The following is a 57,671-nucleotide window of genomic DNA, read 5'->3' on the forward strand; positions in this document are numbered from 1 at the left end:
GTGTCGAATTCCAAGAATGAGCTCATCAGCCGCTGGCACACGGTGGTCTCAAACCTGGAAAAGGACCCAGACCTCACGTCGCATCAGAAGGGATTCCTCTCCCTCGCGTTGCCGAAGGCCCTCGTCGACAATGCGCTCATCCTTCTCGCCGTACGTGACGAACACACCCGCCGCACCATCGAGACCCGACTGCTCGGCCCCCTGACCAGGGAGTTCTCGAAGGTGCTCGGTTTCGAGGTGACCTTCGGCTTCGTCGTCGATCCTGAACTCGACGTGCCGATCCGCTTCGAGGATCTCATTGGAGAGTCGACCCCTGGGGCCCAGGTTCCCATCGATCCGGTCACCTCCACCTCGGCGACGGGATCCCCTGAACCCACCCCCACCGAGGCGACCGAACCGGTCCGACCGGCACCCGCCGATCATTCGACGCCCGAATTCGCCCAGCCGCACCAGGGCCAGCCGGCCGCGCAGACCTCGGATATCCGGATGCCACAGGCTCAGGCATCGGCACCTCCGGCAACGCAGACGCCCGCCTCGCAGTCGCAGGCTCCGGGCGATTCCGGAATGACGGACCGTGAAATGAAGATCGCCGAGGCGACCGCCGCCCCGATGGGACCGCCCGTCGATGCTCCCGGCGTCGCTCAGCTCAATCCGAAGTACACCTTCGACACCTTCGTCATCGGCGCTTCCAACAGGTTCGCCCATGCAGCGGCCTTCGCTGTCGCCGAGGCACCGGCCAAGGCCTACAATCCTCTGTTCATCTATGGGGACTCGGGATTGGGCAAGACCCATCTGCTCCATGCGATCGGCTACTACGCGACTCAGCTGTTCCCGGAGATCCGAGTGAAGTACGTCTCCAGCGAAGAGTTCGTCAACGACTTCATCAACACGATCGGCTCGTCGAAGACCTCGAATGCTCTGCGTCCGGCATTCCAGCGCCGCTACCGTGAGGTCGACATCCTCATGATCGACGACATCCAATTCCTGCAGGGCAAGGATGCGACCGTCGAAGAGTTCTTCCATACGTTCAACGCCCTGCACAATGAGGCCAAACAGGTCGTCATCACCTCCGATCAGCCGCCGAAGATGCTCAAGGGCTTCGAAGAGCGGCTGCGCTCCCGATTCGAATGGGGGCTGCTCACCGACGTGCAGCCACCGGACATGGAGACTCGGTTCGCGATTCTGCGCCGCAAGGCCGCAGCCGAACAGCTCGATGTTCCCGACGATGTCCTCGAATACATCGCCTCCCGTGTGTCCTCGAACATCCGCGAACTCGAAGGCGCCCTCATCCGGGTCACGGCATTCGCCAACCTCAACGATCAGCAGATCGACGTCTCCTTGGCCGAGACCGTCCTCAAGGACTTCATCACCCCCGATGACACCCCCGCGGTCACGGCCGCGGACATCATGGGCCAGACCGCTGCCTACTTCAGCCTCACCCTCGATGACCTGTGCGGAACCTCCCGGTCCAGGACTCTGACGACGGCCAGGCAGATCGCCATGTATCTGTGCCGTGAGCTCACCGACCTCTCCCTGCCGAAGATCGGACAGGCGTTCGGTGGACGCGATCACACCACCGTGATGCACGCGAACAAGAAGATTCGAACTCAGATGGCTGAACGACGGGCCGTCTACACCCAGGTCACCGAACTCACAAACCGCATTAAACAACAGCACCGCCTATAGAAGACGTCATACACATCTGTGGATAACCCTGGGGACAATTGCTCACAGCTTGGGGAAAGAGCGGTGGACAGAACTGGTCCACGGGTGGAAAGATGTGAACTACATGCTTGTGTTTACCCAAGCGCCCACCGACGTCTCCGTCACGGTACACATGGCATCCACAAGCCCATAATGGCTCGGACCCCTTGATTACTCTGGGGTAAGCGGCATTTGTCCACAGTCTCCACATGTGCTGATACTTCTACCAAGTGAATTCAACTCTTAAGAGGGCGACCGCCACCGACTGCTGAGGTGGATGAGCTTCGAGCTCACGAGCTCGAGGTCGAGAGAGTCATGGACCTAAAGGATATTCGAACACAGGATCACAGCTGATTCTCGAATGCGAGATTCACTCACTGAGCACCCTCGGCATCCCTTTTCGGCCGGCTCTCCTGAGGTGGGCACAAATCGGATAGGCTGTGTAAAGTTTTCCGAGCAGTATCGAGCCTGTGACTCGCAACCCGGAATCTCGTGCCAGATGCCCAGTGCAGGTCGGGTGGCCACCCGAAGGAGTAAAGTGAACGCGGAAGCATCCCCCTTGAAGTTCAAAGTCAATCGCGACGTTCTCGCTGACGCTGTTGCCTGGGCGACCAAGACTCTGCCCAACCGTCCTTCCGCTCCGGTCCTCACCGGTATTCTCATCACCGCCGAAGCTGGCGGCACAGTGCGTCTGGCCGTCTTCGACTACGAAGTCTCATCCCGCGTCGAGATCGTCGCCGACGTCGCCTCCGCAGGAACGGTCCTCGTCTCCGGACGGCTGCTCGCCGACATCTCGAAGGCTCTGCCGAACCAAGAGGTCACCCTCGAACAGATCGATGCGAAGGTCGACGTGACCTGCGGATCCTCGCGCTTCTCACTGATGACGATGCCCGTGGCCGAATACCCCGCGCTGCCGCAGGTCCCCGATGACTCCGGCACCGTTTCGGCCGGTGAGTTCCAGAACGCCGTCTCGCAGGTCACCATCGCGACCTCGAAGGACGACACCCTGCCGATCCTCACCAGCGTGAGAGTCGAGATCGAGGGCGAGAAGGTCACGATGCTCGCCACCGACCGCTACCGTCTGGCCGTTCGCGAGTTCACCTGGAACCCGGGACGCCCCGACGTCTCGGCCGTGGCCCTGCTGCGCGGACGCACGCTCTCCGATGTCTCGAAGTCCCTCGGCGGCGACGTCACGATCGGTCTGAGCACCGATGCCGGCAAGGACCTCATCTCCTTCACCTCGGCGGGTCGAGTCACAACCTCGCTGCTCATCGAGGGCGAGTACCCGAAGGTCCGCTCGCTGTTCCCGGATTCGGTTCCGATCCACGCCATCGTCGAGACCGCCGTGCTGCGCGAAGCCGTTCGCCGTGTCTCGCTCGTGGCAGAACGCAACACCCCGCTGCGCTTCGAGGTCACCGACGGTATGCTCACCCTCCACGCCGGCACCGGTGATGACGCTCAGGCCTCCGAAGCCGTCGAAGCCACTCTCCAGGGCGATGAGATCACCGTCGGCTTCAACCCGCACTACATCGCCGAAGGTCTCGCCGCGGTCGAGAGCCCGTACGTGAACTTCTCCTTCACGCAGCCGATGAAGCCGGTCATCATCTCCGGGCAGAAGGAACTCGACGGTCCTGCCGACGAGTCCTATCGCTATCTGCTCATGCCCACGCGCATCTGAATGTGGATATCCCGACTCTCCCTGCGTGACTATCGGTCGTATCCGGAGCTCGACCTCGAGTTCTCACCCGGAGTCACCACATTCGTGGCCGACAATGGGACCGGGAAGACCAATATCGTCGAGGCGATCGGGTATCTCGCTCACCAGCGCTCCCATCGGGTGGCCTTCGACGCACCGCTCGTCCACGAGGGGCGTCCGGCTGCGACGGTGTCCGCACTGGTCAACCGGGATCAGCGGCATGCCACCGTCGAGGTGACGATCCAGGCCAAAGGCGCCAACCGGGCTCGAGTCAACCGCAATGCGGTGAAGCTCAAGGACATCCTCGGCTTCGTCTCCTGTGTCGTCTTCGCTCCCGAGGACCTCAGTCTGGTCCGCGGTGAACCGGCCGAACGCCGGTCGTGGATCGACACGCTCGTCGTGGCGCGCAATCCGCGCTTCGCCTCGATCATCACGGACTTCGAACGGGCACTCAAACAGCGCAATGCTCTGCTCAAACGGCTCCGCGAGGACCGCGATCCCGGCCTCGAGGCGACTCTCGACATCTGGAACATGGCCTACGCGGACTCCGCTGCCGAACTCGTCTTCGGGCGCCAGCGGATCCTCGCCGATATCGTCGAACCGCTGCAGACGAACTTCGCCTATATCGCAGCCGATGCCCGGCTGGAACGGCAAGGTGCCCACATCGCCTACGATTCGCGCATCGACTACTCGCAGGCCGCATCCGCTGCCGACTGCAAGGAGCTGCTGCTGGCGGCCCTCGACCGTCGCCGGACGACTGAGATCGAGCGCGGACTGACCCTGCACGGACCCGGTCGCGATGATCTGTCGCTGATGATCGGAACCCATCCGGCGAAGGGCTATGCCTCTCACGGAGAGACCTGGTCGCTGGCGCTGGCCATGCAGCTGGCAGGGTGGGATCTGCTCTCCGCCGATGCCGGAAGCGCCGCTGAACAGCCGATCCTCGTCCTCGATGACGTCTTCGCCGAACTTGACACCGGTCGGCGTCAGCGTCTGGCTTCCAGAGTGACATCGGCCGAACAGGTCTTCATCACCGCGGCCGTCGACTCCGATCTGCCCGATGGTCTCGAAGGAATCCGGATCGACCAGTCCCGACTCCTGAGCAGCGGCGCATCATGAGCGGCATCGACCGGGACTACTCCACTCCCGTCGCCGCACTCGAAGCACTCGACCGAGTCCGCCGGATGGAGGTCACCGAAGCGAAGTTCGTCCGCAGTCGTCGCCGTTCCCGCCTGCGCGGCGAAGCCGTCTACTCGGGGTCGGGTCGAGACGGCCGTGACCCGAAGACCGTGTCATCTGTGCTCGGTTCGCTCATCACGGACCGCGGCTGGTCGTCCTCACTCGACATCGGCAAGGTGCTCGGCCGGTGGCCCGACCTCGTCGGACCTCAGGTGGCCCAGCACGCGACCCCCGTCGACTTCTCTCCTCCCCTGCTCGTCATCGCCGCAGACTCGACGACCTGGGCGACCCAGCTGCGAGTGCTCAAACCGACGATCCTGCGGAAGCTCGAGGAAGGGCTGGGCTCGGCGACGATCACCGAGATCGAGATCAAGGGGCCACAGGGACGCAGCTTCAAACGCGGTCGACGATCGGTGGCCGGCCGCGGACCTCGGGACACATTCGGGTGAAGTGGGCAGCCGCCTCGGCGAAATTCCGGGAAGAATCCCTGTATTTCTGAGAAGACCACAGAAGGCCTTAAACGGCCATAGCCGCTCCCTCACCTGTCCGGGGGTACACCTGCGGTACGAAAATTCGGGAAATACGCCTTCACAGGCCGCTTACGGGCATTTCAGCGTGTGGCGCGGTAGAATGGGGAGCTGATAGCGACCATCCGAACAAGGAGTCATATGACGACCGAGGATCAGCCTCATTATGATGCCGGCGACATCACTGTGCTCGAGGGTCTCGAGGCAGTCCGGAAACGGCCCGGCATGTACATCGGTTCGACCTCGGAACGTGGTCTCCACCACCTCGTTCAGGAGATCGTCGACAACTCGGTCGACGAGGCGATGGCCGGCTACTGCGATCATATCGAGGTCACCATCCTCGCCGACGGAGGCGTCCGTGTCGCCGATGACGGCCGTGGAATGCCGGTGGCGATGCACCCGACGGAAGGCAAGCCGACCGTCGAGGTGATCCTCACGATCCTCCACGCCGGCGGTAAGTTCGGCGGCGGCGGCTACGCCGTGGCAGGCGGTCTCCACGGTGTGGGTTCGACTGTCGTCAACGCACTGTCCGAACGACTCGAGGTCGAAGTCAGGCGTGACGGCTACGTGTGGACGATGGACTTCGACCGTGGTGTGCCCAACGGCGAACTGCAGCGCGGCGAAGCCACCGATGAGACGGGCACGACCGTGACCTTCTGGCCGGACGGCTCGATCTTCGAGACCACGGACTTCTCCTATGAGTACCTCCGTGCGCGCTTCCAGCAGATGGCCTTCCTCAACAAGGGCCTGAAGATCAGCCTCACCGATGAGCGCCACAACGAAGTCGATGACGACGATGTGCAGATCGACGAGGACGAGGCGACCGAGTGGAAGCCGCGCACCGTCACCTACGAGTACGCGAACGGTCTGCTCGACTATGTCGAGTACCTCAACTCGACGAAGAAAGCCGAACTCGTCCACCCCGATGTCATCGTCTTCGAAGCCGAAGAGGGCGAACAGACTCTCGCGCTGGAGATCGCGATGCAGTGGACGACGTCGTACAACGAGTCCGTGCACACCTACGCCAACGTCATCAACACCCATGAGGGCGGCACCCACGAAGAGGGCTTCCGCACGGCTCTGACCTCGCTGGTCAATGCGTATGCGAAGGAACAGAAGCTGCTGCGCGACAAGGACCCGAACCTCACCGGCGATGACATCCGCGAGGGTCTCACGGCCGTCATCTCCGTCAAGCTCGGCGATCCCCAGTTCGAGGGTCAGACGAAGACGAAGCTCGGAAACTCCGAGGTCAAGGGCTTCGTCCAGCGCGTGGTCCGTGACGAACTCGGACACTGGTTCGAGTCGAACCCGGCCCAGGCCAAGGACGTCGTGCGCAAGGCGCTGCAGGCCTCCCAGGCCCGTATGGCCGCTCGCAAGGCCCGTGAGGCCACTCGCCGCAAGGGACTGCTCGAGTCTTCTGGCATGCCCGGCAAGCTCAAGGACTGCCAGTCGAAGGACCCGTCGATCTCTGAAGTCTTCATCGTCGAGGGTGACTCGGCCGGCGGCTCGGCGACTCAGGGCCGCAACCCGAACACGCAGGCGATCCTGCCGCTGCGCGGAAAGATCCTCAACGTCGAAAAGGCTCGCCTCGACCGTGCGCTGGGCAACAACGAAGTCCAGGCGATGATCACGGCCTTCGGCACTGGCATCGGTGAGGAGTTCGATCTCGAGAAGCTGCGCTATCACAAGATCGTCCTCATGGCCGATGCCGATGTCGACGGTCAGCACATCACGACTCTGCTGCTGACGCTGATCTTCCGGTACATGAAGCCGCTCATCGAGCACGGCTACGTCTACCTCGCCACCCCGCCGCTCTACCGCATCAAGTGGTCGAACGCCCCGCACCAGTTCGCCTACACCGACAAGGAACGCGACGGACTGCTCGAGACCGGGCGGGCCGCCGGCAAGCGACTGCCCAAGGATCTCGCGATCCAGCGCTACAAGGGTCTGGGCGAGATGAACTACGAGGAGCTGTGGGAGACGACGATGGATCCCGACCACCGGCTGCTCAAGCAGGTGTCGCTCGACGACGCGATCGTCGCCGACGAGATCTTCACCGTCCTCATGGGCGACGACGTGGATTCGCGTCGCCGCTTCATCCAGGAGAACGCGAAGGACGTCCGCTTCCTCGATATCTGATCAACCGTCCTCACCGGGGCCCCGCCTCGGTGAGGGTGGGAGACCGGACGCACCGCACCCATTCTTTGCACGCACCAATCTCCGCCGCACACGGCTGAGATCCAGCCGGACACGGTACGAACACAAGGGAAGAGCCCACATTGGCCGACGAGAACGATATCGGAACAGAAATCAACCGGATCGAACAGGTTGATCTCAACCTCGAGATGCAGAGGTCGTACCTCGATTACGCGATGAGCGTGATCGTCGGACGTGCCCTGCCCGACGTCCGCGACGGACTCAAGCCCGTCCACCGCCGCGTGCTCTACGCGATGTTCGACGGCGGCTACCGCCCCGACCGCAACTTCTCCAAGTGCTCGCGCGTCGTCGGCGACGTGATGGGCCAGTACCACCCGCACGGTGACACGGCGATCTACGACGCCATGGTCCGCCTCGTGCAGCCGTGGACGATGCGCTACCCACTCGTGGCCGGTCAGGGCAACTTCGGTTCCCCGGGCGACGACGGAGCTGCCGCACCGCGTTATACCGAGTGCAAGATGGCGCCCCTGGCCATGGAGATGGTCCGGGACATCGAAGAAGGCACCGTCGACTTCCAGGACAACTACGACGGCCGCAACCAGGAACCCATGGTCCTGCCCTCCAGGTTCCCGAACCTGCTGGTCAACGGCTCGGCCGGCATTGCTGTGGGTATGGCCACGAACATTCCTCCGCACAACCTGCGCGAGGTTGCCCAGGGCGCACAGTGGCTGCTGTCCCACCCGGAGGCGAGCAAGGAAGAGGCTCTCGAGGCCCTCCTCGGCATCATCAAGGGACCCGACTTCCCGATGGGCGCGACGGTCCTCGGCCGCAAGGGCATCGAGGACACCTATCGCACCGGTCGCGGATCGATCACCCAGCGAGCCGTTGTCGAAGTCGAAGAGATCCAGGGCCGCACCTGCCTCGTCGTCACCCAGTTGCCGTACATGGTCAACCCGGACACCCTGGCCGCGAAGATCGCCTCCTACGTCAAGGACGGCAAGGTCGCCGGCATCGCCGATCTGCGCGACGAGTCCTCGGGCCGCACCGGTCAGCGCCTGGTCATCGTGCTCAAGCGCGATGCCGTGGCCAAGGTCGTGCTAAACAACCTGTATAAGCACACGTCGCTGCAGGAGAACTTCTCCGCGAACATGCTGGCCCTCGTCGACAGCGTGCCGCGCACACTGAGCATCGACTCGTTCCTGCGCCTGTGGGTCAAGCACCAGATCGAAGTCATCGTCCGTCGCACGCAGTTCCGTCTGCGCAAGGCCGAGGAACGCGCTCATATCCTGCGCGGCTACCTCAAGGCCCTCGACGCCCTCGACGAGGTCATCGCCCTGATCCGCCGCTCCCCGTCCTCGGACGAGGCCCGGACCGGACTGATGGAGCTGCTCGAGGTCGACGAACTTCAGGCCAATGCGATCCTCGACCTGCAGCTGCGCCGACTGGCCGCGCTGGAGCGTCTGAAGATCCAGGAAGAGGCCGAGAAGATCGAGCAGCAGATCGCCGAGTACAACCACATCCTGGCAACCCCGGCTCGCCAGCGTGAGATCGTGTCCGAGGAACTCGACGAGATCGTCGAGCGCTACGGTGATGATCGCCGGACGAAGATCCTCGCCGGATTCGACGGTGATGTGTCCATGGAGGACCTCATCCCCGAGGAAGAGGTCGTCGTCACCATCACCCGCGGCGGCTATGCGAAGCGGACCCAGACGCACCTCTACCGGGCCCAGCACCGCGGCGGCAAGGGCATCAAGGGCGCGGCACTGCGCGGCGACGACGTCGTCGAACAGTTCTTCGTCACCTCCACCCACAACTGGCTGCTGTTCTTCACGAACACCGGTCGCGTGTACCGGGCGAAGGCCTATGAGCTGCCCGAGGGCTCACGGGACGCCAAGGGCCAGCACGTGGCGAACCTGCTCGCCCTCCAGCCGGGTGAGACGATCGCCCAGGTGCTGTCGATCCGGGACTACGAGGTGGCCGACTTCCTCATCCTCGCCACCCGTTCCGGTGTGGTGAAGAAGACCCGCCTGAGTGAGTACGACTCGAACCGCACCGGCGGTGTCATCGCCATCAACCTGCGCGAATACAAGGGTCAGCCCGATGAACTGGTCTCGGCCCGCATCGTCGGAGCCGAGGATCACCTGCTGCTGATCTCGCGCAAGGGCATGTCGATCCGCTTCGCCGCCGATGACGAGTCGATCCGTCCCCTGGGCCGAGTCACCGGTGGCGTCACGGGTATGAAGTTCAAGGACGACGACGAGCTGCTCACGATGGATGTCGTTCGGCCGGACACCTACGTCTTCGTCGTCACGGAAGCCGGGTTCGCCAAGCGCACGCCGGTCGACGAGTACCGTCTGCAGGGGCGTGGCGGTCTGGGAATCCGGGTTGCGAAGATCACCGAACAGCGCGGAGACTTGGTAGGCGGACTCATCGTCGAAGACGGTGAGGAGGTCCTCGTGGTCATGGAGCGCGGTAAGATCGTTCGGTCGAGCATCGATGAAGTTCCGGCGAAGGGACGCAACACCATGGGTGTGGTGTTCGCGAAACCGGACAAGAAAGACCGTATTATCGCAGTGACCCGTGGGCCCGAAGCCGAGGTCGAAGACGAGATCGAAAGCGAAGACGATGCCGAAGTCCCGGAAGGTGAGGTCGCAGAGCCTCAGACCGGCAACGAGGATGTGGAAGAGTGAGCGATAGCAAACAGCCAGGCTCAGGTAAGATCATACGCACGTCGAGCGGCTCGACCCGTCTGACGGCCGGAGCGTCGAAGTCCGATGACAAGTCGGCTGCAGCAAGCGGTTCAGGTTCGAACTCCGGGTCGGGAACCGGCGCGAAACAGGGATCCGGCTCCGGTCGCGGCTCTTCGGGCCCGAACAGCCAGAACGCCACCGTCGTCGCACCTCCCGCTCCGAAGGCCTCGCCGAAGCCCAACCGGGCGCCCTCGGCCGGCTCGACGCCATCGGCGCACACCGGGTCCCAGGGCTCGGGTGCTCAGACCGGTTCGCAGGGATCCGGCGCACCGACTTCCGGTTCACAGGGTTCGGGCTCCCAGGGATCGGGCGGCGGCAACCGCGGCGCCACCTCGGTGATGGGAAATGCCGCGAACACCGTCCGCGCGAGCTCCGGCAGCGTGAAGATGGGCGTGAAGAACATGGTCGACAGCGGGAAGGGCAAGAAGAAAAAGGGCCCCCGCACCGTCCGTCTCACCGTCTCCGCGGTCGACCCGTGGTCGGTTATGAAGATGTCGTTCCTCATGTCCGTGGCGATCGGCATCGCCACGATCGTCGCCTTCATCGTGCTGTGGGTCGTGCTGCAGGCGACCGGTGTGATGAGCGGCCTCGAATCGACGATGAGCGAGCTCGCCGGCGCAGAGTCGGCCGAGCGGATCGTCGGCATCTTCGGCTTCGGTCGTGTCGTCGCGGCCGGCTTCATCATCGCGGTCATCAACATCGTGCTGATGACGGCGCTGTCGACGTTGGCGGCTTTCATCTACAACATCGGCTCCCTCATCGCCGGCGGATTCAGCCTCACCCTCACCGACGACTAATAATTGCTACCTGACGGCGGCCCAGCAACCTCGCGCGAGGTTGCTGGGCCGCCGTCAGGTAGTTCTGGGAGAGTGTGAGAGGGGTCACTGGGCGTCGATTTGTGTTTAGCTGCGGTCGATGGGTATTGTTTTACTTCGGGTTCACCCGATGAGGGCCTATAGCTCAGGCGGTTAGAGCGCTTCGCTGATAACGAAGAGGTCCCTGGTTCAAGTCCAGGTAGGCCCACGTCCTGTCACAACAGGATTTCCTTTCGAGGAGGATCATGAGAAGATGGATTCTCAGCGGTCTCACGTTAGTGGGACTGGGAGTGTTCTTCGGGTGGCGGCACCAGAACCAGAGTGCCCAAGCCGAATGGTCCGAACACACCGACTCGGTGTGAGGGTGTGAACCCGTTTCGGGGGTATGGCGCAATTGGTAGCGCATCTGCTTTGCAAGCAGAGGGTTAGGGGTTCGAGTCCCCTTACCTCCACTCGAGTAGTTTTGAGACAGCACTCGTAGAACGAAGGCTCCGAACCGATTACGGTTCGGAGCCTTCGTCGTTTCCTTGGACGCTCAGGCTCGCCAGTACCCGAGGTAGCCGTCGATGAGCCCGTCATAGGTGTGCAGGCTGCGGTCGCCGTTGAAGTTCTGGTGCCACACCTGGCCCTCGTAGTAGATGCCGATGTGACCGTAGGCGGTGGTGTTGTCACCATCGCCCCAGACGAGGATGTCGCCGTTCTCGAACTTCTGATCGGTGTGCCAGGTGAAGCCGTTCGCCTTCATCTTGTCCCCGCCGGATCCGCCCTCCTGATAGTCGACGGCATTGCCCCACGCTCCGTGGTCGACGCCGTGGACCTCCTCGAGGGCCCGGGAGATCAGGCTGACGCATTCTCCCTGATAGCCGCCCTGTGAGTTCGCCAGCGACTTTCCTTCGTAGTGCTTGAGGAAGTCCCCGATGTTCGAGAACTTCTTCTCCGCCTCCGGGTTCGCCGAGGCGGTGTCGGATTCCGCAGCCGAGTTCTCGGCCGCCGCGTTCGCGGCTCCCGCAGAGGCGGCGGCCGGTGCCGCCGGCTGGGAGGCGGAGGCGATCGAACTGGAGCCGAGCACGGCGGCTCCGGCGATCATCGCAGCTGTCATGGTCGTCGTGGTGACGTTCTTCAGAGTCATTCTCATCCGTTCGTTCCGCTTGACTGTGTGACTGGCACTGACTTGCCAGGAGACGATCCGCCTCGGTGACGGGTCGGCTCCTCTGCCGACGCTAACAGCGCCGCGGTGAACATCCGATACGTCGAATCGAAGAGAGAATGAACTCCGCTGCGACATCGACGCCGGCCACCTCCGTCTACAGTGAGTCCATGAGACCTCCGCCGAGCCCGATCCCACCGCGATGGATGGCAGCCGCGGTCTCCCTCGGCTTCGCCGTAGCGATCGGCGGCTGCTCAGCGAGCGCTTCGCCGCCGCCGACACAGGCATCGACAGCACCGTCGCCGCCGACGTCAGGAACTTTCGACTACCAGCTCGGCGGAACCTATGACTCGCTGCCGGATCAGGAGGGCCGTATCGATATCGTGGTCCGAGATGCCGGTGCTGCACCCCTGACTGGGGCGTACTCTATCTGCTACGTCAACGGCTTCCAGACCCAACCCGACGAGGCGGCGGACTGGCGTGACCACACGGATCTGCTGCTCCACGATGCCGCCGGTGACCTGGTCGTCGACCCCGATTGGCCCGACGAACACATCCTCGACCCCTCGACCGCAGACCGACGCTCCCAGATCCTCGACATCATCGGCCCCGTCATCGACGGCTGCGCCGAATCTGGATTCGACGCCGTGGAGATCGACAATCTCGATACGGCCGACCGATTCCCCGATATCGACCGAGGCGGTGCCCTGGAACTCGCGGCCGCGTACGTCGACCGTGCCCACGCCAAGGGCCTGTCGATCGCGCAGAAGAACGCGGCCGAACTCGCCGACTCCGCTCATTCTCAGCTCGGCTTCGACTTCGCCGTGACCGAGGAGTGCGCCGCCTACGACGAATGCGACCATTTCACCTCCGTCTACGGCGACCGTGTCCTCGCCATCGAATACCCCCACGCCCTCGCCGAGGCGGGGCTGGACTTCGCGGACGCCTGCGCCGTCCCGGAACGCCCGCGCCTGATGATCCTGCGCGACCGCGATCTCGTCGCAGCCGGCGATCGTGGCTACCGATACGACACCTGCTGAGGAGACCGAGCGAGCAGTGACGAAGATCGCCGCAGTTTCGGGTTCTCCCCACTGCCGGAGGTATTCGGGAATACGTTAGTCTGAGATGCTGTTGAAACTTTCGTCTGCGCGTCGATTCGGCATCTGCGTGCGACCTCCGCCCACATCCCGGGCCCCTCAGACACATCCGAACGGAGCACCGTCTTGTCCAGCGACAGCTCACCCGCACACGCGCAGACACAGCACAATGACACCATCGATCCCGCCGGTATGAAGGTCATCTGGCTGCTGCTGGTGGCTGCCTTCGTGGCCATTCTCAATGAGACGACGATGGCCATCGCCATCCCCGAACTCAACAAGGCCCTCGGTATCCCTCCGGAGCTCGGCCAGTGGCTGACCAGTGCTTTCATGCTCACCATGGCCGTCGTCATACCGACGACCGGTTTCCTCCTGCAGCGTTTCACCACCCGCCAGATCTTCCTGGCCGCGATGATCCTGTTCTCAGCGGGCACATTGATCTGCCTCGTCTCGCAGGGCTTCATCCTGCTTCTCATCGGACGGATCGTGCAAGCAGCCGGCACCGGCATCATGATGCCTCTGCTGATGACCACGATGATGAACGTGGTCCCGGCACACTCGCGCGGCCGGATGATGGGTCGAGTCGGCCTCGTCATCTCGCTGGCCCCGGCCATCGGACCGACGATGTCGGGCATCGTCCTCGATTCGCTGGGCTGGCGCTGGCTCTTCGGCATCATCCTGCCCATCGCGCTGATCGCTCTGGCACTCGGTGCGAAGTGGATGACCAACCTCGGCGAGTCGACTTACGCCCCGATCGACGTCATCTCCATCATCCTGTCCGTGTTCGCCTTCGGCGGCATCGTCTACGGCCTCAGCCAGTTCGGCGGCGGCCACGGCGGTGAGGCAGGCGGCGGATCGACGAGCAGCCTGGCCTGGGCGACGATCGGCGGCGGAGTCGTCTTCCTCGCGCTCTTCGTGTGGCGTCAGCTCGTGCTGCAGAAGGGCGATCGCGCCCTGCTCGACCTGCGTGTGTTCAATTCGCGGAACTACGTCTTCTCGGTCATCATCATGGCCGTCGTCGCCCTGTCCATGTTCGGCACGTTCTCCCTGCTGCCGCTGTACCTGCAGAGCGTCGTCGGACTCGGCGCCACCCAGTCCGGTCTCGTGCTTCTGCCCGGTTCGGTGATCATGGGTCTGCTCGGACCGGTGATGGGACGGATCTACGACGCCCGCGGACCGAAGACGCTGCTGGTGCCCGGCACGATCATGATCGCGTCCTCGATGTTCGCGTATTCGACGGCCGGCGTGGGAACGCCGATCTGGCTGCTCATCATCGTCCAGATCGTCATGTCATTGGGCCTGGCCGCATCGTTCACCCCGCTGTTCTCCGCCTCGCTGGGATCGCTGGAGCGCCACCTGTACTCCCATGGTTCGGCAGCGCTCAACACCCTGCAGCAGGTCGCGGGAGCAGCCGGCACCGCGCTGCTCATCTCGATCTACTCCGCGGCCCTGCACTCGGGTCAGGCGGAGGGCAAGTCCGTCCCCGAGGCGGGCGCCCCCGGCGGCCACGCCGCGTTCCTGTTGGCGACGGTCATCGCGATCGTCCCCATCGTCCTCGCGTTCTTCATCCGCAAGCCAGAGGACCAGGATGAGTATCCCGCCGAGGTGGTCGAACCGACCGAGGCCAGCCCCGCCGAATGATGGCCGGCCCATGACAGCGTCCGACTGAGGCACATCGAACCCCTCGTTCCGAGATTCCCGGAACGAGGGGTTCTGTCGTCGGGCGCCTAGGTGATCGGAGGTCCCGACCTTGGTACGGTGGCCTCATGACCTCCTCCGTGCCCTCAGATCCGACATCCTCGACCGAGATCCAGTCGGACGTGAGGGTCCGCGGTGCCAGGGAACACAATCTGCGCAATGTCGATCTCACTGTGCCTCGGGATGCGCTCGTCGTCTTCACCGGAGTGTCCGGATCGGGCAAGTCCTCCCTGGCCTTCGGCACCCTCTTTGCCGAGTCCCAACGCCGCTATCTCGAATCCGTGGCACCGTATGCCCGCAGGCTCATCGACCAGGCAGGTGTCCCCGACGTTGATTCGATCACCGGAATGCCGCCGGCCGTGGCCCTGCAGCAGCAGCGCGGCGGGCGCAGCGCACGTTCGAGCGTCGGCAGCGTCACCACGGTGTCCAGCCTCGTGCGCATGCTCTACTCACGGGCGGGACAGTACCCGGAGGGGCAGTCGATGCTGCTGGCCGAGGACTTCTCGACGAACACCGTCGAAGGGGCCTGCCCGGAATGCCACGGAATCGGGCGGGTCTACGAAGTGCCCGAGGACAAGATGGTCCCCGATCCGACACTGACGATAAGGGAACGCGCCATCGCCTCCTGGCCGAAAGCCTGGCACGGCCACCAGCTGCGCGATACCGCCGTGGCTCTCGGCTTCGACGTCGACGTCCCGTGGCAGGACCTGCCGAAGGCCGACCGCGACTGGCTCCTCTACACCGAGGAGACCCCGCACCTTCCCGTCCATTCCCGGCTGACGCTGGCCGAAGCGCGCGAAGCGATCGCAGCAGGCGCCGAACCGACCTATTCGGGAACCTTCGTCGGTGCCCGGAAGTATGTGCTCGACACGTTCGCGAACACGAAGAGTGCTGGGATGAAGCGTCGCGTCGCCGAGTTCCTCACCGCCGCCCCCTGCCCGGTCTGCCACGGCAAGAAGCTCAAACCCGAGGCCCTGTCCGTGACCATCGCCGGTCTCGACATCGCCGAGTTCTCCGCCCTGCCCCTGCACGAGCTGATGACCCTGCTCGAGGAGACCGTCGCCTCGGCTGAGAAGTCCGGCGAGTCGGACGGCACACCCGCTGCCCCCGACGGGGCGCCCGGCGAGGAGATCTCTGCGGAGAAGCTGGCCACGACGGTCCGCCTCGGCGGGGGTCTCATCGATCGTCTCCGACCCATCGTCGATCTGGGTCTCGGCTACCTCTCCCTCGACCGCAGCACCCCGACCCTGTCGGGCGGGGAGCTGCAGCGGCTGCGGCTGGCCACCCAGCTGACCTCGGAGCTCTTCGGCGTCGTCTACGTCCTCGATGAACCCTCCGCGGGTCTGCACCCGCAGGACGTCACTGCGCTGATGGAGATCCTCGACGGGCTGAAGGATCGTGGCAACAGCCTCTTCGTCGTCGAACACTCCGTCGACCTCATGCGCCACGCCGACTGGCTCGTCGACATCGGCCCCGGCGCCGGCGAACGCGGCGGGCAGGTTCTCTACAGCGGCCCCACCGACGGTCTCGCCGAGGTCGAGGAGTCGATCACTCGCGGCTACGTCTTCGGCGGTCGCGGCCTCGAACTCCACGAACCGCGGCAGGCGCGCGAATGGATGCGGGTGGAGGGCATCCGCCGCAACAACCTGCGCGATGCCAGTGTCGAGCTGCCCCTGGGTGCCCTGACCGCGGTCACCGGAGTGTCCGGGTCCGGCAAGTCCAGCCTCGTCAGCCAGGTGCTGCCGGCGCTCGTCGGCGACCGCCTCGGGCGACCGGCTCAGGAGGACGAACCCGCACCCGAGGGCGATGAGCTGCTCCTCACCGACGAACCCGAGGAGCTCGACGGCTCGGTGTCGGGCGACCTCACCGGCATCCGCCGTGTCGTGAGCATCGACCAGCGACCCATCGGTCGCACACCGCGGTCGAACGTCGCGACCTACACGGGACTGTTCGATCATGTGCGCCGCCGCTTCGCCGAGACCCCGGAGGCGCGTGAGCGCGGCTACAAGCCCGGCCGGTTCTCCTTCAACGTCGCCGGCGGTCGCTGTCCGACCTGTGAGGGCGAAGGCTCCGTCATGGTCGAGCTGCTCTTCCTGCCCTCGGTCTATACAGAATGCCCGGACTGCCACGGCACCCGGTACCAGTCGAGCACGCTCGAGATCCTCTGGCGCGGACGCACCATCGCCGAGGTGCTGGCCATGAGTGTGGAGGAAGCCCACGACTTCTTCACCGAGGAGTTCGACATCATGCGCTCGCTCACCGCGCTCATCGACGTCGGTCTCGGTTATCTGCGCCTCGGCCAGCCGGCGACCGAGCTCTCCGGCGGTGAGGCGCAGCGGGTCAAACTCGCCAGCGAACTGCAGCGGTCCCAGCGCGGGGACACCCTCTACGTGCTCGACGAACCCACCTCCGGGCTGCACTGCGCGGATTCCGACAGGCTCATCACTCATCTGCAGACCCTCGTCGACGCGGGCAACACCGTCGTCATGGTCGAACTCGACATGCGGATCATCACCGCCGCGGACCACGTCATCGAGCTCGGTCCCGGCGCCGGCGACGACGGCGGACAGGTCATCGCCGTGGGCACCCCGGAGCAGATCGCCTCGGCCGGGAACACCCCGTCGGCGCCCTACTTGGCCGCAGCGCTCGAGGCTGAGTAGTCCGGTCCGGGACCTGGACCCGGATCAGGCGGTCAGACTGCTGATGGTGCGGCGGTAGGCGTCGGGGGTGATGCCGGTGGCTGTGCGGAAGTCGCGGGTGAGGTGGGATTGGTCGGTGTAGCCGAGGTCGGCAGCGATCACGGCCAGTTCCTCGGTCGGTCGCGTCGCGAGGCCGAGGGCGACTTCTTGGAGGCGGATGCGACGGCTGAGCCATTTCGGTCCGTGACCGAGCGTGTCGAGGCAGGCTCGCTGAATCGTCCGCTCGCGCGGGCGAATCGCTCCGTAAGCGTCGTTCCGGTTCGGTGGTGGATGCGCTCGCGCAGCTCGTCCAGCACATCGTTCGCCAGGTGGCCCGCTGAAGTCGGGGCACGCTCTGTGACAGCCTGTCGGACTGCCTCGTCAGCCGCCTGCGCCCGCTCGGCGGGGTCGGTGCAGTCGGCGATGCGCTGCATGAGGCCATGCAGACGGGGGTCGAGGTCTGCGGTGAGGGGCACCGCGGTGTCGGCGACCTGAGCGGGGGTGAGGTCGCTGAGGACAGCCAGCGCCCACGCGACATGCCAGTATTGATCGACCACTGCCGAGGAGGCGGGTTCCGGGTCGATCCAGCCCGCCTGGTAGCGAACCAGCCGCTCGGGGTAGAGCACGCCGGATCGCTCATCGGCGGCGATCGGGCGCTCCCGCGCGTCACTGGTTCGGGTCATTCCTCCATTCTCGCAGGCTGCCTTCGCGGGCTGACGATTTTCTGCTATCGGACTCCCGGCGGAACGGTGAGACTGGAAATATGGGAAGCACAAACTACACCGGAACGTTCATCCAGGTCGCAGGCGACTGCTCGACCACTGCCGCCGAGCAGCCACCGGTCGGCGATCAGGCACCGACAGTTGGCGCGCTCCAGTACGCACTCATCGCCGAGCACCCGTACCAGTTCACCAGCGATGACGTGCAGTTCGAGGTGTATGCCACCCGCCGGGGAATCCCCGCCGAGGAACGAGCCGCAGCACGTCAGGCGTTCTTCTCCAAGGGTCAGCCGTGCCTGCGAGCCTCTCCACTGAGCAAACATTACGGGTGGGGCATTCACCACGAGGACGATTGCCGTATCGCACTCGTGCCGCTCGGCTCCGACGAGTACCAGACGCTCGCCGCCGACCCCACGGTGAAGCAGCTCAAAGCCATGCGCTCCAAACGCGCCTGAGCCGAGGCTCCGCACCTTCACCCGGTGATATCCGGCACATACACCTGAGACTCACGCCGCCGGAACCCCGGAATTCCGCGGCCACAGAGCCCTGCCGAAATTGTTGGAGGCGTCTAAGTCTCAGTTGTGCGTAGACACACCCGATTCGCGGGCGGAAGTCTGGAGTCATGCCCGCCGCAATCCTTGGCCGTTTCGCGATCTGCCTGCTCATCGCCTCACCCGCGGTGGTGCTGCGCATCACCAGCATCGAACTCGCACCGGTTCTCGAACTCCTCGCCTTCGGTGCCGCCATCGTCGCGGCCGCATTCCTCCTCGCCTGGGCCGCCGAGGCGGCGCAGAAGGACATCTCGGGTGCCCTGGCGATCGCCCTGCTAGCCCTCATCGCGGTCCTCCCCGAATACGCCGTGGACCTCTACTACGCGTTCCGGTCCGGCTCGGATCCGGACTATCTGCACTTCGCGGCGGCGAATATGACCGGATCGAACCGACTGCTGCTCGGCTTCGGCTGGCCGCTCGTCGTCATCATCGCCCTCCTCGTCGCCCGCCGCCTCGCGAAGCGCACGAAATCACCCGTCCAGACCTCCCTGCGCCTGGATTCGGGCAGCCGGATGGACATCGGATTCCTCGTCATCCTCGGTGTCATCGCCTTCGCCATCCCCCTGCTCGGCAGCATCCCCATCTGGTTCGGCGTCGCACTCGTCCTCATCTTCGTCGCCTACCTGTGGCGTGCCGGCCAGGCCACCGGCGATGACGAGGAGGAGTTCGTCGGCGCCGCCGCCCTCATCGTCGCCATGCCCAAGAAGGCCCGCCGGATCACGGTGGTCACGATGTTCGTCGTCTCCGCCGCGATTATCCTGGCCTCGGCCGAACCCTTCGCCGAGGCGCTAGCGGATTCGGGTTCGGCCCTGGGCATCGACAGCTACTTCCTCGTCCAGTGGCTGGCGCCGTTGGCCTCGGAGGCTCCGGAGTTCATCATCGCCGCGATGTTCGCTCTGCGCGGCATGGGCGGGGCCGCCATCGGCACGCTCATCGCTTCGAAGGTCAACCAGTGGAGCCTGCTCGTCGGATCCCTGCCGATCGCCCACCTCGCCGGTGGGGGCGGCCTCGGGCTGCCCCTGGACGGCCGGCAGGTCGAGGAGTTCACGCTCACGGCCACGCAGACCATCCTCGGCGTCGCGATCATCCTTGCCCTGCGCTTCCACTGGGCACCCGCGCTGGGACTGGCCGCGCTCTTCGGGCTGCAGTTCTTCGTCACGGACACGTCCGGTCGCTACATCCTCTCCGCGGTCCAGGCGATCCTGGCGATCGTCTTCCTCATCCTTCATCGCAAGGGCATCCTGCCGACGCTCGCCGCCCCGTTCCGTCGGCCGCAGGCCGATCCCGATGAGGTGGAACCCGCCGAGGCGGCCGAACCGCAGCGCGAATCGATCGTCGGCATTGCGGATGAGACGGACCCGGCTAAGGCCCGCGCGTAGAATGAGCATCATGCCGCGCCCCGCTGTCACTCGCATGGTCGAGGACTACGTCACCCTCATCTGGAAGGCCTACGAATGGCCTGGCGGTCGCCCCGCCACCACCGAGATGGCCGAACAGCTGGGAGTGACCGCTTCGACGGTGTCGGCGAACCTGAAGAAGCTCGCCCGCGACGGCTACATCGACTACGAACCCTACGGGCAGATCGTGCTCACCGACGCCGGCTGGCAGATCGCTGTCGAGATCGTCAGGCGCCACCGGATCGTCGAGTCCTACCTCGTCGAGGCCCTAGGTCTGACGTGGGATCAGGTTCACGACGAGGCGGACCGGCTCGAACATTCGGTCTCCGATCTCGTGCTCGAGCGGATGAACGCAGCGCTGGGCAATCCCCAGCGGGACCCGCACGGGGATCCGATCCCCGATGCCGACGGTCACACCGCCGACTTCCCGAGTCGGCGTCTGCGGGAGACCGCACCGGGCATCGAGGTCGAGGTCGTCCGCGTCTCCGACCGGTCGCCTGAACTGCTGCGCTACCTCACCGAGCGCGGGATCGTCATCGGTACGAAGCTGCAGGTGAGATCGATCAGTTCGGCCGCCTCGGCGATCGCGGTGAGCCTCGGCGATGAGAGCATCGAACTCGCGCTCGACGCCGCCGACGCGATCCGCGTCGAACCCGGCCTCGGCTGAGGCAGACAGAAGGCCCGATCGACAGCGGCAATTCGCTGTCGATCGGGCCTTTTCGGTCGCCTCGGCGATGGTGATCCTGGGCTAGGGCACAGGACTCAGCCGATCAGATCAACCTGAGACCAGGTGCGACTGATCAGGCGTGGACGCGGATGAGGTGTTCGTTGGTGAACGCCTGGAACGCCCACTGAGCGTTCTCGCGGCCATAGCCGGAGCGGTTGATGCCGCCGAACGGGTATTCGGGGCCCGACTCCATGTGGGCGTTGATCAATGTCATCCCGGCGTTGATCTTCTTGCCGAACTCCTGACCCTTCTCGAGGTCATCGGTCCACACCGAGGACATAAGGCCGTATTCGGTGTCATTTGCCAGGCGCAGAGCATCCTCTTCGTCCTTGGCGCGATAGATCATCACGGCTGGTCCGAAGAGCTCGTTGCAGCCCAGGTCCGACTTCGGGTCGATGTCGGTGAGCACCGCCGGGGACATGAACCAGCCGGGACGGTCGAGCTTCTTGCCCCCGGTGTGCAGGGTCGCACCCGCGGCCACGCCCTTCTCGATCGCCTCGAGGATCTCTTCGAGGGCGCCTTCGGAGGACACGGGTCCCATGCCGGCCTCGGGGTCGTCGAAGTCCGAAACCTTGGTAGCCTCGGCGGCCTTGACGGCCTCCGCCACGAACTCGTCGTAGAGGTCATCGACGACGATCATGCGCTTCGGCGAGGTGCAGACCTGGCCGGCGTTCGTCAGACGAATCCCGACGAGCTTCTGCGCCACCGAGGCGACGTCCTTCGAATCGAGGACGACGGCGGGGTCGTTGCCGCCGAGCTCGAGGACCGCGCGCTTGTAGTACTTCGCGGCGATCGCGGCCACCGACGCACCGGCACCCTCGGAGCCGGTGAGGGAGAATCCCTTGACGCGGAAGTCCTTGAGGACCTCCTCGGCGTGGGAGGAGTCGAGGTAGATGTTCTGGTACACGCCCTTGGGCAGTCCCGCCTCAGTGAGGAGGTCCTCGAAGTACTGTGAGGACTTCGGGCAGATCGACGCCTGCTTCATGATGATCGTGTTTCCGACCATGAGGTTGGGCAGCACGAAGCGCGCGATCTGGTTGTACGGGAAGTTCCACGGCATGATGCCCAGCAGCACGCCCAGCGGCTGGTGCTCGACATAGCTGCTGGCCGCACCGGCGGCGGCCAGGTGAGTCGTGGACAGGTGGGTGGCGGCATTGTCGGCCATCCAGCGGGCGGTGCGGGCGACCTTGTCGACCTCGCCGAGGCCCTGCTTCTTGATCTTGCCCATCTCATGCCCGATGATGTCGGCCATCTCATCGGCATTCTCATCGACGAGATCGGCGAACTTGTGCAGGATCGCCCCGCGCTCATGCAGTGGCGTCTCCTTCCACGCCAGATGTGCCTCGTGGGCACGATCGATGTAGGCGGGAATCTCCTCTTTGGGAACCGAGGCGAACTCTTCCTCGACCTCGCCGGTGTTGGCATTGGTGACAGCGAACTTGCTCATGGAACGTCCTTTCACGGATTGACGATCTGTGCCCTGTAACAAACTACAGTCTCCCGACATTCCGCGACACTTGAGTCCATCCCTGGGACTACCATTCATCCATGGAGAGAGTGAATGGAATCGGCGGATACTTCCTGCGGACGGCCGATCCCGTGGCGATGACGGCCTGGTACCGCGACGTCCTCGGCGTCGACTTCGGTGATCACGGGCTGTGGCAGCAGCCGGCCGGACCGACCGTGATGGCGATGTTCGGAGCCGACACCGACTACTTCGGGACACGACCGGAGAACCAGGACCGGCAGCAGACGATGCTGAATTTCCGTGTCGGCGACCTCGACGCGATGATCGCGCAGCTGCAGGGCGCCGGCGCCGAGGTGGCTCCAGAGACCGAGGATATGGACGGAATCGGTCGCTTCGGTTGGGTCACCGATCCCGAGGGGAATCGGATCGAGCTGTGGGAACCGGTGGAACAGGGCTGAACCTCGGTTGAGCTGGGCTACGCGGCCGCCTCGGCGATGGTGGGTTCCTTTCGATCATCGATCAGACGGCGTCTGACCGCGAACGACAGGACCGCGGCGATGACGCACATGGCGGCCCCGCCCCACCAGGCATAGGTGTACTCACCGAAGGCGTCACGAACGGCGCCGGCAGCGAAGGCAGCGGCGGCGGCGCCGATCTGATGGGCGGCGAAGACCCAGCCGAAGACGATGGTGCCGTTGTCGCCGAAGATCTCCCGGCACAGCGCGGCCGTCGGCGGGACCGTCGCGACCCAGTCGAGGCCGTATACGACGATGAAGAGGATCATGCTCGGATGCACCGTGTCCGAGAGCAGCCAGGGCAGGAGCAGCAGGCCGACCCCGCGGAACGTGTAGTACGCGACGAGGAGGATCCGGGGATCGAATCTGTCGGTCAGCCAGCCGGAGAACACGGTGCCCACGATGTCGAAGATCCCGACGACCGCGAGCAGGCCGGCCGCCGTCGAGGCGGGCATCCCATGGTCGTGGGCCGAGGGGATGAAGTGGATGCCGATGAGGCCGTTCGTCGTTGCGCCGCAGATGGCGAAGGCGATGGCCAGAGCCCAGAACGAGCGATGACGAGCGGCGAAGAAGAGCCCTGTGAAGGCGCGTTGGGTGGCGCCGGTGCCGCGGCGTTCGGCGGGCGTGGTCGGGGCGGACTCTGCCGTGGTCGGGGTGTCGACCTCAGGTTCGGTCGCGTCGTCGGGGTCGGTCGGGCGATCCGTGCTCGCATCAGGCGCACCGTAGGGCAGGACGCCCAGGTCCGAGGGATGATCACGGAGGACGAACCAGACCAGCGGCACGGCGGCCATCGCCGCGATGCCGATGAGCAGGGATGCCGGCTTCCATCCGGTGGATTCGGCGATCGTGGCGACCGGCGGCAGGAAGATCAGCTGACCGGTGGCCGATCCGGCAGTGAGGATACCCATGACCAGCCCGCGACGGGCGAGGAACCAGCGGTCGGCGATGGTGGCGGCGAAGACGAGGGCCATCGAACCGGTGCCCAGCCCGATGAGCACTCCCCAGAAGAGGAGCAGCTGCCAGGAGGCGGTCATGAGCACGCTGCCTCCGGCACCGAGGGCGACGAGAGCCAGAGCCGCGGCGACAACCTGGCGGATGCCGAAGCGATCCATGAGTGCCGCTGCGAAGGGGGCCGTGAGCCCGTAGAGCAGCAGATTCACGCTCACGGCCAGGGACATGCTGCTCATCGACCACCCGAAGTCCGCATGGAGCGGAACCATGAGCGCTGCGGGAGCAGCCCGGAATCCGGCGGCGGCGAGCAGGGCGATGAAGGCGACGGCAGCGACCCACCAGGCGGTGTGGATGCGGCGATGCTTCCGCTGCGCGGGTGGAGTGGTCGACATCGAGCCCTCGGGCTTTCTTCAAAGAAGTTATACTGGAGGAAGTATAAGCAGACTTCGTCGAAGAAAGGTAGTCGAGATGGCTTTGCGTTCGGATTGGTCGCAGGAGTTCTGTCCGGTGAAGCGGTCGCTCGATGTGCTCGGCGATCCGTGGGTGCTGCTCATCGTCCGCGACGTCCTCCACGGTCGGGGGCGTTTCGACCAGCTGCGTGAGAATCTCGGAATCTCCGAAGCCGTGCTCAGCCGGCGGTTGTCCGGAATGCTTGGGGCCGGGCTGCTGACGAAGGTCGACTACGCCGATGGGGCGCGGATCCGGCAGGGCTATGCGGCTACGGAGGCCGCCGCCGATCTGCTGCCGATCCTGCAGCAGCTGTCGCTGTGGGCAGAGAAGCACACCGAACTGCCTGCCGGCGGAGGCCATATGGGACTCATCCACGAAGCCTGCGGCGCCGAGACTACCCAGGGCGAGGTGTGCAGCGCCTGCGGTCAAGTGCTGCTGCCGGAGGACATGTCCTGGGACAAGCCGTGGAAGGACGTGCGCGAACGGCTGCAGCCGGCCGGGACTCTGAGCTGAGTCCCGCTGGGACTAGCAGGCCGCTGGCGGCCATGGTCGGCGTTTGAGTCGCGATCTGGAAGACCCGGGCATTGGGCGCCCCGGCGATGGAGAAGCCGCTGGCGCCGACGGTGAAGCCGCATTCGGAGCAGCCGCCGGCGAGGACATCAGTCCGGTCGCAGGTGTCAGGGCTGATCTCGCTCATTCGCCGCCCTTTTTGGAGCTCGACTTCTTGCTTCCGGACTTGGTGGTCCCGGTCGTCTTCCTTCCGGATTTCTTTCCAGTCGTCTTCTTGCCGTCATTGAGGATCTCGGCGAGCACGGTGGCCTGGCTGATGTCGTCGCGCTTGGCCGCGGTGAGCAGGGTGAGAGTCCCCTTCTGTGCGAGCTCCCGCAGCTCATCGAGGGCCTTCTCGGCATCATCGTTCTTCAGTTCCTCGCGGAAGCGGCGAGCGAACTCGTCGAACTTCTCCGGGTCGTGGGAGTACCACTTGCGCAGCTCGGTCGAGGGCGCGATGTCCTTGACCCACTCGTCGAGTTCGGCCGTGTCCTTGCTCACTCCGCGCGGCCAGACCCGATCGACCAGAACTCGGGTCCCATCGGACGTCTGCGCTTCGTCGTAGATGCGGCGGACCTGGACCACGGGTGCGCTGCTCTTGGCTGAGCTCTTCTTCTCGGACATCGGCTGACGCTCCTTTCGCTCGCTTCCCTTCGAGTCTACGACGCGAATACAGCGGCAGTGCCCTCTTCCTCTGCCGCTCTCGTCGACAGCTGTTCCTGACGGCAGCTGCACTTGACGGCTGTCGGTACGAACACCCTGGCCGATCGCGCCCGCTGAAGCGCAGACGTCCGAGACGTAGGTCGCCTTGGTGTCGTCACTGCGCAGGTCTCTTCCACGATGTAGAGGATGTCGTCGAAATCCGTGGGTGCGGCATGCTGAGTCGGGCTGGTGCAGGCTGGCATCGTTGCCTCCTCGAACGAAGAATGAATCTAGGTTCACACCTGGTGAACATCAGTTCATGAATGCGGTCAAGAATCGCGTTGCCGGAAGATTCTTGTGAGTTCGCCGAGTTTCGTCAGTCCGCATCGGAGCGCCGGTGCACCGGTGGAAGAATGTTGCCGGCAAGGGTGCCGATGACGACGAGAGACGGACGACGATGACCGCGGTAGAACCTGGGCCGAACAGCTCGATGTCACCGAGGGGCAGGCAGACAGCCGCCGGTGCGGAGATCGGGGCGCTCATCGGCGCCGGCTTCGGGCTGCTGTTCCTCATCATCAACACCGTCCAGTTCTCGACCCTGGGGCGCACACTCGTCATCGCGGTCGGCGTCATCGTGTTCGTCGGCATCGCGGTCCTCGCGGTTCGCGGACTGCTGCGGAAACGTGGTGGTGGCGGCCGCCTCGGCGAATCTGGGGAACGCGGTCGTCGGGAACCCCCGTTCGGTCGCGCTTACTGGATCATCGTGCTCATCGAGGCGGTTCTCCTGTTCGCCGGAACCCGCCTGCTGGCGAGCCTCGGCCATCCGGAACTCGGCGTGGCGTGGGTGGCGGTGGTCGTCGGCACTCATTTCTTCGCGCTCGGCTGGGTGTTCGGGCTCGACCGCTTCCATGTGCTCGCCACCGTCGTCACCCTCTGCGGAACCGGCGGGTTCATTGCCTTCTTCGCGGCGGCTCCGGCGTTCATCCCCGTCATCAGCGGCGTCATCTCAGGCTTCGTGCTGCTCGCCTTCGCCATGTGGGCCCTCATCCCGACCGAGCGATAGAGCCCGGCACGCATCGAGTTTCGTTCGGTTCGTCATCGGGTTCTGATCCAGTCATCGAGTTTTCTCCCGATGACTGGATCAGGACCCGATGACTCCCCACGAGGTGGCCGAACCGGACCCTACTGGCAGGTGATGGGGCTGGCGGGAGATCAGTCCTCGGCAGGAGCGTCGGGCGCCCGGATCCGTCCTTCTTCAGCGGCTGCACGCGTGGGGGCGGGAACTCCGGCGCCTGCGCGGCGGGCCGGGCCTCCAGCTCGGCGAACACCTCGGTGATGGCACGGTCGAGCTGTGGATCGTCGGCGGCGAAGAGCTGACCGGGATCGTGCTCGACCTCGATATCCGGGTCGACGCCGTAGTTCTCCACACTCCAGCCCTTGCCCTCGATCCAGAAGGCATAGCGCGGCTGCGTCACTCCGGTGCCGTCGACGAGATCGTATCGACCGTCGATGCCGACGACACCGCCCCACGTGCGCACGCCGATTACCGGGCCGATGCCCTTGGCCTGCACACGCGCGTTGATGATGTCGCCGTCGGAGCCGGAGAACTCATTTGCCACGAACACCACCGGGCCGCGCGGAGCATCCTCGGGGTCCCGGTCCATCTGGTCGTAGCTGCGAGCCGCACCCCAGGCAACCACCTGATCGGCGAAGCGCTCGGCCACCAGAGCGCTCGTGTGCCCGCCTCGGTTGAATCGCACATCGGCGATGACGCCCTCGCAGGCCATGGCCTGTCGCAGATCCCGGTGCATCTGCGCCCACCCGTAGGAGGTCATGTCCGGGATATGCACATAGCCGATGCGGCCGTCGGACTTCTCGGCCACGTACTCGCGGCGGGAGCGCACCCAATCCTGATAGCGCAGCTTCTCCTCGCTGGGCAGCGGAATGACGGCGACCGTGCGGTCCTTGCGGCCGCGGCGCAGAGTCAGCTCGACGATCGTGTCCGCGGCCCCCTGCAGATGAGCGGCGGGACCGGCCGCCTCGTCGACGGGCTGACCGTTGACAGCCACGATGACGTCGCCGGGCTGCGCTCCGACTCCGGCCTGGCGCAGCGGCGACCTCGCCCCCGGTTCACTGCTCTCACCGGGAAGGATGCGAGAGATCGTCCAACCCTCAGGCCTCCGCTCAAGATCCGCACCGAGGAATCCGAGCTTCTTCGACCCATCGCCCGGTCCAGACGACGGACTGACGTAGGCGTGGGAGGTGTTGAGTTCGCCCACGGTCTCCCACAGTACGTCGACGAGGTCGTCGTGAGTCAGGGCCTTCGCGGCCACGGCGCGCCAGCGCAGCGTCGCCGACTCCCAGTTCACCCCGTTCATGTCCTCGCGCCAATAGTGGTCGCGCATGATCCGGGAGTTCTCTTCGAACATCTGCAGCCATTCGGCCCGGCGGTCGAGTTCGAACCGCAGACGCGAGATATCGACGGAGATGTTGTCATCATCGTCGGCCTCGACCTTCCGGTTCGCCGGGACCACGCTGATCGCGTCGTCGCGGCGCACGACGAGCAGCTTGCCGTCTCCGGAGATCTCATACTCGTCGGCCTTGTCGACGACGGTGGTGACCTTCCGCTTGGCGAAGTCGAAGTACTGGACCACCTCGGCGGGTTTGTCACCGGCATCTCCGGCCTGTCCGGTGCCGAGCTCACCGGCTTCGACGTCGCCGGTGCGCAGCCAGACGAGACCACCGTCGGCGGATTCGAGATCCCGGAAGACCCCCGAGGCGACCGGGAACGGCACGATGCGCTCCTCGGCACCCTCGAGTTCGACCTCGACGGTGGCGGCCGGTTTGTCCCCGCGCCCACGTTCGGTCTTCGCCTCTTCGGTGACCTCGCTGATCGCCCATCCGCCGGCGCTCGGCCCGAACGGTGCGGGCTCATCGGCGGCCAAGGGCAGCAGCCACGGTCGGGTGACGCCGTTGAACGACAGATCGAAGGAATGCTGGTTGTAGGAGGGATCGAAGGTGCGATCGGAGAGGAACGCGACGAACTTCCCGTCGCGGGTGAACGTCGGTGAGAAATCATTGAACTTGCCCGTCGTCAGCGGCTGGGCCTCGCGATCCGACTTCACCTCGGCGATCATCAGCTGCGCGAGCAGCTCCTCACCCTGCGTCGGCTGGGACCACACGAGGTACTTCCCATCGGGTGAGAACCGCGGATTGCGCGCCTCTCCGTGGCCCGAATGTCCGATCAGACGCGTCCGTCCGTTGCCCACCTCGACGGTTCGGATCGACCCGTCGTGGGAGATCGTGGCGAGCATCTTCCCCGCCGGATCCGCCTTCAGATGCAGGACCCGTCCCAGGGCTCCGGCCCCGATTCGCCGAGGCTGCTTGTCCCCGGTCACGGACGCGACCTCGATCGCGTCCTCCCCTTCGACATCGGTGATGTACGCGGCCAACCCGGTGTCCCCGAGGATGAGGGGTTCGCGGGTGCGGATCGACGAATCCGCGCACAGCGCTCGGGCCGGGCCTTCGCGGTGGGCGAGCCAGAAGGTCTTGCCCCGCCATTCCACCACCGAGGCATTGCCTTCTCTGTCGGGGCTGACGTGGTTGAGCCCGGTCTTCGGATCGAGGCTGAGCGGCTGCACCTGAGTGCCCGGCAGAGTCACTGCGAGGGTGCGGACCTCGGCGTCGAGGCTGTCGAGGATCTTGATCTCCCCACGGGAGTGCCAGACGATGCGGGTGCCGTCGGTCGTCGCGTCGCGGACATAGCCCTCGGCCTCGGTCTGGTGAGTGAGTTGGCGCGGTTCGACCGCGGCGTCGCCGGAGCTGCCGGAACTCGCCGAGGTGGCCAGTCCGTCGATGATCCACAGGTTCGCCTGCTCATCGGCATGGTGAGGGAAGGTCGCGGCCCGATCCGAGGTGAACACGAGCGAATCGCCGACCCACAGCGGGTCGGTCAGAGAGGCCTCGTCCTCGCGCAGCAGCCGCTGCCACCGGGCTCCGGACCCATCGCCGATGCCGGCAGCGTTCGCATTGCCGACCCGATCGAGCCACAGCCTCGGTGCGGTGCCTCCTCGGTAGCGCTTCCAATGCGCGGGCGGACGGGAGAACGGCGTCGACAGAGCGGTCACTCCCGTGTGGTGCCGGGCCAGTCCCGAAGCACGACCGAACGACAGTCGATCGACCTCACCGTCGAGGCTCACGGACTTAACGACATGGTTGCGGACCTCGAACTCCCCGGCATTCGCACCGACGAGGACATGAGCGGCATCGGCCCACCCGAGCATCGTCATCGCGCTCGACCCCAACCAGGTGAGCCGACGCAGGGACCCGGTGGCCACCTCGGCGACCATGAGCTCCGGCTGGCCGGTGCGGAAGGATACGAACGTGACGTGCGCTGCGTCGGGGGAGATCCTCGGTGACCGGACCGGCGCATGATCGGAGGTCAGCCGCCAGGCGCGGCCGCCGGCGGAGGGAACGAGCCAGACATCGTCGTCGGCGGTGAAGGTGATGAGATCGGACTGGATATGGGGATAGCGAAGATAAGTCACGTGACCCACATTACAAGCTCGGCTGAGCGGCGACCGCGGGCCGGAACCGATGCCCAGGCAACTTGCACCCGGCAATAGAATGGGCATATGCCATCTCTGACTTCTGTGCTCACGGACCGTTTCGCCGCCGCCCTCACCCAAGCCTTCGGTGAGGACTTCGCAAGGCGCGATCCCGTCATCCGCAGCAGCCAGTTCGCAGACTTCCAGGCCAATGTGGCCCTGCCGCTGGCCAAGGAACTGAAGTCGAAGCCGCGCGACATCGCCGGACAGATCGTCGAGAACCTCGACCTCGAGGGCGTGTGCGAGACCCCGGAGATCTCCGGACCCGGGTTCATCAACCTCACCTTCACCCCGGAATTCCTCGCCTCCACCCTCGAGGCTGGAGGCGCCGCAGCGGCACCGGCGAACGATGCCCCGCAGAAAATCGCCATCGACTACTCGGCCCCGAACGTGGCCAAGGAGATGCACGTCGGGCACCTGCGCACCACCGTCGTCGGCGACGCCTTGGCCCGCACCCACGAATTCCTCGGCAACGCGGTCATCCGCCAGAACCACATCGGCGACTGGGGCACCCCCTTCGGCATGCTCATCGAGCACCTCCTCGATGTCGGAGTCGACTCCGACGAGGCCTCCGAAGTGTCCGAGAACCCGAACGCCTTCTACCAGGCGGCCCGGGCGAAGTTCGACTCAGATGAAGCCTTCGCCACCCGCTCCCGGTCCCGCGTCGTCAAACTCCAGGGCGGCGACGAAGAGACCCTGGGCCTGTGGACGACGCTCGTCGGCTACTCCCGCGAGTACTTCAACCGCATCTACTCCCTCCTCGACGTCACCCTCACCGACGCCGACCTCGCCGGAGAGTCCACCTACAATGACATGCTCGCCGAGGTCTGCGACGAGCTCGAGGCCAAGGGCCTGGCCACGATCTCCGATGGAGCGCTGTGCGTGTTCCCCGAAGGCTTCACCGGCCGAGAGGGCGAACCCCTGCCGCTCATCATCCGCAAATCCGACGGCGGCTACGGCTACGCCACGACCGACCTCGCGGCCGTCCGCAACCGGGCGATCAACCTCGGTGTGAACCGGGCACTCTACGTCGTCGGCACCCCGCAGGCCATGCACTTCGAGATGGTCTTCACCGTCGCCCGCGCAGCCGGCTGGCTGCCGGAGACCTTCAGCCCCGAGCACGTGAAGATCGGCAATGTGCTCGGGTCCGACGGCAAGATCCTGCGCACTCGCTCAGGTGCCCCGCTGCGCCTGGCCGAACTCCTCGAAGAAGCCGTGACCCGGGCGAAGACGACCCTGGCAGAGTCGAGCGTGGACTTCGGGCCTGAGGAGGCCGATGAGGTTGCGCGCATCGTCGGCATCGGTGCGGTCAAGTACGCCGACCTCTCCGTCGCCCACGACACCTCGTACACCTTCGACCTCGACCGGATGCTCGCCCCCATCGGCAACACCGCCCCGTACCTCCAGTACGCCGGTGCCCGCATCCGCTCGATCGGCCGCAAGGCCGAGGCCGAAGGCGTCGATGCCTCCCAGGTGGCGAACGCTGCGATCAGCCTCGGCGAGACGGCCGAGCGTGAGCTGGCACTGTCGATCCTCGGCTTCGCCGATGTGGTCACCGAGGTGGCCGCCGGGTCGACGCCCCACCGCCTGTGCACCTACCTGTTCGATCTCGCCCAGGCATTCACCTCGTTCTACGAGCAGTGCCCGGTGCTCATCGCCGAGACCGAAGAGCTGCGGGACTCCCGTCTGCGGCTCTCGGCGATCGTGCTCGAGGTCCTCCAGGCCGGTCTCGGGGTGCTCGGCATCCGCGTTCCCGAGCGGATGTGAGTTCGCCTCACCGGCCCTCCGCGAAGAGGATGCTGCCCTGGATCGTTCTGGGCATCGTCATCCTCGCCCTCAATCTGCGCACCCCGATCATCGCGCCGACGGCGATCCTGCCCGACGTCCAGGAGGGCACGGGGTTCAGCGCGGCCGGACTCGGTCTGCTGACCGGTCTGCCGGTTCTGCTGTTTGCGCTGGCTACGCCGTTGGCGGGGAAGTTCATCACCCGCCTCGGGGCCGAGGCCACGGTTCTCGCCTGTCTGTCAGGGGTCCTCCTGGGCACAGTTCTGCGGTCGGTCGGCCCTTCCTGGCTCGTGCTCGTGGGCACAGGAATCATCGGCCTCGCGATCACCCTGGGCAATATCGTCGTGCCCGTGCTCATCCGCCGGGAGGTCCCGTGGGAACAGGTGTCGATGGTCACCGGCCTGTACTCGGCGATGATGAACGTCGGGTCGATGGCCACCCTCATCGGCACCGGCCCGCTGGCCGCGGCCTTCGGTTGGCGCTGGGCTCTGGCCGCATGGGGCGTTCTCGCCCTGGCAGGGCTCGGTTTCTGGATGGTGCTCATCCGTGTGCGCGTGCGCCGGGAGGGGGAAGCCGCCCGCGCTGCCGCGGGGGCCGTCGATTCGACTGACCCTTCCCTCGCCGAGGCGGCCGCCCCCGCCGCGAAGCAGTCGTGGGCCGAGGCTCCCGCCTCCTTCCGAGTGATCATCGCTCTGCTCATCATCACGTTCTCCGGGCAGTCGACCGCCTACTACGTGACGACGACCTGGCTGCCGAGCTACCTCGGCGACACGATCGGGCTCGCCCGCACCGCAGCGGGCGGCACGGCGTCCCTGTTCCAGATCGCGGCGATCCTCGGCGCCTTCGGAGTGCCGTTGCTGGCCGTGAAGACGAAGCCGTGGGTGCCCGTGGCGATCGTTGCCGCGCTCTGGCTGTCCCTGCCCGTGGGTCTGCTGGCGGCCCCCGGCGCGTACTGGCTGTGGGCGACCACCGGCGGAATCGCCCAGGGCGGCGGGTTCACGGCGATCTTCTCGATCATCGCCCGTACCGCCGGCAGCGACGCCCAGACTGCGTCAGCATCGGCGCGCGTGCAGTTCGGCGGCTACCTCGCAGCGACCTTGGCCCCGCCGTTCGCCGGTTGGCTCAACACCGCGACCGGCGGGTGGACGGCTCCGCTGCTGCTCATCCTCGCCGCCACCCTCGCATTCACGATCACCGGTCTCGTGGCCGCCCGCCGAGCTGGAGGCTTCCCGCGCGGCGGGCGCGAGGTCCTCGACCCCGAATAGGCTCCCCCTCCCTAATTGCTACCTGACGGCGGCGCAGCAACCTGGCGCGAGGTTGCTGGGCCGCCGTCAGGTAGCAAGAAGGAGTCGAAACGCACAGAAACACCGAGGCGGCCCACCATTGAGGTGGACCGCCTCGGTGACAGTCATGCGATTCCGTGGATTCGCTTGGTGACTGGACAGCGTGACTGATCAGTCGTCAGTGCCTCAGTGCTTGGCGTCGGAGCCTTCAGCCGACTGCGATGCCGGCTTCGGTGCGGGGACCTCGTCTGCGGCCTCAGCCTTGGTCGAGGGCACAGCGGTCTGAGAGACCTCGGTGGCCGCGGCCTGGCGCGAAGCCGGGGTGGAACCGACCGGACGGGCATCGGCGGGACGGTTGTTCGGCAGCGGGGTCGACCAGGGATCCTCGACCGGCTGGGCCTTCTTCCACACGTAGTAGCCGATTCCGGCGGCCGAACCGATGACGAGGGTCCACACAAGTGCGGCCTTTCCGCCACCGGACTTGCGAGCGGTGTCCTTCTCGATGCGCTTGCCGGCGTTGGCGAGAGCCTTGCGGGCCTTCTTCATGGCCTTCTTGTCACCGGTGAGGCGGACAGCCAGGTCATCGATGAGCTTCGGGGTCTCGGCAGCGGACAGCGAAGTCGCGGCGTTCGATGCGAACTTGCCGGCGCGTTCGGTGGCTTCGGGGCGGTAGGACTCGAGCTTGTCGGCCCAGTCGTGGACCCGATCATTGGCCTTGTCGGCCAGAGCTTCGACCTGCGGACGCGCCTTCTCAGCGAACTCTTCAGCCTTGCCGGCCAGCGCCTCGACCTGGGGGCGAGCCTTGTCTGCGGCCTCACGCAGCTTCGGGGCTGCGTTCTCGCTGGCATCTGCCAGGACTCGGAGCGACGTCTGCTTCGCGGAATCGAGCTTCGAAGTGAGCTGATCTCGAGTGGGCTTCTTCGACATAAACAGTTCCCAATCCTTAGATGTCGGTGGTCAGGTGATCATTGACCAGTCTACGGCCTAGGGGCAACCCTGTGGACAGCGGATGTCATCGAATTGTCTGCGGATCGCCTGACAGGTTGGGCAATGGACCTGGTGCGAACCTGCATTCGCCGTCTCGGCGTGGAAGAATGAAGCCATGACTACAGCTTCGACACATACCGCAGTCCTGCACACCAACCACGGTGACATCACCATCAACCTCTTCGGCAATCATGCTCCGAAGACCGTGGCCAACTTCGTCGAACTCGCCCAGGGTGAGCGTGAGTTCACCGATCCCTCGACCGGCGAGCCGACCAAGCGCCCCTTCTACGACGGACTCGGCTTCCACCGCATCATCTCGAACTTCATGATCCAGGGCGGCTGCCCGCTGGGCACCGGCACCGGCGGACCCGGCTACACCTTCGATGACGAGATCCACCCCGAACTGCAGTTCGACCGCAAGTACCTGCTGGCCATGGCCAACGCCGGCAAGCAGATGGGACGCGGCACCAACGGCTCGCAGTTCTTCATCACCACCGCCGAGACCCCTTGGCTCAACGGCAAGCACACCATCTTCGGTGAGGTTGCCGACGAAGCCTCGCAGCGGGTCGTCGACGAGATCGAGGGTGTGCGCACCGCTGCGATGGACAAGCCGGTCGAGCCGGTCGTCATCGAGAAGGTCGACGTCACCGCGAAGTGAGTCACTGTCCGTAGAGGACCACTGAGTACCATGGTGTGATGGACACACCTGAGGAGGGCTCGGCACGGGAAACCGGCCGGGCCCTCTCTGCATCCCCGCCGCTGATCACCCGCACACTCCTCATCGTCACCATCGTGGCGTTCCTCGCGGAGCTCATTCCCGGCCTCGACCTGCTGCGCCGACTGAGCTTCGTTCCCGCACTCACGCTCGAACAGCCGTGGCGGGTGCTCACGGTCGCTCTCGTCCACGAGGAGCCCTCACCGTTCCATCTGCTGGCGAACATGATCGGACTGTTCTTCTTCGGATCCTTCGTCGAGCGGGCATTGGGGCATTGGAAGTTCCTGGCCGTCTACATCATCGGCACCGCGGGTGGTTCGGCCATGGTGCTCCTGCTGGCCGATCCCCTCGGCGTCGATTGGGTGACGCATCATATCGGTGCTTCGGGTGCAGTGTTCGCGATCGTCGGTGTCCTCTTGGCCCCGACCCGTCGGCTCGACCGGAACATCGCCGGGGTGCTCGTATTCGTCGCGCTCAACTTCGGCTACGGATTCCTCGTCGCGGGCGTGTCCTGGGAGTCCCACCTCGGCGGTCTGCTCACCGGGTTCGTGCTCGGCTGCGCAGGGCTGCTCGGGCCGCAGCGCTTGCGGACGCTCGTATTCGCGTCGACCTCGGTCGGTCTGGTGGTGCTCCTGGCAGCCGGCGGAGCGTGGAAGCTGGCCGGCCTCTCAGCCCTGCCCTGAGCTCGCAGCTCGGATTCCGAACTCGGCTGAGGTTCTTGGACTCAGTCCCAGAGTGCGGCGATTTCGACTGCAGTGCAGAGTCGCATAGGTGCTGTCAGGCTTTTACCAGACAAAAGCCGCTTTGTGTGCACTCTGCAGTGGAAAATTCTTTGTCCACAAGCTCTATCCACAACGTGGATAACTTACACCCGTGTGTTTATCCTGGTCAGAGGTCCAAGATAAGTTTTCCACAAGCGACGCACCCGGCTTGGGTATAACTCGGCGCTTGTGGATTGGTGATTCCGGGGTGCCGCTGTCGGAGCAGGTGGGGGACCAGTGAATGCAGATTGTCTGGTCGATCCGCGGTGATTCCGAGCTCAGAATCACCGCGGATCGACCAGACAATCGTCAGGGAATGCGGCCGGGGTCGGCTACCGCCAGCGTGTGGACATGATCAGACCCGCCACGAAGAAGGCGAAGCCGATGAGGATGTTCCAGTTGCCCCAGGCTTCGACGGGGAAAGCACCCTGAGTGATGTAGAAGGTGACGAGCCAGATCAGGCCGATGAGCAGCAGGCCGATGAGGACCGGCAGGAACCAGCTCGGGTTGGGCTTGATGGTCTGCTGGCCCGAGGTCGAGGTGTAGCTCGCCGTCTTGCGGCCCTGCGGGCGCTTGGCGGGATTGCCCGAACGGGACGTGCGCTTGGCGGCCGCACCCTTCGAGCCGGCTGTCTTGGATGATTTGGAATCAGAAGTCTTCGAAGCCGAGGTCTTCGAGTCCGAAGTCTTCGACGACTTCGCATCCTTGGCTGACTTCTCGTCCTTGTTCGAGTCGGACTTCGTGGTCGACTTCTCGTCCTTCCACGCCTTGTCCTTCTTCCCTGCGGCCGCGGTCGCTGAGTCCTTCGCGGAAGCCTCGTCAGAGTCCTCTGCGTCTGCGTCCTCATCCGCGGAATCGCCCTTCAGGTCCTCCGCAGCAGACTCCGTCGCATCCGACTCGGTGTCAGCAGCCTCGGCGACTTCGGTGTCGAGCGATTCGGTCTCGAGTTCGTCGACCTCGGTCGCTTCGACCGCTTCTGCGGATTCGGCCTGCTTCGCCTTGGCCGCCGACGAAGTGCGAGAAGTGCGCTGGGGGCGTCCATTGGACTTGGCCACAAGTACTCCTTTGTCGGTCGACCGTCGTTGGGGTCGCCGAATGAATGGTTGGGGACGATCGCAGACCAGTCTACTCGGGGCGAGGGTCACAGTGAAAAACTCCGACTACCCTGAAAGCGCCCCGAGCGCGCCCCGAACGACGATTCTCATAGGATAAAGTGCATAGGGGTGTCCCCGCCTGTCATCTTCGACGGCCCCCGACAATGCAGTGACAGTCACGGAGCAGAAGTGGTGAATAGTTCCTCCTCGGGTAACGAGCCGGGCGTGAATCCGCCCTCGCGACCCACCATCCGTCCTGCTCAGAGACGGCAGGCTCCAGCTGACTACGGTGACCAGCAGCTCGATCACTCCGCCGGTCAGTCTGCGGGCGGTTCGGGCGATCAGCCGCTGCCCAGCCGACGCGAGCTGCGACGCAGGGAAGCCGAAGCCGCCGCGGCCCAGGGCGAACCGACCGCCGTCTACTCCGACGCTCCGCCCGTCTACGAACAGCCGCAACAGCACCCGCAAGGCCAACAGCACGGCCAGGCCACTCAGGCCATGCCCGCGGTCCCGCAGGGTCACGGTGGACCGCAGACGCACGGCCACCTCGGCGAAGATCAACGCCAACCGCAGGCCGCACCGCAACCGCAGAGCCGGCCTCAGACCCGCCGCCAGCGGCGACGGCAGCCCGTGGAGAAGGAACCGCTCGGCCCGATCCGCGGGACCGTGCGCACCTTCGGCGAACTGTGCATCACGGCCGGTCTCGTCCTCATCCTCTTCGTCGTCTGGCAGCTGTGGTGGACGGACATCCAGGCCAACCGCGACAACGAAGTGCTCGCCGACGAACTCACCCAGGACTGGGCTAACCAGGATCCGAACGAGCTGCCGGACGACCCGGACGAACCCGTGGTCGCCGATCCCGTGGGCAAGAACGAGGCCTTCGGCATCTTCTACATCCCGCGCTTCGGCGACGACTACTACCGGACCGTTGCCGAGGGCGTCGACCTCGAACCCGTGCTCAACCGGATGGGTGTGGGCCGCTACCCGAACTCGGCGATGCCGGGTGAGGTGGGGAACTTCTCCATCGCCGGCCACCGCGTGACCTACGGCAAGCCGCTCAACCAGATCGCGAACCTGCGCCCGGGCGATGAGATCATCGTCCAGACGAAGGACGGCTTCTATACTTACACTTTCCGCAACTTCGACATCATCCTCCCCGATGCCGTCGAAGTGCTTTCACCCGTGCCGGACGCTCCCGACTTCAAGGGCAAAGACCGGATCCTTACGATGACGGCCTGCAACCCGATGTTCTCCGCCCGGGAACGCTACGTCGCCTACGCCGAACTCACGGACTGGACGCCGGCCAGCGACGGAGCGCCGGACAATATCAAGGACTCGAAGGCCTACGACAAGGTCAGCAAGAACGGCGGTGCCTGATATGTACGCATTCATCTGGCGGATCCTCCCGGGCAATTGGGTGGTCAAGCTCATCCTCGCCCTCATCCTCATCGTGGCCGTCGTGCTGCTGCTCATGCAGTACGTCTTCCCCGTGATCGCCCCGTACATGCCTTTCAACAACGCCACCGTGACCGAAGGCGGACAATGACAAAGATCCTCGTCATCGACAACTACGACAGCTTCGTCTACACGCTCGTGTCCTATCTGCGTGAGCTCGGCGCCGACGTCGACGTCGTCCGCAACGACGACATCCCCGCCTCCGCGATCGCGGGGACCGTGAGCACCTACGACGGCGTGCTCCTGTCCCCGGGGCCCGGCGTGCCCGCGGAATCCGGGATCTGCCCGCCCCTGCTGTCCTGGGCGGAGACGGCCGGCATGCCGGTGTTCGGCGTCTGCCTGGGCCATCAGGCCCTCGGCGAGGTGTTCGGCGCCGAGGTCACCCATTCTCCCGTGCTCATGCACGGCAAGACCTCGGTCATCACCCACGACGGCGAAGGCATCTTCTTCGGTTGTCCGAGCCCGCTGACCGTCACCCGCTACCATTCGCTGGCGATCGTCGACGAGACCCTCGACCTCGAGAAGTTCGCGGTCACCGCCCGCACCGACGACGGCATCGTCATGGCCATCGAACACCGGGAGCAGCCGCTGTTCGGCGTCCAGTTCCACCCCGAATCCGTTCTCACGGAATGCGGATACCTCATGCTCGGCAACTGGCTCGAGGTGTGCGGTCTCGAAGGCGCTGCCCAGGCGGCGGCGCGCATGTCGCCGCTGGCGACCGCGATCGCCTGAGAATTCCCGCCGATCCCTGGTCTCAGGGTTCTCGCCGAGGCGGCCCATCGTTATGATCGTGAGCACAGTGATCCCTGTGCTCAGACGATCCGAATCCGCGACGGGATCCGTGCATGGCCTCAGGAGCCGTGCACTGCCGACGAACAGGAGACACCGACGATGTCAGAACCGACCTATCTGCGCGACGAACCGTTCACCGAACTCACCGTCATCGAGGTCCCGGCCACTCCGGCGGCGGTCGTCGAGGCGCGCGAAGTGCACATGTCGGGCCTGCCGGAACTCTTCGACGCCACGTTCTCCGGACTCTTCCCCGTACTCTCCGAGGCAGGACTCGAACCAGCGGGACCGGCCTTCGCTCTCTACACCCGTCAGCCGAGCGAAACGGTGGATCTGCAGGTCGGGATCCCCACCTCGGCGGGGCTGACGAATGCGCAGCCCATCGCCGGCGGTCATATCGTCATCCCCGCGGAGCTGCCCGGCGGATCCATGGCCGTGCGCAGCCACCTCGGCGGATACGACGGGCTCGGGGAGTCCTGGGCGCAGCTGCTCAAGGACGTGATGGCGGCCGGGCATCGACCGGGACTGCCGTTCATCGAACTCTATGTCACCGAACCCAGCCCCGAGGCGGATCCCGCCGATATGCGCACCGACCTGTTCCTCACCCTGGAGTGAGGACCGGCGTCACCGACGCCCACAGACTCTCTTCGGAGACAACAGCGGCCGGGCCAGTCGATGACTGACCCGACCGCCAGGCGACCGTGGCGTGTGCGGCTCAGTTGCCGATGATGCCTTCCGTCCAGTTGTCGAAGAGCCCTCCGCCCATCGAATCCTTGTCCTTCTTGTCCTTATCATCCTTGTCGTCTTCGTCTCCGCCGTCATCGTCGCCGGGAGCGGTCGGGATGCCACCGGGGACCGACGGGATCGACGGCGACGGCTCCGGCGGCTTCTTGGCCACCTTCACGGTGATCTCAGAGCCCTGCTTGACCTCGCTGCCGCCGGTCGCGGACTGTTCGAAGACCTTCTTCTCATCGTGTTCGTCGGTCTCGACCTCTTCGGTCTTGCACGTGAACTGGTACTCATCGCCTTCGAGGGTCTTGCAGGCCTCCTCGGCCGTCTGGCCGGTGACATCGGGGACCTCGACGAGACCTGAGGACACGACGAGATCGACATTCGAATCGACATCGACCTCCTGACCGTCACCGGGCTTGGTCTCGATGACCACGCCCTTCTCCACATCCGGGGAATTCTGGGAGATATGGGTGCCGGCCTGCAGCCCCGCGTCATTGATGATCTTCCGCGCCGCCTCCTCGGTCTTTCCGGAGACGTCGGGGATCGTCACGGACTCGGGTCCGGAGGAGATGATCAGCTTGACCACGCTGTCCTTGTCGACCCTCTGACCGCCCGGAGGATCGGTTTCGATGGCCTTGCCCTTGTCGACTTCCGAGCTGTACTTCTCGTCCGTGTTCACTCGCAGGCCCTGTTGCATGAGGGCCGCCTCGGCCTCATCGGCATCCATATCGGCCACATCCGTGACTTCGACCTGAACGATCGGTTCGGGCTTGTTGATCTCGTACACCCACAGGGCCACGGCGGCCAGGGCGAGGAGCACGAAGATGCTGCCGATCCAGACCCACGCGCGGGAGCGCTTCTGCGGCGGACGCTCCTCCTGATTGGTCATGATCGTCGACACCGGTCCGGTCTCGGGAGCGGCATCGGCCTCGTTGGCATGGGCCATCGGGGCGGTCATGGGCGGGGCCATCATCGGATACGCCTGAGTGGCTTCGACATCGTCCTCGAAGCTCATGGGACGGCCGTCGCGGGCGGCGAGCACGTCCTCACGGAAGGTGTAGGCATCCTGATACCGGGCGTCGCGGTCCTTGAGCAGAGCGTGGAGGAGGAGCCGGTCGACGGCCGGTGGGATGTTCGAGTTGAAGAAGCTCGGCGGCTGCGGGGTCTCCCCGACATGCTGGTAGGCCACGGCCAGCTGGGAGTCGCCGACGAACGGGGGACGGCCGGCAAGCAGCTCGTAGAGCAGGCAGGCGGTCGAGTACAGGTCGGAGCGGGCGTCGACGACTTCGCCGCGGGCTTGCTCGGGGGAGAGGTACTGGGCGGTGCCGACTACGGACTGGGTCTGCGTCAGTCCCGAATTGTCCTTGAGCGCTCGGGCGATCCCGAAGTCCATGACCTTGATGTCACCCTCGGGAGTGAGCATGACGTTCGCAGGCTTGATGTCGCGGTGGACGATGCCGTTGCGGTGGGAGTACTCTAGCGGAGCCAGCACCCCGGCGATGACATTGAGGGCCTCGTCCACGGTGAGTGTGCCGTGCTCGTTGAGGACTTCGCGCAGGGTCTGGCCCTCGACGTATTCCATGACGATGAACGGCACGGACACCGACGAGCCGCCGGATTCGACGAATTCCTCTTCACCCGAATCGTAGACGGAGACGATTCCGGGATGATTGAGACCGGCAGCGGACTGGGCCTCGCGCTTGAGCCGGGTATGGAAAGACGGATCGCGGGCGAGATCGGAGCGCAGAAGTTTGATGGCCACGCGACGGCCGAGACGGTTGTCGACGCCCTCATGCACTTCTGCCATGCCCCCACGGCCGAGGAGCGCACGAACTTCGTAACGCCCCGACAGCACCTTGGGTTCACTCATGTATGTCCTCCGCTTGTCTCACCCGGTCTCACGGTTCATTCTCACCTGAACCGGGTCGAGTTTCAGTATCTCAAACTCTTCGCTTCTCGTAATCGCTGGTCAGTATCGTTCAATGTCTATTCATCGCCGTTGTTTCCGTTCTGGTTGCCGCCGGCCTCCGAGTTCGAACCGCTCGACGAGCCTTGATTGCTGCCCGCCCCGTCATTGCCGCTGTTCGGGTTGGAGCCGCCGGAGGTGTCGGCCGAATCGCCGGAGCTCGAGGTATCCGACTCGCCTGACGTGTCCGTCGACGATGAGGAGTCCGATTCGCTCGACGTCTCGGAGTCCGACGACGAACTCGACGAGCTCGAGGAATCCTGGTCGGAGGACGAGCCGTTGTCACCGGAGTTCGAACCCTGATCCTGCGAATCGGATGAGGAACCGGAATCCGAGCTCGACTCCGAGTCATTGCCCAGCCCCGAATCGGATCCGGAGTCCGAGGCCGGCTCTTCGGGCTGCTCGGCGGGACCGGCGGAGATGTAGAGGGTCACGGTGTCACCCTCTTCGAAGGTGTAACCGTTGTCGCCCTCGCCGACGTCCGCGACGGTTCCGGCCGCCCGATCCGAGTTGATGTCGGTCGTCTCGACCTCGAGTCCCTTGTTCTCGAGGTTCTGCGTCGCCGAGGATTCCGTGAGTCCGATGTAATCGTTCTTATCGATCTCGATCGTCTTCGCCGCCTCCGAGGTGGGCGCCGAGGTCGATGGCTCCGGTTCGGGTTCGGCATTGCCTCCGCCGAGGAAGAACCACAGCAGGGAACCGACCGCGATGAGGGCGATGATCGCAAGGATCCAAATGAGGACCCGGCCCTTGTTCGACTGCTTGTCCTTCTCCAGATCCTGATTCTGCGGATCGTTGGGATCGATCTGTCCCGTATTCGCCGCAGCTGCTCCGGCACCCGCGGCACCAGCGCCGACGATTCCGGCGGCGGCACCGTTCGGGTACACCTGGGTCGCATCGTTCGAGGAGGTGACGGGCAGGGTCTTCGTCGTGGCTGCCGGCTCCGGGTTGTTGAAGACCTGGGTCAGAGCTTCGGACGCCGCGGCTCCGTGGCGCATCTGCGGCACGAGCTCCTCGGCCCCGGCGATGTCCCCGGCCGAGAGCGCCTCGGCGGCCTTGGCGACCTTGAACGCGTCCGAGGGACGGCGTTCGGGCTTCTTCTCCAGCAGGCAGTCGACGAAGCGGCGCAGCGGTTCGGAGACCGTGTCCGGCAGCGGCGGATGCTGCTGATTGACCTGGGCGATGGCGATGGCCACCTGCGAGTCCCCCGTGAAGGGACGCTGACCGGCCAGGGCCTCATAGGCGATGATGCCCAGTGCATAGAGGTCGGAACCAGGTCCCGAACCCTTTCCGGTGGCCTGTTCGGGGGCGAGGTACTGGGCGGTGCCCATGACCTGCCCGGTCTTCGTCAGCGGTGCCTGATCGGTGACTCGGGCGATGCCGAAGTCCGTGATCTTGACCCGGAAGTCCGGGGTCATGAGGATGTTGCCGGGCTTGATGTCACGGTGGATGACGCCCACCTTGTGTGCGGCACCGAGGGCCTGAGCGGCCTGCGTGACGATGGAGAGCGTATCGGTCTCGGATAGGGGAGCACTGCGCTCGATGATGGCCGACAGAGCCTCACCGGGCACGTATTCCATGACGAGGTAGGGCGAACCCTGCTCGTCACCGTAGTCGTAGACGCCGGCGATTCCCGGGTCGGAGACTCGGCCCATGTTCTGGGCTTCGGCACGGAACCGGGCGAGGAAGGTCGATTCGGAGAGGTACTCGTCCTTGAGGATCTTCGCCGCGACCTCGCGGCCGAGCACGGAGTCCACACCCTTCCAGACCTCGCCCATGCCGCCGACGGCGATGCGGGAGGTGAGTTTGTAACGGTTGCCCAACAGGGTGCCTTCGACGGGTCTCATTTCTCGACCACCGCTTCCATCATGTTCTTCGCGATCGGTCCTGCGACCGTCGCACCATAAGCTTCGTTGCCCGCGTTTCCACCGTTCTCGACTACGACCGCGACTGCGACCTGAGGGTCGTCGGCGGGGGCGAAGGAGATGAACCAGGCATGGGGTGCCGCGCCCTTGGCGTGCTGGGCGGTGCCGGTCTTCGCCGCGACCTTCGTATCGCCCATCTTCGCCACCGAGGCGGTGCCGTTCTCGACCACACCGGTCATCATGTCGGTGAGCTTGTCGGCCGTATCTCCGGACACGGGGCGGGACATCTGGCTCGGACGGGTCTCGGAGACCGGCTCGAGGGTGTTCGCATTGAGCACCCTGTCGACGAGCTGGGGCTTCATCATCTTGCCGCCGTTGGCGATTCCCGCGGTCATCATCGCCATCTGCAGCGGAGTCGACCTGACCTCGTACTGACCGAGCGAGGACTGAGCCAGCTGCGGCGGATTGAGGTCGGACGGGAAGGAGGACGGGGTGACATTGAGAGGGATCTCGAGATCCTCGCCGAAGCCGAACTTCTCGGCCTGCTTCGCGATTGCGTCTTCTCCGAGGTCCATGCCCAGGGAGGCGAATGAGGTGTTGCAGGATTCGGCGAGCGAATCGGCCAGGGTCGGCTTGCCCCCGTTGCGGCAGGCACCGGGATGCGAGTTGCCGATCGTCGCCGTCGTCTGCGGGAGATCGAGCGTGGCGGGTCCGTTGAGCTGGGAATCGGGTTCGTAGTCACCGGATTCCAGGGCGGCCGCCGCGACAAGGACCTTGAAAGTCGAACCGGGCGGGTACAGGTTGCCGCCGATAGCTCGGTTGTAGGCGGGCTTGCCCTCGGCGGCTTCGAGGTTCTTGAAGGCCTCGCTGGCCTCAGTTGTGTCGTGGCTGGCCAGGGCATTGGGATCCCAGCCCGGGGTCGAGGCCATGGCCAGGATCTTCCCGGTCTTCGGGTCGAGGGCCACGGCAGCGCCGTTCTGGTTGCCCAGCCCGTCCCACGCCGCCTGCTGCACCTTCGGGTCGATCGTCAGCTCGACGGCGGCGCCGCGAGGCTGTTCACCGGTGAAGAAGCTGCCGACCTTGTCATAGAACAGGGCGTCGGAATCTCCGGAGAGGTAGTCGCCGGAGGCTCGCTCCATCCCCGAAGCGCCGGACACGACGGAGTAGTAGCCGGTCAGCGAGGCGTAGGCGCGCGGATCGAGGTTGTCCGAGCCGTATTTGCGCTGGTACTTGTACTTGTCGTCGACCGGTTCCGAATACGCGATCGGGGTGCCGTCGACGAGGATCGGACCGCGATCACGAGCCAGCTGGTCGAGGATCCGCCGGTTGTTCAGCGGATTGTTGTTCAGCGAATCCGCGGTTACGTACTGCACCCAGCTCGTCGACCCGAACAGGAGCGCGAACATGACGAATCCGACGACGGCGATATGCGTCAATGGCTTCTTCATCGTTCACCTCCGGTGGGTCGTTGGTCGGTGGCGTCTGTGTCGTTCAGTGCCTGGCCGCGGGGCCGTACACGATCATCAGCGGGTGGCAGATTCGTGGTCGGGGCTTCGTCGTCGAACACGCGGGAGTCCGCCGGCGGCAGGTTCGTCGTGGGGGCATCCTCGTCGACGGTGCGCGCCGTGGCGGCCGTGTCCTTGGCGCGGGCACCCGCGGGAACGGGTTCGGGATCCTCGGTGATGGTGAGCACTCCGGTGTGGAACTCCTCCACGGGGCGCCTGGCATTGTCCGAGATCCGCAGCAGCAGGGCGATGATCATCCAGTTCGCGATGAGCGAGGAACCGCCCTGTGCGAGGAAGGGCGTGGTCAGACCCGTCAGCGGGATGAGGCGCGTGACGCCGCCGACGACGACGAAGACCTGCAGGGCGATCGTGAACGACAGTCCCGTGGCCAGCAGAGTGCCGAAGCCGTCACGCAGCTGCTGAGCGGTGCGGATTCCGCGCTGGAAGATGAACAGGTAGCACAGCAGGATGACGAAGAGCCCGGCCAGGCCGATCTCCTCACCGAAGCTGGCGTAGATGAAGTCGGATTCGGCGTAGGGGACCATATTTGGTCGGCCTTCGCCGAAGCCGGTGCCGATGAGGCCGCCGTTGGACATGCCGAACAGGCCCTGCACAAGCTGGTAGGAACCGCCGGGAGTCTTGTTGTACTCCTCGGCGGTCAGCGCATTGAGCCAACCGGACACACGCTGTCCACGTGGGAGAAGAGGAAGGTCGCCGCAACTGCGCCGGCGGAGAAGAATCCGAGGCCGAGGATGATCCACGAGACCTTCGAGGTGGCCACATAGAGCATGGCGACGAAGAGGCCGAAGAAGAGCAGCGAGGTGCCGAGGTCGCGTTCGAAGACGAGCACGCCCACGCTGGCGACCCAGGCGACGACGATGGGTCCGAAATCGCGGAGTCGGGGGAACCGGATGCCGAGGATCTTCGGGCCGGCGGCGACGAGCTGGTCCTTGTAGGTGACGAGGTAGCCGGCGAAGAAGATCGCCAGCAGGATCTTCGCGATCTCGCCGGGCTGGAAGGACAGCGGGCCGACGCCGATCCAGATGCGCGCACCGTTGATGGTCTTGCCGATGCCGGGGATGAGCGGCAGCAGGAGGAAGACCAGGGCGGCGAAGCCCGAGACATAGGTGTAGCGGCGCAGCCAGCGGTGGTCGCGGACGACGAAGATCACAGCGATGGCCAGACCCACGCCCAGTGTCATCCACACCAGCTGGGTCATCGCCGAACCGAGGTATTCGTCTCGGCCGAGGTCGACGCGGTAGATCATCGCCAGGCCGAGGCCGTTGAGCAGCACCGCGATCGGCACGAGCACGGGATCGGCGTATTTCGCCTTGATCCACACGATGATGTGGAGGATGACGCCGAGGGTCGCCAGCCATGCGGCATAGCCGTAGACATTGGCCGGGATGGTGTCTTCGACTCCGAGACCGACCAGGGCGTAGGCGGTGGTGGCGACGGCAATAGCCAGGATCAGGAGACCGAGCTCGGCCAGCCGGTAGGTTCTGGGGCGCGCGGTCTGCGAGGGAGCCTGGTTCATCACTGCGACTCCCGGGTGATGGCGTCACTGGGGTCCGCAGACTTCGAATCCGGAGGTGAGGGAGCCGGGTCGCTCGGACTCGTCGAGTCCTCGACATCGCCGGACATGCCGGAGGAGCGATCGGATTCCTTGCGCAGATTGTCGATGATGCGATCGGCCTCATCGCGTGACCCGGCGGGAATCGATCCGCGCAGACGGTCCTGGGAGTAGCTGTTGAGGCTGCCGACCTCGATGTCCGTGTTGTCGACGAGGCGGCTGAGTTCGATGGGTCCGAGCGTCGTGTCGAGACCGCGATAGAGGGAGACCTTGCCGTCGTCGTCGGCGACGTAGTACTGGTGGCTGACGTAGTTAAAGGCGAAGAATCCGCCGACGGCCAGCGCAACGATCACGATGGCGGTGATGATCCACCCGAGGTAGGACCTTTTCTCGACCTCATCGTCGAGGTCGGCCTCCTCGTCTGCCGCGGTGTTCGTCCGCAGCTGCTGAGAGGTTCCGTCCCGAGCGTCGACGTCCTCGCCGTCCACCGTCTGGATCGGTGCGGTGTCGGCGGACACGTCGTCCTCGGCGAAGGTCGTATGGGCTTCGGTGTCCACGGCCGCCTCGGCGTCGGGGTTCGCACCGATCGCGGCGTAGCGGGGGTTGAGGTGGACGGAGCCGACGGACACGCCTTCGGTGGTCTCGACCTCGCCTTCGAGGACGTCGCCGACGACGACGGTGACATTGTCGGCTCCGCCGCCGGCCAGGGCCAGGTCGATGAGCTGACGGCATGCCTCGTCGGGGTCGGCCACCTCTTTGAGCACACGGGTGATGTCGTCGATATCGGCGAAACCGGTCAGACCGTCCGAGCACAGCATCCAACGGTCGCCGACCTGCGCCTCGCGCAGGGACAGGTCGAGGTCGGGGGAGGCTCCGACGTCGCCGAGGACCTTCATCACGACCGAGCGCTGCGGGTGGGTCTCGGCCTCCTCGGCGGTGATCCGGCCTTCGTCGACGAGCATCTGCACGAACGTGTGGTCGTGGGTGATCGGTTGGAGCTTGTCCTCGCGCAGCACATAGCCGCGCGAGTCGCCGATATGGGCGAGAGCGAAGCGGTTGCCGGTCGCGCGCAGAACAGCGGTGACGGTGGTGCCCATTCCGGCGAGTTCGGGCTGTTCGCCGACACCACGGCAGATGCGGTCATTGGCTTCGAGGATCGAGGTGCGGAGGAGTTCGAGGGCGTCCTCGCCTCCGGGTTCGCGGTCGAGTTCGGCCAGGCGGGACACGGTGATCGCCGAGGCGACATCTCCGCCGGCGTGACCGCCCATTCCGTCGGCGATGAGCAGGAAATTGGGTCCCGCATAGCCGGAGTCCTGGTTGTTCTTACGCACCAGCCCGGTATGAGACCGGGCTGCCGAACGGAGAGTGATGGTACCGCCGGTCGTCACGATTGGGTCTCCAGGGTCGTATGTCCGATGGTGATCCGGGTGCCGATGGCCAGCTGGATGGGCCCGGTCATGCGCGAGCCGTCGACGATGGTGCCGTTCGTCGACCCGAGGTCTTCGAGCATCCAGGCTCCGTTCTTCGCCGAGATCCGCGCATGATGGCTGGAGGCGAAGTCGTCATTGATGATGATCGTGTTGTCGGGAGCTCGGCCGAAGGTCACGGGCGCTCCCGAGAGCATCAGCGTCTGCCCGGCCAAGGGGCCGTCGGTGATGCGGATGGTGCCCGGATGGGCGTGGGCAACCGGGGCGGCCGCCGGACGAGGTGCGGGAGCCGGCCGCGACGGTGGCGGCGGGGCGGACTTGGAACCGCCTCGGCGAGCTTTCTTTCCGGCCCGGGCCTTCCGGGGGCCGAAGATGTCGCGGCGGAGGACTCCGGCGACTCCGAGGACGAAGAGCCAGAGGATGACGAAGAATGCCAACCGGAAGACGGTGACGGTGAATTCGCTCACTGGGCATCCCGCTCGTTGTAGTGGACCTCGGCCTCTCCGGCGAGGAGGACATCGCCGTCGGACAGGGTCGCCGATGTCAGTTTGCGTCCGTGCAGAAGCGTGCCGTTCGTCGAACCGAGGTCGTTGGCCACGGCACGGTCGCCTTCGACGACGATCTCGAAGTGACGTCGTGAGACGCCGGGATCGTCGATGACGAAGTCCGAGCTCGACGAGGATCGGCCGAAGGTGTTCGTGCCCTGGCGCAGCATCTGCGTGCGACCGTCGATGGTGACGCTGGCTTCGATTGAGCGCGCGGGTGCCGGCGCCGGTGCTGGCCGGGAGGCAGTGTTCGGTCGCGAGGTCGCGGCGGGGGCCGGGGCCGACCGGGCGGGTTCGGGAGTGCGGCGCGGAGTCGCGGGTCGGGAACCGGAGTTCGGGGACTCGCCGACGATCGGATTCGCCCGCGATATCGGGTCGTAGCCGCCGCGGTTGGCCGGTTGAGCGGCGGGGGAACCGTCGGGACGTTGGGTCGAGGACACGACGCGGTACATTCCCGTGTCGAGGTCGTCGGCGAGAGCGAATTCGACGGAGACGGGACCGACGAAGCTGTAGGCCTGTTCGACGGCGTGATCGCCGACGACCTGGCGCAGATCGGAGCGCAGCTCGGACTCTAGCCCGGAGAGTCGGTCGTGGTCGGTCTGCGAGAGCTCGATGACGTAGTGATTGGCCGTCAGGGTCCGACCGCGGGAGACCACAGCGGCCTTGTTGTCGGCTTCACGGCGCAGGGCTCCGGCGAGCTCGACGGGTTCGACCTGGGATCTGAAAGCCTTGGCGAAGGCGCCGTTGACGACGTTCTCCAGCCCCTTCTCGAAGCGATCGAGTAGCCCCATGGCACCTCCTCATCAGGTGTTGCCGTTGCCGGACGAACTCTTCGCCTAGCGTCTTTGAGTGCTCTGACCAGGTGGTCCTGATCACTTGCACTCTGGGCACATCAACACCCAATCCTAACGCGGGGAGGCTCTCAACTCACGTCACGCGTGTTCGCGGGGCGAAGCTGTGCTGGGATTCCCTGCGCGCATCCAGGGAAGATCGAGGGAATGCAGACGGCGCAGGTGGGCCGGCGTGCGGGGCGAGCGTGGTCGGCCGCGCGGGTCGGGGGTGAGTGAACGCTCGGGTCGAAAATGTGAAGGTGGACACGTTTGGGTCGATTCGGCGCCCTCGGTTTTCAGTTTCGCCGACTCCGATGCTAGAGTTTTACTTTGTTCGCGCGAGTGGCGGAATTGGTAGACGCGCTGGCTTCAGGTGCCAGTGGCCGCAAGGTCGTGGGGGTTCAAGTCCCCCCTCGCGCACAGCGAACGAGAAGCCCCTCACCGGGTCCCGTCAGGGTCAAGGTGAGGGGCTTCTTCGTGCCTGCGGTCGGTCGAAAACTCGCAAAAGGCCCAGTTTGAGTTGAGCAGCCCTGTTTCAAACATGGGCTGTTCGCCTCAAACTGGGCTGACAGCGATCAGGCCGGTCCGAATGCGCGGTGAGGACGCGAAAGGGCGCAGTGACGCCGGGGTGAGGACTCCTGGAGGCTTCAGGCGCGCTCGTAGTAGCGGGCGCGGCCCTTGATCCCGGCGAAGCGGAACGGTCCCGCAGTCACCTTCGGGGTCGAGACGTCCTCGGCGCTGGAGAGCTCGGCGGCGTGGAGGGCGCGATACGCGTCGATGGACAGCGGCACTCGGGCGTCGAGCGCCTCGGTGACGGTCTGTCGGCGCGAATGCTGCTCGTAGCCGGGGACGACGCGGGCGGTGAAGAACTCGCCGACGCTGCCCGACCCATAGCTGAACAGTCCGATGCGCTTGCCGGCGAGATCGTCATCGTGATCGAGCAGTGAGCACAGTCCTGCGTAGAGCGAAGCGGTGTAGGAGTTGCCGAGGCGCCGGTTGTACAGAGTGCTGGTGGCCAGACCCGTATCGCGGGGGCCGGTGGAAACGGAGCTGTCCGCAGAGCCGGCAGTGGCCGAGTGGGCGGCAGCCGGGCCGGTGGAGCCCGCATCCGAGGTGCCGGCAGCATCGGCGCCAGCTCCAGAGGCGCCCGCGACGATCTCCGTATCGAGATCCTCACCCGTGAGTCCGGCGAGGTGGACCTGTGCTTTCTTCGCCATCTTCGTGAACGGCTGGTGGTACAGCACGCGGTCGATCTCGGCGATGGCCGGTCCGCCCTGCGCGGCCAGATCGGACCATGCGCCGGTGAGCGCATCGAGGTAGGCGGTGACCGAGAGGGCCCCGTCGACGATCGCGGTCGTCGAATCGTTCGGGCGCCAGAAGTCGTCGACATCTGCCGAGTTCAGACCCGAGACCGGTTCGATCTCTAGCAGCTTCGGGTTCGCGGACACGAGCATCGCCACCGCACCGGCGCCCTGCGTGGGCTCACCCGGGGTGTCGAGCTCGTAGCGGGCGACATCCGAGGCGATGACGAGCACTCGCTGGCCGGGAGAGCGCGTGACGATGCCGACGGCGGCCTGCAGAGCCGCAGTCGCCGAATAGCACGCTTCCTTGAACTCGACCACGCGCATCTGCGACGGCAGGTCGAGCAGCGAGTGCACGGCCATACCGGCGGCCTTCGACTGGTCGATTCCCGATTCGGTGGCGAACAGCAGAGTCCGGATGCCCTCGGTCCCGCTGCGCTGAACGATGGGCGCGGCGGCCGCGGCGGCCATGGTCACGACATCCTCATCGGGTGCCGGGAAGCTGAACTCGTCCTGGCCGAGGCCGAGGCGGAACTTGTTCGGATCGGTGCCGTTCGCCTCGGCGAAGTCACCGAGCCTGACGACATGATGGCTCGTGGCCAGTTCGATGTCGTCGATGCCGATCGTGACAGTGCCCGCAGCAGTGTGTGATGTCATGCGGCTTCGCCGTCCTCTCGCTGAGTCTCGGCAGCGCGCTGCTCATCAGCCTTGCGTTCCATCTGGCGGTGAGTGTCCATCAGCTCACCGGGGTTCGTCTGGGCGGCGAGCAGTGAGAGCTCGCCGCAGAGCACGGTCGCGGCCATGAGCGCGGCCAGTCGACGCGAATTCGCTCCCGGCTCACGATCCTCCCGGCAGCCGAGGCGTTCCAGCGCCTCGTCGACATGCGGCAGATCCTTGCCGTTGCCGACGGTGCCGACGATGAGGTGCGGCAGCGTCGTCGAGAAGTACAGGCCCTCGGGGCGGTTCTCCGCATAGGTGATGCCCTGCGAACCTTCGACGATGTTCGCCGCATCCTGACCCGTGGCCAGGTAGAAGGCGAGCAGCATGTTCGCATAGTGCGCGTTCGCCGAACGCAGGGCACCGGCGATCGTCGAGCCGACGAGGTTCTTGCGGACGACGATCTCCGTCATCTTCTCCGCACTCGTACGCAGGCGGCGCTCGACGACCTCGTGGGGCAGGAGGATCTCGGCGACGACATTGCGTCCGCGCCCGAGGATCCCGTTGACCGCGGTGGCCTTCTTGTCCGAACAGTAGTTGCCCGACACCGAGCCGTAGTCGAGTCCCAGCTGCCACGACAGGATGCGCTCCATGAGCGTGTCCGAGGCCTGGGTGACCATATTGTGCCCCGAGGCGTCGTTCGTGCGGAAGGCGAAGCGGACGAAGAGCAGGTTCCCGACGATCTCGGGGTGGATCTCGATGAGCCGGCAGTGGCCGGACCCGGCCTCGACGACGTCTTCGAGTTCGGGCATCCGGTGGCGGATGGCCTGCGCGGCCGCCTCGGCGCCGATCGCGGATTCGGCCACAAACAGCACGGACCGGGTCATCCGCTCATCGACGATGACGGTGCGGATCCCACCCTCGATCTCACGGGAGATCGACGCCCCGCGGCCGACGGAGGGCCACAGAGGGGTCTCGTACGTTGCGAGGGGCACGGCCACCTCGGTGTGGGTGCCACTCGGCGCCAGCGCTTCGCCGCTGACCCGCAGGGGACCGACCCACGTAGTGGGGATCCCGGTGATCGTGGTCTGCTGATTCACAGCTGATTCCTCCTCGAAAGGACGTCGGATCGGTGCGAGAGCGCGGTGACGTCGATTCCGCGCAGGCGGGCGAACTCGCCGAGGCGGCCCCGCGTGAGCAGGTCCGTGGCCGTGAGGTCCGTGGACCGCTGCGCCCCGAGCAGGGCGAACAGAGCCGAGGTCTGAGTCTGCCAGGTGCGCACGAGTTCGACCAGTCCCCCCGGACCGTGGTCGAGAACGGTCTGCAGGAACGTGCCGGCGACGCCGACGGCGCGAGCACCGCAGGCCAGTGCTTTCACGACATCATAGGGGTTGCGCACGCCGCCGGAGGCCAGCAGCACGCGGTTCGAGACGCCGTCGTCCATCGTCGTCTCAGTGGTCCACTCAGATGGGGCGTCGAGCAGGCTGGCCAGGGCCGACTGACCGAAGCCGGTGAGCATGGAGAAGTCCTCGGCCGGTGAGCGATCGTTCTCGATGCGCAGGAAGTCCGTGCCTCCGGCGCCGGAGACGTCGGCGTACTGGACCCCGATATCGGCGAGGAGGGTGAGCGTGCGGCGGCTGAGTCCGAATCCGACCTCTTTGACCACGACGGGAACGGGGCAGGCGGCGACGATGTCCTCGAGACCGGACAGCCAGGTGGAGAAGTCGCGGGTGCCTTCGGGCATCGCGGTCTCCTGCACCGGGTTGATGTGCAGTTGGAGGGCATCGGCGTTCAGCAGTTCGACGGCCCGCCGGGCATCATCGGCGCTGCGACCGGCACCGAGGTTGCCCATGACGAAGCCGTCCGGGTTCTCCTCGCGGATGACGGTGAAGCCCTTCGCTGCCTCGGCGTCGTCGAGGGCCACGCTCATCGATCCGCAGGCCATGGGCAGGCCGGTCTCGGCGGCGGCGATGGCCAGGTCCCGGTTGATCTTCGCCGTGGTCTCCGTGCCGCCGGTCATGCCGTTGACGTAGAAGGGAGTCGGCCACGTCCAGTCTCCGAGTTCGACCGAGAGGTCGACAAGTTCGGGGTTCGTTCCCGAAAGCGCATGGTGGACGAATTCGAGGTCATCGAAGTCGGTGCGGCGGGGGCCTTCCGTCTGCTGCGCCGACGCGAGGCGCACATGGTCGTCCTTGCGGGAGGCCCGTGAAGCCTTGGTCTCCGGGGTCTCAACTGACGCCGGGGTCTCAGAACTCATCGATCTCGCCTTCCTCTCGGTGGGCACCGAGGTCCAGGGGTCGGATTCCGGCGGCTTCCCAGCCGCTGAGAATGGTCTGTGCTTCGGTGTGGGAGTGGGCGAGGGCGATTCCGCAGTCGCCGCCGCCGGCTCCCGAGGGCTTTGCTGCCGCCCCGTGGGTTTCGGCGATCTCGCACAGGTCGTGCAGGGCTTCGGTTTCGATGAGGCTGCCCGTGGAGTCGCTCAGTCGCCGCAGCAGGGCACGCACGGAACGGATCGTGGTCAGGCTCGCCTCCGCATCGTCGGCGTCGAAGGCCGCCACCAGGTCGTCGACGAGCGTGTGCGACTCGGCGGCGAAGGACACGAGCGGGCGCGCTTTCTGTGGTGCCGCGGTCGATCCGGCAGAGGCTTCGGCTGCCTGCTCGCGCGGGGTGTGGACGCGTGTGACGAGGTGTTCGGTCGACGCCGGTGATCCGGTCCAGCCGACGAGGAGGTCGAGCGAGCTCGGTGGGGTGACCCGTCTGGCCGAGCAGCCGGCCCACTCCGAGCAGCTCAGAGCGGAGACGACTCCGTGGGCCTCGCGGTGAGCGTGCAGGGCGGCACGGTCGGGGGAGGAATAGCGGATCCAACCGCCGAAGGTGCTCGCGGCAAGATCGCCGCCGGAGGCCTTCGTGGATATCGCGATGGTCGCCAGTACGGCGAGCTTGAAGCGTTCGGTCAGGGTCAGCCCGAGGCGATAGAACTCATCGAGAGCGGCGATCGTCGCCACCGTCACCGCCGCCGAGGAGCCGAGGCCGAACTTCCGGCCGTCTGAGTCATTGAGTTCGCTGGAGATCTCGAGATCGAAGTAGCGGGGGCTGGCACCGCGGCCGGAGCGCAGCTCTTCGACGGTGGAGATCGCCGAGAGCACATAGTCGAAGGGGCGCTCGTCGACGATGATGTGCTCACCATCGTCTTCGCGCCGCCACACGACGGGAGCCTGACCGTATTCGCTCGAATGGATGCGACCGGCGCCTTCGCTCTCGGTCAGCCGGACGGTGATGCACCGGTCGACGGCGATGAGCACGGCGGGCTGTCCGGGCTCGACGACGGCGTACTCGCCGGCGATGAACAGCTTGCCGGGTGCCCGGGTCTCGATCATGCCCGGCTGCCCTCACCCGCAGCCTGGTTCACTGCGTCTGCGGGCGGGACTGCGTCAGCGTCGGTGAGCAGGTGGGCTCCCGGTCCCGGTCCGACGACGCGGACGTCGCCGAAGCCGGAGAGCTTCTCGGCCAGTGCCTCTGCGTCATGGGGACGGACGATGACGGCGACGTTCGGGCCGGCATCGGCGGTCGAATAGGCTTCGATCCCCGACTCGCGGGCTTCGGCCACGGCGTCGAAGATCGCATGGCTGGTCGGATTGAGGAACCGGATCGGCGGCACGGTGGACTGGATGAGGCCGTGCATGCGCAGGGCGTGGGATTCGGTGATCTCGCCGATGCGGGTGAAGTCCCCGGCCGCGCACGCGGCAACCATCTGCTGGAGGTAGTTCTCGGTCGAGGACACCCAACCCGGGTAGAAGGGGGAGGTAGCGGCCGTCAGGCGCATCGCCTCGCGGGAGGACACGGCCTTCCTCGCCCGGTTGACGGTGACGATGATCATCCGCATATCCGGAGCGGGAACGGTCTCGGCGAAGGAGGAGGCGTCGTCGCCAGCGTGCCAGACGGCGATGCCGTCGGGAATCGAGCGGCAGGCCGACCCCGAACCGCGGCGGGCCAGTCGGCTGAGATCCTGGGGCCCGAGGTCGAGGTCGAAGGCCGCGGCGGCGGCCGTGGCCAGAGCGGCGAATCCCGACGCCGAGGAGGCCAGACCGGCCCCTGTGGGCACGGAGTTGCGGGAGCGGACGAGGACCCGGTCATCGCGTCCCGCCAGGGCGCGGACGTGGTCGAGGAAAGCGGAGATGCGGTCCGTCTGACCGGCATCGGCGAGTGCACCGTTGAGTTCGAGGACATCGGTCGAGGCGTCCGGGGCGGGCACCGCGGTGGTCGTGGTCTCGAAATGGTCGAGGGTCAGCGACAGACTGCCCGCAGCGGGCAGGATGAGCTCCTCATCGGCCTTGCCCCAGTACTTGACCAGGGCGATGTTCGGGTAGGCCCGCGCCGTCGTCGTTCTCATGTCGGTCTGACCTCCGTCGTCCAGGTGCGGGGTGCTCCCGCCTTGCGCAGGGCCTCGGCGAGCTCCTCGGCCGAATCATCGTCCTCGGCCAGGGCCAGCACGCAGCCGCCGAGTCCGCCGCCGGTGAGTTTGGCGCCCCAGGCTCCGGCCGCGGTGGCGGCATCCACGAGGGAATCGAGGGTCGGGGTCGACACACCGAGGCTGCCGAGCAGTCCATGGGCTTCGTTCATCAGCGTGCCGATCGCCCCGCGATCACCGGACCGGATGTTGTCGACGGCGGAATCGGTGATTTCGGCGAGACGGTCGATCATCCCCCCGATCCGTACAGGATCGGCGTCACGGCGGGCACGGACTCCTCCGACCGCCTCGGCGGTGGACCCGTGATGACCGGAGTCCGCGAGGACGAAGACGAGGCGCTGACCGACGTCGATGGTCTGGGCGCACCCGGTCTGGAAGCGGATGGGGGCGGGTTTGGCCACGGCCCAGGCGTCGATTCCGCTGGGTCGGCCATGGGCGACGGTTTCGGCCGCCTGCACGATCTCGTGGAGGGTGTTCTCGTCGAAGACCGTCGCATGAAGGTTCGCGACCGCGCGGGCCACGGAGGTGGCCACGGCTGCACTCGACCCCAGGCCGCGGCTGTGGGGGATCGCCGAACGGATGAGCAGCTCCACCTCGGCGTCGGGGTTCCCGGCGGCCTTCAGCGCGGCGTTGAGACCGGCGACGACGGGGCCCATCGGTTCCGGAGCGGTCTGTGCATTTCCGGAGAACAGTTGGCTCTCGATCCGGGTCTCCTGATGCGGGGACCGGCGGATGTCGGTCTGGACTCCGAGTCCGTGCAATGGCACTGCGACGGCCGGAGAGCCGTAGACAACCGCGTGTTCGCCGAACAGGATCGCCTTTGCGTGGGCGAAGCCCTGGGTCGTGCCCTGGGCGGGTTCGGTCTGAGAGGAATTGTGCATGCAGGATGGTTTCGGAGTCTGTGGATTGATTTCACCATCATATGCCGTACCCCCGCCCATCCCGAAGACGAGGTGACGTCCGTCTCAGGTGAGTCCTACCGAGAGGTAGTCGCGTTCGGCCGGGTCGGTGGTCAGGTCGAGGGCCCGCCGGCGGGCGGTGGCCGCCTCGTCTGTGCGGCCGAGGCGGGTGAGCAGATGAGCCCGCAGCACCCCGGCAGGTTGGAAGGCGGAGAGACTAGGCGAGCCGGCATCGATCGCGTCAAGTGCCGCCAGTCCCGCCTCGGGGCCGTCGGCTCCGGGCTCGGGTGCGTGGAAGATCAGTGAATAGCGCATGGTTCGCTCCGTTCTGTGTGCGGCGGCCGGATTTCGGTCGCTCACGGAGAAGACGATCGAATCGACGCCGATTCGACAGCTGTGCAGAATTCTTCCACGAATCCCTTCCGCCGAGGCGGCTGTGGCCCCAGTCCGGACCGCCGAGGCGGTCCCGAACCACCCGAACCGGTCCCGACGGCCGGAGCCTCAGACGAGTCCGGTGTAGACCGATCCCGGGTTGAAGATGTTGTCCGGATCGAGGGCCTGTTTGATCCGGTGGTTGAGCTCCATGACGTCCTCGCCGAGGTAGGGCGCGAGCCACGGTGCCTTGAGTCGGCCGACGCCGTGCTCACCGGTGATCGTGCCGCCGAGGCCGGTGGCGAGATCCATTACCTCGCCGTAGGCGATCTGCGCGCGCTTCTGCTGCTCCTCGTCCTTCGGGTCGAGGACGAGCAGCGGGTGGGTGTTGCCGTCGCCGGCGTGGGCGATCACGGCGATGGTCACCTGGCGTTCGGTCGAGATCTTCTCGATGCCGAGCACGAGGTCGCTGAGCTTCGGCAGCGGGACCCCGACGTCCTCGAGCAGCAGAGCACCCTTCTTCTCCACGGCCGGGATCGCGATCCGGCGGGCCGTGACGAAGGCTTCGCCCTCCTCGGGGTCGGCGGTGAGATAGCACTCGGAGGCGGAGTTCCGGTTGCAGATCTCCTCGATGATCG

The 57,671-nt window shown here is 65.6% G+C and carries 46 protein-coding genes, 3 tRNA genes and 1 pseudogene (1 of these 50 running past the window's edge); 27 read left to right on the forward strand and 23 right to left on the reverse strand.

Features of this window, described 5'->3' with window-relative positions; all coding sequences use genetic code 11:
• From dnaA to LJ362_RS00045, 9 genes are all read left to right on the forward strand, one after another.
• A complete protein-coding gene (gene dnaA / locus LJ362_RS00005) occupies window positions 1-1,686 on the forward strand; it encodes a chromosomal replication initiator protein DnaA (RefSeq protein ID WP_264800151.1) in 1,686 nt (561 codons plus the stop codon).
• 556 nt (window positions 1,687-2,242) lie between these two features.
• Window positions 2,243-3,382 (forward strand): DNA polymerase III subunit beta, encoded by a 1,140-nt coding sequence (gene dnaN / locus LJ362_RS00010; protein WP_264800152.1) that lies wholly within the window; start codon window positions 2,243-2,245, stop codon window positions 3,380-3,382.
• Window positions 3,383-4,519, forward strand: coding sequence for a DNA replication/repair protein RecF (gene recF, locus LJ362_RS00015; RefSeq protein WP_264800153.1), 1,137 nt, complete (start codon window positions 3,383-3,385; stop codon window positions 4,517-4,519).
• Window positions 4,516-5,028, forward strand: a complete 513-nt coding sequence (locus tag LJ362_RS00020) for a DUF721 domain-containing protein (RefSeq protein ID WP_264800154.1) — start codon at window positions 4,516-4,518, stop codon at window positions 5,026-5,028. Before recF ends, LJ362_RS00020 begins: the two co-directional genes overlap by 4 nt.
• Window positions 5,029-5,247: 219 nt before the next feature.
• Window positions 5,248-7,245: a DNA topoisomerase (ATP-hydrolyzing) subunit B gene (gyrB, locus tag LJ362_RS00025; RefSeq protein ID WP_264800155.1), complete on the forward strand. Its 1,998-nt coding sequence runs from the start codon at window positions 5,248-5,250 to the stop codon at window positions 7,243-7,245.
• Window positions 7,246-7,385: 140 nt separating this feature from the next.
• Entirely contained in the window at window positions 7,386-9,953 is a 2,568-nt protein-coding gene (gene gyrA, locus LJ362_RS00030; RefSeq protein WP_264800156.1) for a DNA gyrase subunit A, read from the forward strand.
• Window positions 9,950-10,810 carry a DUF3566 domain-containing protein gene (locus LJ362_RS00035; RefSeq protein ID WP_264800157.1) on the forward strand — a complete coding sequence of 287 codons (861 nt, stop codon included), beginning with the start codon at window positions 9,950-9,952 and terminating at the stop codon, window positions 10,808-10,810. Before gyrA ends, LJ362_RS00035 begins: the two co-directional genes overlap by 4 nt.
• Window positions 10,811-10,962: 152 nt before the next feature.
• Window positions 10,963-11,036 (forward strand) — tRNA-Ile (locus LJ362_RS00040).
• Between the two features lie 171 nt (window positions 11,037-11,207).
• Window positions 11,208-11,280 (forward strand) — tRNA-Ala (locus LJ362_RS00045).
• A gap of 83 nt (window positions 11,281-11,363) precedes the next feature.
• On the opposite strand, the gene LJ362_RS00050 is transcribed toward LJ362_RS00045, so the two are convergent.
• On the reverse strand, window positions 11,364-11,957 hold the full coding sequence (locus tag LJ362_RS00050) for a CHAP domain-containing protein (RefSeq protein WP_264800159.1): 594 nt from the start codon (window positions 11,955-11,957) through the stop codon (window positions 11,364-11,366).
• Window positions 11,958-12,145: 188 nt separating this feature from the next.
• On the opposite strand from LJ362_RS00050, the gene LJ362_RS00055 reads away from it, so the two are divergent.
• The 3 genes from LJ362_RS00055 to LJ362_RS00065 all read left to right on the forward strand — a co-directional run bounded on the left by LJ362_RS00055 (window position 12,146) and on the right by LJ362_RS00065 (window position 17,430).
• Entirely contained in the window at window positions 12,146-13,015 is an 870-nt protein-coding gene (locus LJ362_RS00055) for an endo alpha-1,4 polygalactosaminidase (RefSeq protein WP_264800160.1), read from the forward strand.
• A gap of 249 nt (window positions 13,016-13,264) precedes the next feature.
• The gene (locus LJ362_RS00060) at window positions 13,265-14,713 is read left to right on the forward strand and encodes an MDR family MFS transporter (protein WP_264801875.1); all 1,449 of its coding nucleotides are present in this window, start codon (window positions 13,265-13,267) and stop codon (window positions 14,711-14,713) included.
• 125 nt (window positions 14,714-14,838) lie between these two features.
• Window positions 14,839-17,430, forward strand: coding sequence for an excinuclease ABC subunit UvrA (locus tag LJ362_RS00065; RefSeq protein WP_264800161.1), 2,592 nt, complete (start codon window positions 14,839-14,841; stop codon window positions 17,428-17,430).
• A 24-nt stretch (window positions 17,431-17,454) separates the two neighbouring features.
• Here the strand turns inward: LJ362_RS00065 and LJ362_RS00070 are convergent, their stop codons facing one another.
• Window positions 17,455-17,706 (reverse strand): helix-turn-helix domain-containing protein, encoded by a 252-nt coding sequence (locus LJ362_RS00070; protein ID WP_320109180.1) that lies wholly within the window; start codon window positions 17,704-17,706, stop codon window positions 17,455-17,457.
• A gap of 505 nt (window positions 17,707-18,211) precedes the next feature.
• Here LJ362_RS00070 and LJ362_RS00075 point away from each other — a divergent pair.
• From LJ362_RS00075 to LJ362_RS00085, 3 genes are all read left to right on the forward strand, one after another.
• Complete coding sequence (locus tag LJ362_RS00075; protein ID WP_264800162.1) at window positions 18,212-18,622, forward strand: DUF6157 family protein; 411 nt, start codon at window positions 18,212-18,214, stop codon at window positions 18,620-18,622.
• Window positions 18,623-18,789: 167 nt separating this feature from the next.
• Complete coding sequence (locus LJ362_RS00080; protein ID WP_264800163.1) at window positions 18,790-20,097, forward strand: sodium:proton exchanger; 1,308 nt, start codon at window positions 18,790-18,792, stop codon at window positions 20,095-20,097.
• Window positions 20,098-20,107: 10 nt separating this feature from the next.
• On the forward strand, window positions 20,108-20,782 hold the full coding sequence (locus LJ362_RS00085) for a metal-dependent transcriptional regulator (protein WP_264800164.1): 675 nt from the start codon (window positions 20,108-20,110) through the stop codon (window positions 20,780-20,782).
• A gap of 133 nt (window positions 20,783-20,915) precedes the next feature.
• On the opposite strand, the gene LJ362_RS00090 is transcribed toward LJ362_RS00085, so the two are convergent.
• A complete protein-coding gene (locus LJ362_RS00090) occupies window positions 20,916-22,289 on the reverse strand; it encodes an aldehyde dehydrogenase family protein (protein ID WP_264800165.1) in 1,374 nt (457 codons plus the stop codon).
• 101 nt (window positions 22,290-22,390) lie between these two features.
• Between LJ362_RS00090 and LJ362_RS00095 the strand changes: the two genes are divergently transcribed.
• Entirely contained in the window at window positions 22,391-22,768 is a 378-nt protein-coding gene (locus LJ362_RS00095) for a VOC family protein (protein WP_264800166.1), read from the forward strand.
• Window positions 22,769-22,785: 17 nt separating this feature from the next.
• Here the strand turns inward: LJ362_RS00095 and LJ362_RS00100 are convergent, their stop codons facing one another.
• Window positions 22,786-24,168 (reverse strand): MFS transporter, encoded by a 1,383-nt coding sequence (locus LJ362_RS00100; protein ID WP_264800167.1) that lies wholly within the window; start codon window positions 24,166-24,168, stop codon window positions 22,786-22,788.
• Between the two features lie 76 nt (window positions 24,169-24,244).
• Here LJ362_RS00100 and LJ362_RS00105 point away from each other — a divergent pair, with 76 nt between their 5' ends.
• Window positions 24,245-24,739, forward strand: coding sequence for a winged helix-turn-helix transcriptional regulator (locus LJ362_RS00105; protein ID WP_181271217.1), 495 nt, complete (start codon window positions 24,245-24,247; stop codon window positions 24,737-24,739).
• 180 nt (window positions 24,740-24,919) lie between these two features.
• On the opposite strand, the gene LJ362_RS00110 is transcribed toward LJ362_RS00105, so the two are convergent.
• Window positions 24,920-25,399, reverse strand: coding sequence for a DUF488 domain-containing protein (locus LJ362_RS00110; protein ID WP_320109137.1), 480 nt, complete (start codon window positions 25,397-25,399; stop codon window positions 24,920-24,922).
• A gap of 415 nt (window positions 25,400-25,814) precedes the next feature.
• On the opposite strand from LJ362_RS00110, the gene LJ362_RS00115 reads away from it, so the two are divergent.
• Window positions 25,815-26,480: a hypothetical protein gene (locus LJ362_RS00115; protein ID WP_264800168.1), complete on the forward strand. Its 666-nt coding sequence runs from the start codon at window positions 25,815-25,817 to the stop codon at window positions 26,478-26,480.
• Here LJ362_RS00115 and LJ362_RS00120 read toward each other — a convergent pair.
• A complete protein-coding gene (locus tag LJ362_RS00120; RefSeq protein ID WP_264800169.1) occupies window positions 26,461-29,964 on the reverse strand; it encodes a S41 family peptidase in 3,504 nt (1,167 codons plus the stop codon). The genes LJ362_RS00115 and LJ362_RS00120 overlap by 20 nt on opposite strands.
• Window positions 29,965-30,051: 87 nt before the next feature.
• Here LJ362_RS00120 and argS point away from each other — a divergent pair, with 87 nt between their 5' ends.
• Window positions 30,052-31,791 carry an arginine--tRNA ligase gene (gene argS, locus LJ362_RS00125; protein ID WP_264800170.1) on the forward strand — a complete coding sequence of 580 codons (1,740 nt, stop codon included), beginning with the start codon at window positions 30,052-30,054 and terminating at the stop codon, window positions 31,789-31,791.
• Window positions 31,788-33,074 carry a CynX/NimT family MFS transporter gene (locus LJ362_RS00130; protein WP_320109138.1) on the forward strand — a complete coding sequence of 429 codons (1,287 nt, stop codon included), beginning with the start codon at window positions 31,788-31,790 and terminating at the stop codon, window positions 33,072-33,074. The genes argS and LJ362_RS00130 overlap by 4 nt, the downstream gene beginning before the upstream one ends.
• Before the next feature lie 204 nt (window positions 33,075-33,278).
• On the opposite strand, the gene LJ362_RS00135 is transcribed toward LJ362_RS00130, so the two are convergent.
• Window positions 33,279-34,019, reverse strand: a complete 741-nt coding sequence (locus LJ362_RS00135; RefSeq protein WP_264800171.1) for a hypothetical protein — start codon at window positions 34,017-34,019, stop codon at window positions 33,279-33,281.
• 175 nt (window positions 34,020-34,194) lie between these two features.
• On the opposite strand from LJ362_RS00135, the gene LJ362_RS00140 reads away from it, so the two are divergent.
• Together LJ362_RS00140 and LJ362_RS00145 are read left to right on the forward strand one after the other, a co-directional pair.
• Window positions 34,195-34,737: a peptidylprolyl isomerase gene (locus LJ362_RS00140; protein WP_173155180.1), complete on the forward strand. Its 543-nt coding sequence runs from the start codon at window positions 34,195-34,197 to the stop codon at window positions 34,735-34,737.
• A gap of 38 nt (window positions 34,738-34,775) precedes the next feature.
• A complete protein-coding gene (locus LJ362_RS00145) occupies window positions 34,776-35,477 on the forward strand; it encodes a rhomboid family intramembrane serine protease (protein WP_264800172.1) in 702 nt (233 codons plus the stop codon).
• A gap of 410 nt (window positions 35,478-35,887) precedes the next feature.
• On the opposite strand, the gene LJ362_RS00150 is transcribed toward LJ362_RS00145, so the two are convergent.
• On the reverse strand, window positions 35,888-36,610 hold the full coding sequence (locus LJ362_RS00150) for a cell division protein CrgA (RefSeq protein ID WP_264800173.1): 723 nt from the start codon (window positions 36,608-36,610) through the stop codon (window positions 35,888-35,890).
• 264 nt (window positions 36,611-36,874) lie between these two features.
• Between LJ362_RS00150 and LJ362_RS00155 the strand changes: the two genes are divergently transcribed.
• The 4 genes from LJ362_RS00155 (at window position 36,875) to LJ362_RS00170 (ending at window position 39,508) form a co-directional block, all read left to right on the forward strand.
• The gene (locus LJ362_RS00155; RefSeq protein ID WP_264800174.1) at window positions 36,875-38,026 is read left to right on the forward strand and encodes a class E sortase; all 1,152 of its coding nucleotides are present in this window, start codon (window positions 36,875-36,877) and stop codon (window positions 38,024-38,026) included.
• 1 nt (window position 38,027) lies between these two features.
• Window positions 38,028-38,195 (forward strand): hypothetical protein, encoded by a 168-nt coding sequence (locus LJ362_RS00160; protein WP_264800175.1) that lies wholly within the window; start codon window positions 38,028-38,030, stop codon window positions 38,193-38,195.
• Window positions 38,192-38,836, forward strand: a complete 645-nt coding sequence (locus LJ362_RS00165) for an anthranilate synthase component II (RefSeq protein WP_264800176.1) — start codon at window positions 38,192-38,194, stop codon at window positions 38,834-38,836. The genes LJ362_RS00160 and LJ362_RS00165 overlap by 4 nt, the downstream gene beginning before the upstream one ends.
• A gap of 159 nt (window positions 38,837-38,995) precedes the next feature.
• Window positions 38,996-39,508 carry a GyrI-like domain-containing protein gene (locus LJ362_RS00170; RefSeq protein ID WP_264800177.1) on the forward strand — a complete coding sequence of 171 codons (513 nt, stop codon included), beginning with the start codon at window positions 38,996-38,998 and terminating at the stop codon, window positions 39,506-39,508.
• A 100-nt stretch (window positions 39,509-39,608) separates the two neighbouring features.
• Here LJ362_RS00170 and pknB read toward each other — a convergent pair whose 3' ends face one another.
• The 7 genes and pseudogenes from pknB to LJ362_RS00205 form a co-directional block, all read right to left on the reverse strand.
• Window positions 39,609-41,495 (reverse strand): Stk1 family PASTA domain-containing Ser/Thr kinase, encoded by a 1,887-nt coding sequence (gene pknB, locus LJ362_RS00175; RefSeq protein WP_264800178.1) that lies wholly within the window; start codon window positions 41,493-41,495, stop codon window positions 39,609-39,611.
• A gap of 116 nt (window positions 41,496-41,611) precedes the next feature.
• A complete protein-coding gene (locus tag LJ362_RS00180) occupies window positions 41,612-43,438 on the reverse strand; it encodes a protein kinase domain-containing protein (protein WP_264800179.1) in 1,827 nt (608 codons plus the stop codon).
• The gene (locus LJ362_RS00185; RefSeq protein ID WP_264800180.1) at window positions 43,435-44,904 is read right to left on the reverse strand and encodes a peptidoglycan D,D-transpeptidase FtsI family protein; all 1,470 of its coding nucleotides are present in this window, start codon (window positions 44,902-44,904) and stop codon (window positions 43,435-43,437) included. The genes LJ362_RS00180 and LJ362_RS00185 overlap by 4 nt, the downstream gene beginning before the upstream one ends.
• Window positions 44,901-46,498: pseudogene (locus LJ362_RS00190) on the reverse strand (FtsW/RodA/SpoVE family cell cycle protein). The gene LJ362_RS00185 and the pseudogene LJ362_RS00190 overlap by 4 nt, the downstream one beginning before the upstream one ends.
• Complete coding sequence (locus tag LJ362_RS00195; protein ID WP_264800181.1) at window positions 46,498-47,865, reverse strand: PP2C family protein-serine/threonine phosphatase; 1,368 nt, start codon at window positions 47,863-47,865, stop codon at window positions 46,498-46,500. Before LJ362_RS00195 ends, LJ362_RS00190 begins: the two are co-directional and overlap by 1 nt.
• A 53-nt stretch (window positions 47,866-47,918) precedes the next feature.
• Window positions 47,919-48,428, reverse strand: coding sequence for an FHA domain-containing protein (locus tag LJ362_RS00200; protein WP_101545295.1), 510 nt, complete (start codon window positions 48,426-48,428; stop codon window positions 47,919-47,921).
• Window positions 48,425-49,297 carry a DUF3662 and FHA domain-containing protein gene (locus LJ362_RS00205; RefSeq protein WP_264800182.1) on the reverse strand — a complete coding sequence of 291 codons (873 nt, stop codon included), beginning with the start codon at window positions 49,295-49,297 and terminating at the stop codon, window positions 48,425-48,427. The genes LJ362_RS00200 and LJ362_RS00205 overlap by 4 nt, the downstream gene beginning before the upstream one ends.
• Before the next feature lie 375 nt (window positions 49,298-49,672).
• Here LJ362_RS00205 and LJ362_RS00210 point away from each other — a divergent pair.
• Window positions 49,673-49,756: transfer RNA gene (locus LJ362_RS00210), tRNA-Leu, on the forward strand.
• A gap of 227 nt (window positions 49,757-49,983) precedes the next feature.
• Here the strand turns inward: LJ362_RS00210 and LJ362_RS00215 are convergent.
• The 8 genes from LJ362_RS00215 to LJ362_RS00250 all read right to left on the reverse strand — a co-directional run.
• Entirely contained in the window at window positions 49,984-51,294 is a 1,311-nt protein-coding gene (locus tag LJ362_RS00215; protein WP_264800183.1) for a hydroxymethylglutaryl-CoA synthase family protein, read from the reverse strand.
• Window positions 51,291-52,394: a hydroxymethylglutaryl-CoA reductase gene (locus tag LJ362_RS00220; RefSeq protein WP_264800184.1), complete on the reverse strand. Its 1,104-nt coding sequence runs from the start codon at window positions 52,392-52,394 to the stop codon at window positions 51,291-51,293. Before LJ362_RS00220 ends, LJ362_RS00215 begins: the two co-directional genes overlap by 4 nt.
• Window positions 52,391-53,551 (reverse strand): type 2 isopentenyl-diphosphate Delta-isomerase, encoded by a 1,161-nt coding sequence (fni, locus tag LJ362_RS00225; protein ID WP_264800185.1) that lies wholly within the window; start codon window positions 53,549-53,551, stop codon window positions 52,391-52,393. The genes LJ362_RS00220 and fni overlap by 4 nt, the downstream gene beginning before the upstream one ends.
• Window positions 53,541-54,671: a phosphomevalonate kinase gene (locus tag LJ362_RS00230; RefSeq protein ID WP_264800186.1), complete on the reverse strand. Its 1,131-nt coding sequence runs from the start codon at window positions 54,669-54,671 to the stop codon at window positions 53,541-53,543. Before LJ362_RS00230 ends, fni begins: the two co-directional genes overlap by 11 nt.
• Window positions 54,668-55,684: a diphosphomevalonate decarboxylase gene (mvaD, locus tag LJ362_RS00235; RefSeq protein ID WP_264800187.1), complete on the reverse strand. Its 1,017-nt coding sequence runs from the start codon at window positions 55,682-55,684 to the stop codon at window positions 54,668-54,670. The genes LJ362_RS00230 and mvaD overlap by 4 nt, the downstream gene beginning before the upstream one ends.
• Window positions 55,681-56,643: a mevalonate kinase gene (mvk, locus tag LJ362_RS00240; protein WP_264800188.1), complete on the reverse strand. Its 963-nt coding sequence runs from the start codon at window positions 56,641-56,643 to the stop codon at window positions 55,681-55,683. The genes mvaD and mvk overlap by 4 nt, the downstream gene beginning before the upstream one ends.
• A gap of 84 nt (window positions 56,644-56,727) precedes the next feature.
• Entirely contained in the window at window positions 56,728-56,976 is a 249-nt protein-coding gene (locus LJ362_RS00245) for a hypothetical protein (RefSeq protein ID WP_264800189.1), read from the reverse strand.
• 186 nt (window positions 56,977-57,162) lie between these two features.
• A protein-coding gene (locus LJ362_RS00250; RefSeq protein WP_264800190.1) for an FAD-binding oxidoreductase crosses the window boundary here: on the reverse strand, window positions 57,163-57,671 show its 3' end. It continues 865 nt past the right edge of the window; 509 of the gene's 1,374 nt are visible here — the last part of the coding sequence; its start codon lies off the right edge, out of view; its stop codon occupies window positions 57,163-57,165.

Origin of the sequence: Brevibacterium sp. JSBI002, from assembly GCF_026013965.1 — a bacterium.
Classification (GTDB): Bacteria; Actinomycetota; Actinomycetes; order Actinomycetales; family Brevibacteriaceae; genus Brevibacterium.

Bases quoted from the DNA above. Each gene is read 5' to 3' on its own strand.
- recF (WP_264800153.1), top strand. From the start codon at position 3,383: ATGTGGATATCCCGACTCTCCCTGCGTGACTATCGGTCGTATCCGGAG.
- LJ362_RS00020 (WP_264800154.1), top strand. From the start codon at position 4,516: ATGAGCGGCATCGACCGGGACTACTCCACTCCCGTCGCCGCACTCGAA.
- gyrB (WP_264800155.1), top strand. From the start codon at position 5,248: ATGACGACCGAGGATCAGCCTCATTATGATGCCGGCGACATCACTGTG.
- LJ362_RS00050 (WP_264800159.1), bottom strand. From the start codon at position 11,957: ATGACTCTGAAGAACGTCACCACGACGACCATGACAGCTGCGATGATC.
- LJ362_RS00055 (WP_264800160.1), top strand. From the start codon at position 12,146: ATGAGACCTCCGCCGAGCCCGATCCCACCGCGATGGATGGCAGCCGCG.
- LJ362_RS00060 (WP_264801875.1), top strand. From the start codon at position 13,265: ATGAAGGTCATCTGGCTGCTGCTGGTGGCTGCCTTCGTGGCCATTCTC.
- LJ362_RS00065 (WP_264800161.1), top strand. From the start codon at position 14,839: ATGACCTCCTCCGTGCCCTCAGATCCGACATCCTCGACCGAGATCCAG.
- LJ362_RS00075 (WP_264800162.1), top strand. From the start codon at position 18,212: ATGGGAAGCACAAACTACACCGGAACGTTCATCCAGGTCGCAGGCGAC.
- LJ362_RS00080 (WP_264800163.1), top strand. From the start codon at position 18,790: ATGCCCGCCGCAATCCTTGGCCGTTTCGCGATCTGCCTGCTCATCGCC.
- LJ362_RS00085 (WP_264800164.1), top strand. From the start codon at position 20,108: ATGCCGCGCCCCGCTGTCACTCGCATGGTCGAGGACTACGTCACCCTC.
- LJ362_RS00090 (WP_264800165.1), bottom strand. From the start codon at position 22,289: ATGAGCAAGTTCGCTGTCACCAATGCCAACACCGGCGAGGTCGAGGAA.
- LJ362_RS00095 (WP_264800166.1), top strand. From the start codon at position 22,391: ATGGAGAGAGTGAATGGAATCGGCGGATACTTCCTGCGGACGGCCGAT.
- LJ362_RS00100 (WP_264800167.1), bottom strand. From the start codon at position 24,168: ATGTCGACCACTCCACCCGCGCAGCGGAAGCATCGCCGCATCCACACC.
- LJ362_RS00105 (WP_181271217.1), top strand. From the start codon at position 24,245: ATGGCTTTGCGTTCGGATTGGTCGCAGGAGTTCTGTCCGGTGAAGCGG.
- LJ362_RS00110 (WP_320109137.1), bottom strand. From the start codon at position 25,399: ATGTCCGAGAAGAAGAGCTCAGCCAAGAGCAGCGCACCCGTGGTCCAG.
- argS (WP_264800170.1), top strand. From the start codon at position 30,052: ATGCCATCTCTGACTTCTGTGCTCACGGACCGTTTCGCCGCCGCCCTC.
- LJ362_RS00135 (WP_264800171.1), bottom strand. From the start codon at position 34,019: ATGTCGAAGAAGCCCACTCGAGATCAGCTCACTTCGAAGCTCGATTCC.
- LJ362_RS00140 (WP_173155180.1), top strand. From the start codon at position 34,195: ATGACTACAGCTTCGACACATACCGCAGTCCTGCACACCAACCACGGT.
- LJ362_RS00145 (WP_264800172.1), top strand. From the start codon at position 34,776: ATGGACACACCTGAGGAGGGCTCGGCACGGGAAACCGGCCGGGCCCTC.
- LJ362_RS00160 (WP_264800175.1), top strand. From the start codon at position 38,028: ATGTACGCATTCATCTGGCGGATCCTCCCGGGCAATTGGGTGGTCAAG.
- LJ362_RS00165 (WP_264800176.1), top strand. From the start codon at position 38,192: ATGACAAAGATCCTCGTCATCGACAACTACGACAGCTTCGTCTACACG.
- LJ362_RS00170 (WP_264800177.1), top strand. From the start codon at position 38,996: ATGTCAGAACCGACCTATCTGCGCGACGAACCGTTCACCGAACTCACC.
- pknB (WP_264800178.1), bottom strand. From the start codon at position 41,495: ATGAGTGAACCCAAGGTGCTGTCGGGGCGTTACGAAGTTCGTGCGCTC.
- LJ362_RS00180 (WP_264800179.1), bottom strand. From the start codon at position 43,438: ATGAGACCCGTCGAAGGCACCCTGTTGGGCAACCGTTACAAACTCACC.
- LJ362_RS00185 (WP_264800180.1), bottom strand. From the start codon at position 44,904: ATGAAGAAGCCATTGACGCATATCGCCGTCGTCGGATTCGTCATGTTC.
- LJ362_RS00205 (WP_264800182.1), bottom strand. From the start codon at position 49,297: ATGGGGCTACTCGATCGCTTCGAGAAGGGGCTGGAGAACGTCGTCAAC.
- LJ362_RS00215 (WP_264800183.1), bottom strand. From the start codon at position 51,294: ATGACATCACACACTGCTGCGGGCACTGTCACGATCGGCATCGACGAC.
- fni (WP_264800185.1), bottom strand. From the start codon at position 53,551: ATGAGTTCTGAGACCCCGGCGTCAGTTGAGACCCCGGAGACCAAGGCT.
- LJ362_RS00230 (WP_264800186.1), bottom strand. From the start codon at position 54,671: ATGATCGAGACCCGGGCACCCGGCAAGCTGTTCATCGCCGGCGAGTAC.
- mvaD (WP_264800187.1), bottom strand. From the start codon at position 55,684: ATGAGAACGACGACGGCGCGGGCCTACCCGAACATCGCCCTGGTCAAG.
- mvk (WP_264800188.1), bottom strand. From the start codon at position 56,643: ATGCACAATTCCTCTCAGACCGAACCCGCCCAGGGCACGACCCAGGGC.
- LJ362_RS00245 (WP_264800189.1), bottom strand. From the start codon at position 56,976: ATGCGCTATTCACTGATCTTCCACGCACCCGAGCCCGGAGCCGACGGC.